The sequence below is a fragment of the Vreelandella aquamarina genome (assembly GCF_020075495.1).
Taxonomy (GTDB): domain Bacteria; phylum Pseudomonadota; class Gammaproteobacteria; order Pseudomonadales; family Halomonadaceae; genus Vreelandella; species Vreelandella aquamarina_A.
The window spans coordinates 1-56,418 of the sequence record NZ_JABYQT010000006.1 but is presented as its reverse complement, the minus strand read 5'-3'; the positions used below and the strand labels follow the sequence as shown (position 1 = coordinate 56,418).

General features: G+C 57.5%; 55 protein-coding genes and 3 tRNA genes (1 of these 58 only partly in view). 46 read left to right on the top strand and 12 right to left on the bottom strand.

Translation table 11 applies throughout. The features are described from left to right. Positions 1–703, top strand: partial view of an NADPH-dependent 2,4-dienoyl-CoA reductase gene (locus HW452_RS10990; protein ID WP_224106148.1) — the final stretch only. Its footprint begins 1,319 nt before the window's first position; only the last 703 of its 2,022 coding nucleotides appear in the window; its start codon lies off the left edge, out of view; its stop codon occupies positions 701–703. Positions 704–909: 206 nt separating this feature from the next. Continuing rightward, positions 910–1,953 carry a threonine aldolase family protein gene (locus HW452_RS10985; protein ID WP_224106147.1) on the top strand — a complete coding sequence of 348 codons (1,044 nt, stop codon included), beginning with the start codon at positions 910–912 and terminating at the stop codon, positions 1,951–1,953. A 42-nt stretch (positions 1,954–1,995) separates the two neighbouring features. Here the strand turns inward: HW452_RS10985 and HW452_RS10980 are convergent, their stop codons facing one another. Beyond that, positions 1,996–2,502, bottom strand: a complete 507-nt coding sequence (locus tag HW452_RS10980) for an invasion associated locus B family protein (protein WP_224106146.1) — start codon at positions 2,500–2,502, stop codon at positions 1,996–1,998. A gap of 324 nt (positions 2,503–2,826) precedes the next feature. Here HW452_RS10980 and HW452_RS10975 point away from each other — a divergent pair, with 324 nt between their 5' ends. The 3 genes from HW452_RS10975 to HW452_RS10965 are packed head-to-tail and all read left to right on the top strand — an operon-like array spanning position 2,827 to position 7,658. Continuing rightward, positions 2,827–4,749 (top strand): PrkA family serine protein kinase, encoded by a 1,923-nt coding sequence (locus tag HW452_RS10975; RefSeq protein ID WP_224106145.1) that lies wholly within the window; start codon positions 2,827–2,829, stop codon positions 4,747–4,749. 32 nt (positions 4,750–4,781) lie between these two features. Continuing rightward, positions 4,782–6,071, top strand: coding sequence for a YeaH/YhbH family protein (locus HW452_RS10970; RefSeq protein WP_224106144.1), 1,290 nt, complete (start codon positions 4,782–4,784; stop codon positions 6,069–6,071). 24 nt (positions 6,072–6,095) lie between these two features. Then, positions 6,096–7,658 (top strand): SpoVR family protein, encoded by a 1,563-nt coding sequence (locus HW452_RS10965; RefSeq protein ID WP_224106143.1) that lies wholly within the window; start codon positions 6,096–6,098, stop codon positions 7,656–7,658. A 14-nt stretch (positions 7,659–7,672) separates the two neighbouring features. On the opposite strand, the gene HW452_RS10960 is transcribed toward HW452_RS10965, so the two are convergent. After that, positions 7,673–7,987 (bottom strand): high-potential iron-sulfur protein, encoded by a 315-nt coding sequence (locus tag HW452_RS10960; protein ID WP_224106142.1) that lies wholly within the window; start codon positions 7,985–7,987, stop codon positions 7,673–7,675. A gap of 296 nt (positions 7,988–8,283) precedes the next feature. On the opposite strand from HW452_RS10960, the gene HW452_RS10955 reads away from it, so the two are divergent. Beyond that, positions 8,284–8,559: an Lrp/AsnC family transcriptional regulator gene (locus HW452_RS10955; RefSeq protein WP_008958975.1), complete on the top strand. Its 276-nt coding sequence runs from the start codon at positions 8,284–8,286 to the stop codon at positions 8,557–8,559. Positions 8,560–8,694: 135 nt separating this feature from the next. Continuing rightward, positions 8,695–9,504 (top strand): DNA/RNA non-specific endonuclease, encoded by an 810-nt coding sequence (locus tag HW452_RS10950; RefSeq protein WP_263433634.1) that lies wholly within the window; start codon positions 8,695–8,697, stop codon positions 9,502–9,504. A 95-nt stretch (positions 9,505–9,599) separates the two neighbouring features. Here the strand turns inward: HW452_RS10950 and HW452_RS10945 are convergent, their stop codons facing one another. Then, complete coding sequence (locus tag HW452_RS10945; protein WP_224106140.1) at positions 9,600–12,062, bottom strand: TonB-dependent receptor plug domain-containing protein; 2,463 nt, start codon at positions 12,060–12,062, stop codon at positions 9,600–9,602. Between the two features lie 328 nt (positions 12,063–12,390). Here HW452_RS10945 and HW452_RS10940 point away from each other — a divergent pair, with 328 nt between their 5' ends. From HW452_RS10940 to HW452_RS10920, 5 genes are read left to right on the top strand one after another with little or no spacing between them, the layout of a single operon-like run. After that, the gene (locus HW452_RS10940; RefSeq protein WP_224106139.1) at positions 12,391–15,138 is read left to right on the top strand and encodes a M16 family metallopeptidase; all 2,748 of its coding nucleotides are present in this window, start codon (positions 12,391–12,393) and stop codon (positions 15,136–15,138) included. A 10-nt stretch (positions 15,139–15,148) separates the two neighbouring features. Then, on the top strand, positions 15,149–16,156 hold the full coding sequence (locus HW452_RS10935; RefSeq protein ID WP_224106138.1) for a putative transporter: 1,008 nt from the start codon (positions 15,149–15,151) through the stop codon (positions 16,154–16,156). After that, positions 16,146–16,760 (top strand): MotA/TolQ/ExbB proton channel family protein, encoded by a 615-nt coding sequence (locus tag HW452_RS10930; protein WP_224106137.1) that lies wholly within the window; start codon positions 16,146–16,148, stop codon positions 16,758–16,760. The genes HW452_RS10935 and HW452_RS10930 overlap by 11 nt, the downstream gene beginning before the upstream one ends. Next, on the top strand, positions 16,757–17,188 hold the full coding sequence (locus tag HW452_RS10925; RefSeq protein WP_224106136.1) for an ExbD/TolR family protein: 432 nt from the start codon (positions 16,757–16,759) through the stop codon (positions 17,186–17,188). Before HW452_RS10930 ends, HW452_RS10925 begins: the two co-directional genes overlap by 4 nt. Next, complete coding sequence (locus HW452_RS10920) at positions 17,188–18,081, top strand: energy transducer TonB (protein ID WP_224106135.1); 894 nt, start codon at positions 17,188–17,190, stop codon at positions 18,079–18,081. The genes HW452_RS10925 and HW452_RS10920 overlap by 1 nt, the downstream gene beginning before the upstream one ends. A gap of 261 nt (positions 18,082–18,342) precedes the next feature. Here the strand turns inward: HW452_RS10920 and HW452_RS10915 are convergent. From HW452_RS10915 to HW452_RS10905, 3 genes are all read right to left on the bottom strand, one after another. Continuing rightward, positions 18,343–18,429 (bottom strand) — tRNA-Leu (locus HW452_RS10915). 28 nt (positions 18,430–18,457) lie between these two features. After that, positions 18,458–18,544 (bottom strand) — tRNA-Leu (locus HW452_RS10910). Between the two features lie 64 nt (positions 18,545–18,608). Next, positions 18,609–18,695: transfer RNA gene (locus HW452_RS10905), tRNA-Leu, on the bottom strand. Positions 18,696–18,941: 246 nt separating this feature from the next. Between HW452_RS10905 and rnr the strand changes: the two genes are divergently transcribed. The 9 genes from rnr (at position 18,942) to HW452_RS10860 (ending at position 26,753) form a co-directional block, all read left to right on the top strand. Beyond that, the gene (gene rnr, locus HW452_RS10900; protein ID WP_224106134.1) at positions 18,942–21,341 is read left to right on the top strand and encodes a ribonuclease R; all 2,400 of its coding nucleotides are present in this window, start codon (positions 18,942–18,944) and stop codon (positions 21,339–21,341) included. A gap of 2 nt (positions 21,342–21,343) precedes the next feature. After that, entirely contained in the window at positions 21,344–22,135 is a 792-nt protein-coding gene (gene rlmB / locus HW452_RS10895) for a 23S rRNA (guanosine(2251)-2'-O)-methyltransferase RlmB (protein WP_224106133.1), read from the top strand. Between the two features lie 205 nt (positions 22,136–22,340). After that, positions 22,341–22,739 (top strand): 30S ribosomal protein S6, encoded by a 399-nt coding sequence (gene rpsF / locus HW452_RS10890; protein ID WP_224106132.1) that lies wholly within the window; start codon positions 22,341–22,343, stop codon positions 22,737–22,739. Between the two features lie 33 nt (positions 22,740–22,772). Beyond that, positions 22,773–23,000, top strand: a complete 228-nt coding sequence (gene rpsR, locus HW452_RS10885; protein ID WP_009097135.1) for a 30S ribosomal protein S18 — start codon at positions 22,773–22,775, stop codon at positions 22,998–23,000. Between the two features lie 12 nt (positions 23,001–23,012). Then, the gene (locus tag HW452_RS10880) at positions 23,013–23,864 is read left to right on the top strand and encodes a hypothetical protein (protein WP_224106305.1); all 852 of its coding nucleotides are present in this window, start codon (positions 23,013–23,015) and stop codon (positions 23,862–23,864) included. Positions 23,865–23,879: 15 nt separating this feature from the next. Next, positions 23,880–24,326 (top strand): 50S ribosomal protein L9, encoded by a 447-nt coding sequence (gene rplI, locus HW452_RS10875; protein WP_106375610.1) that lies wholly within the window; start codon positions 23,880–23,882, stop codon positions 24,324–24,326. 231 nt (positions 24,327–24,557) lie between these two features. Continuing rightward, positions 24,558–25,943, top strand: coding sequence for a replicative DNA helicase (gene dnaB, locus HW452_RS10870; protein ID WP_224106131.1), 1,386 nt, complete (start codon positions 24,558–24,560; stop codon positions 25,941–25,943). A 68-nt stretch (positions 25,944–26,011) separates the two neighbouring features. Further along, a complete protein-coding gene (locus tag HW452_RS10865; RefSeq protein WP_224106130.1) occupies positions 26,012–26,305 on the top strand; it encodes a hypothetical protein in 294 nt (97 codons plus the stop codon). Between the two features lie 145 nt (positions 26,306–26,450). After that, positions 26,451–26,753 (top strand): DUF6482 family protein, encoded by a 303-nt coding sequence (locus HW452_RS10860; protein WP_224106129.1) that lies wholly within the window; start codon positions 26,451–26,453, stop codon positions 26,751–26,753. Between the two features lie 59 nt (positions 26,754–26,812). Here the strand turns inward: HW452_RS10860 and HW452_RS10855 are convergent, their stop codons facing one another. After that, entirely contained in the window at positions 26,813–27,217 is a 405-nt protein-coding gene (locus HW452_RS10855; protein WP_224106128.1) for a thiol-disulfide oxidoreductase DCC family protein, read from the bottom strand. Positions 27,218–27,327: 110 nt separating this feature from the next. On the opposite strand from HW452_RS10855, the gene hemH reads away from it, so the two are divergent. The 11 genes from hemH (at position 27,328) to HW452_RS10800 (ending at position 38,306) form a co-directional block, all read left to right on the top strand. Next, positions 27,328–28,407, top strand: coding sequence for a ferrochelatase (gene hemH, locus HW452_RS10850; RefSeq protein WP_224106127.1), 1,080 nt, complete (start codon positions 27,328–27,330; stop codon positions 28,405–28,407). A gap of 311 nt (positions 28,408–28,718) precedes the next feature. Beyond that, complete coding sequence (locus tag HW452_RS10845) at positions 28,719–31,067, top strand: putative monovalent cation/H+ antiporter subunit A (RefSeq protein ID WP_224106126.1); 2,349 nt, start codon at positions 28,719–28,721, stop codon at positions 31,065–31,067. Beyond that, positions 31,060–31,491, top strand: a complete 432-nt coding sequence (locus HW452_RS10840) for a Na+/H+ antiporter subunit B (RefSeq protein WP_224106125.1) — start codon at positions 31,060–31,062, stop codon at positions 31,489–31,491. Before HW452_RS10845 ends, HW452_RS10840 begins: the two co-directional genes overlap by 8 nt. A gap of 18 nt (positions 31,492–31,509) precedes the next feature. Then, a complete protein-coding gene (locus tag HW452_RS10835) occupies positions 31,510–31,857 on the top strand; it encodes a Na+/H+ antiporter subunit C (protein ID WP_106375619.1) in 348 nt (115 codons plus the stop codon). Beyond that, positions 31,854–33,455, top strand: a complete 1,602-nt coding sequence (locus HW452_RS10830) for a Na+/H+ antiporter subunit D (protein ID WP_224106124.1) — start codon at positions 31,854–31,856, stop codon at positions 33,453–33,455. Before HW452_RS10835 ends, HW452_RS10830 begins: the two co-directional genes overlap by 4 nt. Continuing rightward, on the top strand, positions 33,452–33,925 hold the full coding sequence (locus HW452_RS10825) for a Na+/H+ antiporter subunit E (RefSeq protein ID WP_224106123.1): 474 nt from the start codon (positions 33,452–33,454) through the stop codon (positions 33,923–33,925). The genes HW452_RS10830 and HW452_RS10825 overlap by 4 nt, the downstream gene beginning before the upstream one ends. Next, on the top strand, positions 33,925–34,194 hold the full coding sequence (locus tag HW452_RS10820) for a monovalent cation/H+ antiporter complex subunit F (RefSeq protein ID WP_106375622.1): 270 nt from the start codon (positions 33,925–33,927) through the stop codon (positions 34,192–34,194). The genes HW452_RS10825 and HW452_RS10820 overlap by 1 nt, the downstream gene beginning before the upstream one ends. After that, entirely contained in the window at positions 34,187–34,591 is a 405-nt protein-coding gene (mnhG, locus tag HW452_RS10815) for a monovalent cation/H(+) antiporter subunit G (protein WP_224106122.1), read from the top strand. Before HW452_RS10820 ends, mnhG begins: the two co-directional genes overlap by 8 nt. 349 nt (positions 34,592–34,940) lie before the next feature. Continuing rightward, the gene (locus tag HW452_RS10810; RefSeq protein ID WP_224106121.1) at positions 34,941–36,359 is read left to right on the top strand and encodes a DASH family cryptochrome; all 1,419 of its coding nucleotides are present in this window, start codon (positions 34,941–34,943) and stop codon (positions 36,357–36,359) included. A gap of 97 nt (positions 36,360–36,456) precedes the next feature. Continuing rightward, the gene (locus HW452_RS10805) at positions 36,457–37,722 is read left to right on the top strand and encodes a lytic murein transglycosylase (protein ID WP_425348106.1); all 1,266 of its coding nucleotides are present in this window, start codon (positions 36,457–36,459) and stop codon (positions 37,720–37,722) included. A gap of 38 nt (positions 37,723–37,760) precedes the next feature. Next, positions 37,761–38,306 (top strand): ATP-dependent zinc protease family protein, encoded by a 546-nt coding sequence (locus HW452_RS10800; RefSeq protein ID WP_224106120.1) that lies wholly within the window; start codon positions 37,761–37,763, stop codon positions 38,304–38,306. Positions 38,307–38,325: 19 nt separating this feature from the next. Here the strand turns inward: HW452_RS10800 and HW452_RS10795 are convergent, their stop codons facing one another. Next, positions 38,326–39,039 (bottom strand): 16S rRNA (uracil(1498)-N(3))-methyltransferase, encoded by a 714-nt coding sequence (locus tag HW452_RS10795; RefSeq protein WP_224106119.1) that lies wholly within the window; start codon positions 39,037–39,039, stop codon positions 38,326–38,328. A gap of 123 nt (positions 39,040–39,162) precedes the next feature. Here HW452_RS10795 and phaR point away from each other — a divergent pair, with 123 nt between their 5' ends. The 7 genes from phaR to HW452_RS10760 all read left to right on the top strand — a co-directional run bounded on the left by phaR (position 39,163) and on the right by HW452_RS10760 (position 43,900). After that, positions 39,163–39,627: a polyhydroxyalkanoate synthesis repressor PhaR gene (gene phaR, locus HW452_RS10790; protein WP_224106118.1), complete on the top strand. Its 465-nt coding sequence runs from the start codon at positions 39,163–39,165 to the stop codon at positions 39,625–39,627. Between the two features lie 67 nt (positions 39,628–39,694). Continuing rightward, positions 39,695–40,984 carry a phosphoribosylamine--glycine ligase gene (purD, locus tag HW452_RS10785; RefSeq protein ID WP_224106117.1) on the top strand — a complete coding sequence of 430 codons (1,290 nt, stop codon included), beginning with the start codon at positions 39,695–39,697 and terminating at the stop codon, positions 40,982–40,984. Between the two features lie 78 nt (positions 40,985–41,062). Further along, the gene (locus tag HW452_RS10780) at positions 41,063–41,503 is read left to right on the top strand and encodes an acyl-CoA thioesterase (RefSeq protein WP_224106116.1); all 441 of its coding nucleotides are present in this window, start codon (positions 41,063–41,065) and stop codon (positions 41,501–41,503) included. Continuing rightward, positions 41,503–42,375 (top strand): phosphoribulokinase, encoded by an 873-nt coding sequence (locus HW452_RS10775; RefSeq protein ID WP_224106115.1) that lies wholly within the window; start codon positions 41,503–41,505, stop codon positions 42,373–42,375. Before HW452_RS10780 ends, HW452_RS10775 begins: the two co-directional genes overlap by 1 nt. Positions 42,376–42,428: 53 nt before the next feature. Continuing rightward, positions 42,429–42,770, top strand: a complete 342-nt coding sequence (locus HW452_RS10770; RefSeq protein WP_224106114.1) for a histidine triad nucleotide-binding protein — start codon at positions 42,429–42,431, stop codon at positions 42,768–42,770. 66 nt (positions 42,771–42,836) lie between these two features. Then, complete coding sequence (gene coq7 / locus HW452_RS10765; RefSeq protein ID WP_224106113.1) at positions 42,837–43,478, top strand: 2-polyprenyl-3-methyl-6-methoxy-1,4-benzoquinone monooxygenase; 642 nt, start codon at positions 42,837–42,839, stop codon at positions 43,476–43,478. 263 nt (positions 43,479–43,741) lie between these two features. Next, entirely contained in the window at positions 43,742–43,900 is a 159-nt protein-coding gene (locus tag HW452_RS10760; RefSeq protein WP_224106112.1) for a DUF1328 domain-containing protein, read from the top strand. Between the two features lie 88 nt (positions 43,901–43,988). Here HW452_RS10760 and ettA read toward each other — a convergent pair whose 3' ends face one another. The 4 genes from ettA to HW452_RS10740 all read right to left on the bottom strand — a co-directional run bounded on the left by ettA (position 43,989) and on the right by HW452_RS10740 (position 48,160). Next, a complete protein-coding gene (gene ettA / locus HW452_RS10755; protein WP_224106111.1) occupies positions 43,989–45,650 on the bottom strand; it encodes an energy-dependent translational throttle protein EttA in 1,662 nt (553 codons plus the stop codon). Positions 45,651–45,880: 230 nt separating this feature from the next. Further along, the gene (locus HW452_RS10750; RefSeq protein WP_224106110.1) at positions 45,881–46,087 is read right to left on the bottom strand and encodes a PA3496 family putative envelope integrity protein; all 207 of its coding nucleotides are present in this window, start codon (positions 46,085–46,087) and stop codon (positions 45,881–45,883) included. A gap of 134 nt (positions 46,088–46,221) precedes the next feature. Next, entirely contained in the window at positions 46,222–46,674 is a 453-nt protein-coding gene (locus HW452_RS10745) for a PAS domain-containing protein (protein ID WP_224106109.1), read from the bottom strand. Positions 46,675–46,846: 172 nt separating this feature from the next. Then, complete coding sequence (locus tag HW452_RS10740) at positions 46,847–48,160, bottom strand: MFS transporter (RefSeq protein WP_224106108.1); 1,314 nt, start codon at positions 48,158–48,160, stop codon at positions 46,847–46,849. Between the two features lie 81 nt (positions 48,161–48,241). Here HW452_RS10740 and HW452_RS10735 point away from each other — a divergent pair, with 81 nt between their 5' ends. From HW452_RS10735 to HW452_RS10705, 7 genes are all read left to right on the top strand, one after another. Then, positions 48,242–48,511, top strand: coding sequence for a SelT/SelW/SelH family protein (locus tag HW452_RS10735; RefSeq protein WP_224106107.1), 270 nt, complete (start codon positions 48,242–48,244; stop codon positions 48,509–48,511). After that, positions 48,508–49,392, top strand: coding sequence for a DMT family transporter (locus HW452_RS10730; protein ID WP_224106106.1), 885 nt, complete (start codon positions 48,508–48,510; stop codon positions 49,390–49,392). Before HW452_RS10735 ends, HW452_RS10730 begins: the two co-directional genes overlap by 4 nt. A 286-nt stretch (positions 49,393–49,678) precedes the next feature. After that, positions 49,679–51,106 (top strand): TolC family outer membrane protein, encoded by a 1,428-nt coding sequence (locus HW452_RS10725; protein WP_224106105.1) that lies wholly within the window; start codon positions 49,679–49,681, stop codon positions 51,104–51,106. Positions 51,107–51,255: 149 nt separating this feature from the next. Then, a complete protein-coding gene (locus HW452_RS10720) occupies positions 51,256–53,433 on the top strand; it encodes a type I secretion system permease/ATPase (RefSeq protein WP_224106104.1) in 2,178 nt (725 codons plus the stop codon). Then, positions 53,433–54,863: an HlyD family type I secretion periplasmic adaptor subunit gene (locus HW452_RS10715; RefSeq protein ID WP_224106103.1), complete on the top strand. Its 1,431-nt coding sequence runs from the start codon at positions 53,433–53,435 to the stop codon at positions 54,861–54,863. The genes HW452_RS10720 and HW452_RS10715 overlap by 1 nt, the downstream gene beginning before the upstream one ends. Then, positions 54,863–55,492 (top strand): response regulator transcription factor, encoded by a 630-nt coding sequence (locus HW452_RS10710; protein ID WP_224106102.1) that lies wholly within the window; start codon positions 54,863–54,865, stop codon positions 55,490–55,492. Before HW452_RS10715 ends, HW452_RS10710 begins: the two co-directional genes overlap by 1 nt. A gap of 190 nt (positions 55,493–55,682) precedes the next feature. Continuing rightward, a partial coding sequence (locus HW452_RS10705; protein ID WP_224106101.1) for a retention module-containing protein occupies positions 55,683–56,418 on the top strand: 736 nt, incomplete at its 3' end.

The window sequence follows — 56,418 nt, the reverse complement described above, 5'->3', positions numbered from 1 at the left end:
GGAAAAGTACGCCGTCGAGGTGCGCCTGAACACCCGCGCCACTGTAGAGGCGTTGGCGGAGTTCGATGACATCGTGATGGCAAGCGGCGTGCGCCCACGCACCTTGACGCTGCCCGGTGCCGAGCACGAGCGCGTGATCAGCTACGCCGAAGCCATCGAGAACCCGAGCCGCGTGGGCCGGCGGGTGGCCGTGATTGGCGCCGGCGGCATCGGTTTTGACGTCTCCGAGCTGCTGGCTCACGAGGAGCATCCGGCGCTGGATGTCGATACCTGGTGCAAGGAGTGGGGGGTGGATCTGTCGGTCAGCGAGCCCGGCGGCTTGAAGGCGCCCCTGGCCCCGGCGGTATCGCGGGAGATCGTCATGCTTCAACGCAAGAGCTCCAAGGCGGGCAAGTATCTGGGCAAGACCACGGGCTGGGTGCACCGCGCCTCGCTGAAGGCGCGCGGCGTCAAGACGCTGACCGGCTGTGAGTATCTGAAGGTGGACGATGCGGGGCTGCATATTCGGCGCGATGGTCAAGTGCAGGTGCTCGAGGTGGATAGCATCGTGGTCTGTGCGGGCCAGGAATCCGTGCGCGATCTGATCGCGCCGCTTGACGCTGCCGACAAGCGGGTGCACGTCATTGGCGGCGCCGACGAGGCGGCGGAGCTGGATGCCAAGCGAGCCATCGATCAGGGCATGCGCCTGGCTGCCACGCTTTAAGTCGTTGATAACCGCAGGTGACGCTTGTTCGTAAATGACGATAGACTGACAGACCCATCACCCTGTCAAGCATGGGGTGGTGTTCAAGGCGCTAGTGGCACCCAGCTGGCGCCGTAACTATGTCACTTAAAGACGATGTCAGTAAAAAGACAATGTCAGTAAAAGACGTGTCAGAAAGACAGCGTCCGTCAAAAAGGACCAGCGCCATGACTTCGGAGTGTACCCCGCGATTTCTAGCCAGTGACAACACCTCGGGTATCTGCCCGGAAGCCATGCAGTACTTGATGGAAGCGAATCAGGCAGACGACCTGGCCTATGGCAACGACCGCTGGACCGAGCGGGCCGCGAACCGTTTTCGGGAAATGTTCGACTATGACTGCGACGTTTTTTTCGTGTTCAACGGCACCGCTGCCAACTCACTGGCGCTTTCGGCAATGGGGCGCAGCTACCACAGCGTGATCTGTCATGAGCTTGCGCATATCGAAACCGACGAGTGCGGCGGGCCGGAGTTCTTTTCCAACGGTGCCAAGCTTTTGACGTCGCCCGGGGCGAACGGCAAGCTGACCCCTGAAGGTATCGAAGCGCTGGTCACCAAGCGCCGCGACATTCACTACCCAAAGCCCAAGGTCGTCTCGCTTACCCAGGCCACCGAAGTGGGCACGGTATATACCCGCGAAGAGCTGCTGGCGATTCGCGCCATCGCCGACAAGCACGACCTGCGCCTGCACATGGACGGCGCCCGATTTGCCAACGCCTGCGCCGGGCTTGATGCCACGCCAGCGGAGCTGACCTGGCAAGTGGGCGTGGACGCGCTGTGCTTCTCGGGCACCAAGAACGGGCTGGCGATGGGTGAAGCCATCCTGTTCTTCAATCGCGAACTTGCCGAAGACTTCTCCTACCGCTGTAAGCAGGCAGGCCAGCTGGCTTCCAAGATGCGCTATATTTCCGCGCCTTGGCTCGGCCTGCTGGAAAGCGGCGCCTGGCTGACCAATGCACAGCACGCCAACGCCATGGCCGATTATCTTTCCAAAGGGCTGCAGGCGCTGCCTGGTGTCTCCTTGATGTTCCCGACCCAGGCCAACAGCGTGTTTGTCGAACTCCCGTCCCATGCCATCAACGCGCTCAAGGCCAAGGGCTGGACCTTCTACACCTTTATCGGCGCGGGCGGGGCGCGTTTCGTGTGCGCCTGGAACACTACCGTGGAGCTACTCGACCAGCTGATGGCCGATATTCGCGAGGCCATGGCCTAGCGCCGATGGCCCATACCGCCGCCCTGGGGCGGCGGTATGAGTTCAGGGCGTGATCTCTTGGCTGGCGCTGGTAAAGCCCATCAGCGACAGATTGAGATCGAGGCGCTGGCCGTCCGGGGCGATGGCGCTGACGGTAGCGCTATTGCCGCTGCGCAGCTGTTGCAGCATGCTCGGCTCCAGCGGCAGGTCGGCGCGGCAGCCCTGCTCGTGGCAGAACTGGTAGGGGAAGCCAACCGGCTCGTTGTTATCCACCTGAAGCTGCATACCCGGCGCCAGATTTACTCCCAGCGGCAGCATGAAGGCGATTACCGCATTACCCTGAGCCTGGGGCGGGTAGCCGACCATGGCGCGCATCAGGGGTTCGTTGCTGTCGGGGTTGTTGACCATCTGGCTCATGATGCAGCCCTGCTGGCCGGCGCCGGTGGGGCACTCTACCTCCCAATCCTGAAAGCGTTGAGTCTCGACATTGGACGCTCCCTGCTGGGCCTGAGCAGCAGTGGCGGCAAGCAGCGGCAGTAGTGCGGTGATCAGGGCACGACGAATCGGCATGAGTTTATCTCTCCTGGTTTGCAGGCGGGTCTGGTGTGAAAAGGGCGGGCCGCAGCTCGCCGTTGAGTCATTCAGCGTATCTGCATCCGTATCAGCTGCATTCGAACATGAGGCGTCCCTCGTGTTCCAGCATCATGTTCACAAGATGCTCCAATTTTCGAGTTCTGCATATACGTTGGCAGCGGTACCGCGCATTTAGCGTTGAAGGTTTTACTCTCGCTTTCTGCATTGATGACTACGCTGATAAAACGACCCTGCATTAGGCACATCGCACGGTGGATGATTGAAAGGGCGGTGGCCTGGGCTGTGCCAAAGGAGAGTTCCATGAGCATCTTTGATCACGTTCAAGACCGTTTTGCCCGCGTTCAGCAAGAAGACATGAGCCTTGAGGAGTATCTGGCGCTCTGCAAGCGTGACCCCGGAGTGTATGCCAGCGCCGCCGAGCGCATGCTTGAGGCCATCGGCGAGCCCAACGTCATCGATACGGCAAAGGACCCGCGCCTTTCACGTATCTTCTCCAACAAGGTGATCCGTCGCTACCCGGCATTTGCCGAGTTCCACGGCATGGAGGAGGCTATCGAGCAGATCGTGGCCTATTTTCGCCATGCCGCTCAGGGTCTTGAGGAGCGCAAGCAGATTCTCTATCTGCTCGGGCCGGTGGGCGGCGGCAAGTCATCGCTTGCTGAGCGTCTGAAACTGCTCATGGAGCGTATTCCTTTCTATGCAATCAAGGGATCGCCGGTATATGAATCCCCCCTTGGGCTGTTCTCGCCGGAAGAGGATGGCGAGCTTCTCGAACATGAGTACGGCATCGCCCCGCGCTATATCAAGAGCGTGATGTCGCCTTGGGCAGCCAAGCGGTTGAAGGAGTACGGTGGGGATGTCTCGCAGTTTCGCGTGGTGCGTCTTTACCCCTCGCGGCTCAACCAGATCGCGATTTCCAAGACCGAACCTGGCGACGAGAACAACCAGGATATCTCCTCGCTGGTGGGCAAGGTAGATATCCGAAAGCTCGAACTCTACTCCCAGGACGACCCGGACGCCTACAGCTTCTCCGGCGGGCTGTGCCGTGCCAACCAGGGGTTGATGGAGTTCGTGGAGATGTTCAAGGCGCCCATCAAGGTGCTGCATCCGCTGCTCACGGCCACCCAGGAGGGCAACTACAACCCGACCGAGGGCATGGGGGCGATTCCGTTTGATGGCGTGATCCTGGCCCACTCCAATGAGTCCGAGTGGCAGGCATTTCGCAATAACCGCAACAACGAGGCCTTTCTTGACCGGGTATATATCGTCAAGGTGCCGTACTGCCTGCGGGTGTCCGAAGAGGTCAAGATCTACCAGAAGCTGCTGGAGGACTCCTCGCTCAACGCCGCCCCCTGCGCGCCGGATACGCTGCGCATGCTGGCGCAGTTCTCGGTGCTCTCGCGCTTGAAGGTGCCCGAAAACTCCAGCATCTACTCCAAGATGCGCGTGTATGACGGCGAGAACCTGAAGGACACCGACCCGCGCGCCAAGTCGATTCAGGAGTATCGTGACGCCGCCGGGGTGGATGAAGGCATGCAGGGCCTCTCGACGCGCTTTGCGTTCAAGATCCTCTCCAAGGTATTCAACTTCGACAGCCTGGAAGTGGCCGCCAACCCGGTGCATCTGCTCTACGTGCTGGAGCAGGCGCTGGAGCGCGAACAGCTGCCGTCTGACGTGTTCGAGCGCTATCTGGGCTTCATCAAGGAGTTCCTGGCACCGCGCTATGTAGCCTTCATCGGCAAGGAGATCCAGACCGCCTACCTCGAGTCCTACAGCGAGTATGGTCAGAACATCTTTGACCGCTACGTCACCTATGCGGATTTCTGGATCCAGGATCAGGAGTACCGTGACCCGGAAACCGGAGAGCTTCTGAACCGCCAGTCGCTCAATGAAGAGCTTGAGAAGATCGAGAAGCCCGCGGGTATTTCCAATCCGAAGGACTTTCGTCACGAGGTGGTGAATTTTGTGCTTCGCGCCCGCGCCCAGAACAACGGCATGAACCCCAGCTGGCAGTCCTATGAAAAGCTCAAGGGCGTGATCGAGCACAAGATGTTTGCCAACACCGAAGAACTCTTGCCGGTCATTTCGTTCAATGCCAAGGCCTCGAAGTCGGACCAGAAAAAGCACGAGGACTTCGTGGCTCGCATGGTGGAACGCGGCTATACCGAAAAGCAGGTGCGGCTACTTTCCGAGTGGTATCTGCGCGTACGCAAGTCCCAATAGCTGCATCTACCTTCCGGGCTTGAGGAGGTCGCATGACCTACTTTATCGATCGAAGACCCAACGCCAAGCACAAGAGCGCGGTCAACCGGCAGCGCTTTCTGGAGCGTTACCGCAAGCATATCAAGCGTTCGGTGGAAGAAGCGGTCAACCGCCGCTCGATTACCGATATGGAGCGCGGCGAGAAAATCTCCATTCCGACCAAGGATATTTCCGAGCCGGTGTTTCAGCATGGCCCTGGCGGGGCGCGCAGTATCGTCTCGCCGGGCAACAAGGAGTTTGTGCAGGGCGACAGGATTCGCCGGCCCGGCGGCCAGGGCGGCGGGAATGGCGCCGGCGAGGGTGGGGCTTCCAACCAGGGGGAAGGTAACGACGAATTTGCCTTCACTCTGACTCGTGAAGAGTTTCTGGAATTCGTGTTCGACGGCCTGGAGCTTCCCCACCTGCAGCGCAAGCCGCTCAAGTCGCTGGAGGAGGTCAGGATGGTACGCGCGGGGCTTTCGCGTGATGGCGTGCCGGCGCGCATCAGCATTACCCGCTCCATGCGTGAGGCCTACGCTCGGCGTATTGCCATGCGTGCGCCGATCAAGCGCGCGCTGCTGGAGGCTCAAAAGGCGCTGGAAGACGAGGAGCGCAAGGACCCGGTGCTGCGCAACCCCGCGCGTATCGTCGAGCTGAAAGCGGAGATCGAGCGCCTTGAAAAACGCATCGAAGCGGTGCCCTTCATCGATACCTACGATCTGCGTTACCACCAGCTAAGCGCCCAGCCGCAGCCTTCGAGCCAGGCGGTCATGTTCTGCGTGATGGATGTGTCCGGTTCCATGACGCAGAACCACAAGGATATCGCCAAGCGCTTTTTCCTGCTGCTCTACATGTTTCTGGAGAAGCATTACGAGAAGGTGGAGCTGGTGTTCGTGCGCCACCACACGGCCGCCCGGGAAGTCAGCGAGGAGGAGTTCTTCTACTCTCGTGAAACCGGCGGCACGATCGTGTCCAGTGCCTTGAAACTGGTCAACACGATTATCCAGGCGCGCTACCCGCCGGAGAAGTGGAATCTCTACGTGGCCCAGGCCTCGGACGGGGATAACTGGGACGATGACTCCCACACCTGCCGCGACATGCTCATCAAGCAGCTGATGCCGCAGCTTCAATACTACGCCTACGTGGAGATCACGCCCCACGATCATCAGTCGTTGTGGCACGAGTACGAAAGCGTAGCAGGCCATTTTCCCGAGCGCTTTGCCATGCGCCAGATTGTCGAAGCCAGCGATATCTATTGCGTTTTTCGCGAGCTGTTCAAGCGTCGCTTGAGTCAAGCCGACTAGCGGCTATTGCGAGAGGAGTGTGCCATGACCGAGTCTCGACAACCCATAGCCACGGGGTCTGACTGGAATTTCACCATTCTTGAGCATTTCAACGACAAGCTGGCAGCGCTTGCCGACGAGTACCGGCTGGACACCTACCCCAACCAGATCGAGGTGATCACCACCGAGCAGATGATGGATGCCTACGCCAGCGTCGGCATGCCGGTGGGCTATCATCACTGGTCGTTCGGCAAGCAGTTCCTGGCTGTCGAGCAGGCCTACAGGCGCGGCCAGATGGGCCTGGCCTACGAGCTCGTGATCAACTCCAACCCCTGTATCGCCTATCTGATGGAAGAGAACACCCTGATGATGCAGGTACTGGTCATGGCGCATGCCTGCTATGGCCACAACTCGTTTTTCAAGGGTAACTACCTGTTTCGTGCCTGGACCGATGCCGATTCGATCGTCGACTACCTGGTGTTTGCGCGGCAGTACATTGCCCAGTGCGAGGAGCGTCATGGGGTACACGCCGTCGAACAACTGCTGGATGCTTGTCATGCCCTTCAGAACTACGGGGTCGATCGCTATAAACGGCCTTCGCCCATCTCGGCTGAAGAGGAGGCCAAGCGCCAGCAGGAGCGCGAAGCGTACCTGCAAACTCAGGTAAACACGCTGTGGCGAACGATTCCCGAGCCACCCTCCAACGCTTCGCCGCTGCCTGGCAGTTTGCACCGCGACGAGGACCCGCTGGGGCTGCATGAAGGTGGCATCTATCCGCCGGAGCCTCAGGAAAACCTGCTCTATTTCATTGAAAAGAATGCACCGCTGCTGGCGCCCTGGCAGCGCGAAATCGTGCGTATCGTGCGCAAGCTGGCGCAGTACTTCTATCCGCAGCGCCAGACCCAGGTAATGAACGAGGGCTGGGCCTGTTTCTGGCACTACACGCTGATGAACCGGCTGTATGACGAGGGCAATGTGGACGAAGGCTTGATGCTGGAGTTTCTGCAGTCTCACGCGGCGGTCATCAACCAGCCCGATTTCGATAGCCCCTACTACAATGGCATCAATCCTTACGCGCTGGGGTTTGCCATCTTTCGGGATATCCGGCGCATCTGTGAGGCACCTACTGAAGAGGACTGCCAATGGTTTCCGGATATTGCCGGTACGCCCTGGCGCGCGACGCTCGAATTCGCCATGCGCAACTTCAAGGATGAGTCGTTCATCCAGCAGTTTCTATCACCCAAGGTAATGCGCGACCTCAAGCTATTTCTGATCGTGGATGATGATCACTCCGAAACCCTTGAAGTGGCGGCTATTCATGATGAACAGGGGTACCGGCGGTTGCGCGATGCGCTCTCCATCCAGTATGCGCTCTCGGTAAAGGAGCCCAACGTGCAGGTAGTGGAGGCGGCAATTCGCGGGGACCGCTCGCTGACGCTGCATCACGTTCAGGATAGCCGCCGCCCGCTGGCGAGAAGCGTCTATCCCGTGATTCGCCATCTTCACGAGCTGTGGGGGTTCCCCGTTCACTTGATTTCGCTGGATGAAGGGCGCGTTACCCACCGCTACCGCTGGCCGGTCGAGGAGGAAGGCAAGGAGCATCCCTGAAATGTCAGGGGGGCTTAGCCCATTGCCACCCAGGATTGGCACCAACCGCCGGGCTCGACGCTATATTCGGGAAACAGCTGGCAGCCCTGGGTACGCTCGGTATAGAACATGCAGTTATCGCAGCGCTCGCCCGCTTCATAAGCCGGGTGGTCGCTGGCATCACTGGCATTCTCTACATAATTGAGCGCCTGGGCGCTGGGGGCGTCTGGATCAAGGCGCGGCAGCGTCTGGGCAAAGGCCGTTCTGGAAAGAATACCCATACCCAATGGCAGGGCGGCCAGGGCCAGCGTGCTGCTGCGTAAGAACTGTCGACGGCTCTGATTGGCCATGGTTTCTCCTGAGGCTTGCGTTTATCCATCTTGATAGCGCGTAAGGTCACGGTGGACGGATGGTAAGCCATCTCTGATTTGTGTCTCTTCATTCTGACTGGCTGATCATTGAGAAGCCAATGATGCTACTCAAGCGATAGCCACTGCTGTCTGACAGCATTCAGCTTAATACGATCCCTTGGCTGACCGCTACCGCACCACGCCGCGCGCTAGCGGGCGTGCGTGAGCTGCGGATTCAATCAGTCCTGTTATACTCCCTGCGTATTTTTGGATCACTTACCTTTAGTGAGGTCGCCATGCAGAACGCAGTTATCTTGATCAATACCGACAAAGGCCAGGTCAAAGCGGTGGCCGAGCGTCTAGCGGACGTGGAAGGCATCAGCGAAGTGTACTCCACCTGCGGACGCTACGATCTGGTAGCCATCGCCCGCACTCGAGATTTTGAAAGCCTGGCGGAACTCGTGACCGAGCGTCTCAATGCGGTCGAAGGCATCAGCGATACCGAAACCCTGAACGCCATGCAGGTACACTCACGCCACGACCTTGAAACCATGTTTTCGCTGGGTTGGTAGTTCTGAAGTAAACGCCGTCTAGAGCATGGCGGCGTGTCATGAGCAATAGACAAGAAATTAAAAAAAGTAGGGAGTGGGAACGTGGGAAGATCGCTTCTGCGCTTGCGTCGGCAAGGGCGGCGCTTGGGTATTGCCATGCTGTTTGTGGTGGCCGGGGCCGGGCTTTGGGAATTTCAGGAGCGTCAGTATCAGGATGCCTATACCTGGATGGGGGTGCCTACCTGGGACGGCTTTCATCCCACCACCTTTCACCGCGTACTGCGCAACGATGGCTACCTGGTGGGCTGGTCGGATGTACGCGTCAATCCGCTCTGGGTCAGCTATCAACTTGAAGCTGTACCTGACGATACCCGTATCGGTCCGCGGCCCAATTTTCAAGCCGACTGGCGCACACTCTGGCCGATCTCAACCGATAGCTATTCGGGCAGCGGCTATGACCGGGGGCACATGGCGCCCAATTACGCCATTGCCGCCGTACACGGGCGCCGTGCCCAGCTCGATACGTTCTTGATGAGCAACATGTCCCCTCAGCGCCCCAACCTGAATCGCCAGCTCTGGCAGCGCCTGGAACAGTCGGTCATGGATCATTTTGCGCCGCGATTTGATCGCCTGCAGGTGATTACCGGACCGATATTTCCCGAACACTTCATGGACAACGTGTTCAACCGGGTAGGGTTCGTGGAAGTGCCCGAGGCGTTTTACAAGATCATCGTTGCCCCGCATGAGGACGCCCCGCTGGCGCTGGCGTTCATCATGCCCCAGGATGTGCGCGGCAACGAGCCGCTGGCAGACTACCTGGTCACGATCGATGAGATCGAGGCGCGCACCGGTCTCAACTTTTTCCCGGACCTTTCGCCGGAGCTCGAGGCCGTGCTGGAAGGAGAGCTGCGCACCCAAGGCTGGGCGCTCGAGGACGTCTCGAAACGTCCGGGGCGGTTTCAGTAGCCCCGCTGCAAAAGATCAATAGCGAGCATGCGCCTGGAGAGAATATCGCAATCACTCGAGGATATGCTCGCCTTGCTGAATGATCATGCGCTTCGTTAGTTGAATGCGTAATTCAAGCCGAGCCAAAAAGAGCGCCCGATCTGATAGTTGCTGGTACTGCCTGTTACTCTGTCGAAAATATTCTTGATTCTAACGTCTATCGAAGCATTGTGCGTGTTTCGATTCAAGAAATAGTATTTGATGTTGGTATCGACAGTAGTTAACGAGGCAATATTGGTTTGCTCATAGATATCATACGTGTTACCTACGTCATCCGTATGATTTTTCCGTGAGTCGGTTAGATACTCGTATTTGCCTCGGTAGTTCAAGCTGGCATCGGTGATTAGATCGCCGGAAAGCCAATCCGTCGACCAGTTCAGAGAGGCCTTGAGCGGGGCGGCGAAATTCTGGCGTGCATCGTGTTCGCGTAACTCGGCCATGGTCATGATCCTGTTGTTATAGTAGACCAGTTCGTTTTTATCGTCGGCTTCGTACGTATAGTCCACGGCACCATTTGTCTGCGTCTCTGACCAGGCGACGTTAGCGTTGAAGAAGTGGCTCTTGTAGTTGCCCGACCACTCGAGAGCATAGCCCAGATAGTCGGTTTCACCGTCGTTGGCCATCGTGTAGTAATCCGTGCCGTTAGCGTCGGTCAGCTTTTCACTACGGGAGAACTGGTCGCGGTTTTCACGGTAAACGACCTTGGGGCGTAGGTGGCCGTTAAGCGGCGTCTGAAACGTCAGGGAGGCGGTGAGTTCATCGCTATAAGGCGTATCAAGATCAGAGGTCGAATAGTTGGTGATGCTGGGCTGAAATGCACAGGTATCCCACTGCCCCGGCATTCCGCCATAACCGTTATCAGCGGCATTTTGTAGTGGGCGTTCATAACAGGTATGAACAGGCACCTGCTCATTGATTGCGTACCCGATCATGTTTCTGCCGTAATAACGGTTGGCGCCGAGTGTCAAGAAGGTCTCGGGCATGAACTGCCAGGTGCCGGTCAAACGAGGCGCCAGGTTGTGATTGCCAAGGAAATCGTCGTAGGAGTAACGCGCCCCTGCACGTATGTCGACGTTCCCGAAGGTGGTCAGATATTCACCCCAGAGCGAATGATTATAGACGCTGACATTGGCATCAAAAGGTTGGTAGACCAAATCTCTCGAGGCGGCACTCAGGCCGTTACATGCTGGGTCGCCCGGCGCGCAGTCGAATCCGTCACTACCGGCGGTGCGAGATAAGTAGTAGTACCGGGCTTCTTCATCACGGCTTTTTTCAGCATCGGTGTAGTTGAATTCGCTGCCGTAGTTGAGCGTTCCATTTTGAAGGTAGGTAGAAAAATCCGTCTTCCATGTGTAGTCCGTCTGGGTCTGGTCAAGGTTACCGACGCCGCCTTCGAGGCAGTTGCGGCTCGTGTAGCACCAGTCAACCGTCTCCCCACGCCAGGCAATGCGCCTGTTATTGGCTCTGCGGCTTGAATCGTTGTGCATCAAGGAGAGCTTGCTTTTCCAGCTGGTCGCCTTGAAAAAACCCGAGGCGGCAAAGTACCCCTGCGTTCCGCTTGACTCGCTGGTCGTCAGACCATCGTGCGTGTTGGGCAGGTCACGTTCACTCTCATAGGGACTATGAGCTATCTGTGCTTCGAACGTCAGGTCATCGCTATAGTCATAGCGGCCCTTGAGCAGGAAGTTCTGTGAGACGTCCCCGCTATCGTGCGTCAAAGAACCAAGGTCAGCGTCTTTTTCGTACTGAACCCTGGATTCCGCCCGCGAGTAGGCGGCCAGCAGGAAAAGCCTGTCGGTGACCGGAAGGTCGACGGTGACCGAGGTCTGGTATTTCGTGAAGTCGGCAGGCGGAGCCGGTTGCTCGTCTTCATCGGGTGCCGGCGCATGGTATTTGACCAGGCTGTCGTTCTGAAAACCGGTCGTGATATTGAAGGCAAAGCTGTCTTTGGGGTCGCGAATTTCATAATTGACCACCCCGCCAATGAAGTCGCCATACCGGGCTGAAACGTTGGAATCGAACACTTCAACGTTGCCGATAAGCGTAGGGTCCAGGTAAAACGTTTGGGAGGTTTGCGTGTAGACGTTGTTCCAGTCGTTTTCGCCTGAGGCTGCCGTCACATCGTGTATGGAGGTTGCCGAAATACCGTCGATACTGATGTTGTTATCGTAGTAGTTGCCCCCTGAAATAGAAAAATCCCTGGGCCTGAGTGACTGTATGCTTTCTTTCGTCGCATCGTCCAGGTTTGCATCCATCTGAACAAAGGGAAGAGGGCGCAACAGTTCAGTGGTATCGATCCCTCCCGAGCGCCTGTTTTCGACTGCCTGACCGCTCATGACGGAAATACCGGTATCGATAGGATCAAAGCTTTCGTAGGCCGGACTGACACGTTCGATATTCGAATATATCGAAGCCTGTTCGGTAATTTCGATTTCCCCCAGGTCTACCTTCTGATTACCCATCGCAGCGCTTGAGCTGATTGCCGATAGAAAAGTGCACCCCAAAGCAGCTTTTCTCATTCGCGTCCGACTCCCTTGATATATATACAGTTTATTTAATATTTAGAAGCGCAGCATAGCATGCTGGCATGCGAAGCTTAATAAAAATCATGATCATTTACATTAGGTAATGAAAACGATTATTCTTTTTGGGCGCGTCGCTTTCTCGCTCGAGTGGGTAAAGCGAGCACGTGACTCAGCGCAATGCATGCACTGAGGCAGGAATAAAACGGTAAAACAATTAACGACTTTCGAAAGTTGGTTCTTTCTACATAAGGCGGATGCAATGTTTTGCAGAGGGCGCGATCAGGGCGTAAGTAGGCTGTACTCATCTGCACTGATTTTCGGCATGGGTTTTTTTCATGGTGTGGTTTGCGCGCAGGAGCTTGCGTGGGATGAGTCCATCAAGCATGGGAGGCTGGATAACGGTTTTAACTATGTCATGTATAACAGCGGGGATCCGGAGGATCCCTTCAACTTACGCTTGATCGTTAATGCAGGCTCTGTGGACGATGAGCAGCGTGGCATGGCGCATATTGTCGAGCATATGGTGTTTCGCTCGAATAGGGCCCATGAGAGGGACGTTCTGGCGCTTCTGGATGGCATTGGGTGGGAAACGGGTAAGCAGATCAACGCCGTTACTCGCCAGACACAAACGCAGTTCATGATCCGAACACGCCCGGACGATGCACTGGATATACGTGAATCCATTGCCCTGCTCAACGACCTGGCGTTTGGCGCGCGGATGACAGACGACGATTGGAGTGTCGAACGTGAAGTGATTTTTGAAGAAATGCGCCGTGGCCAAAGCGTGGCTTCGCGTGTCAACGATGCTAAAAAAGCGATTGTGCGCAACGGTTCACGCTACGTGGATCGCCCCACCATGGGCGCGCTGGACGATATACAAGCCATCACGGCCGAACAGGTCGAGGCTTTCTATAAGCGGTTTTATGTACCGAGCAACATGACGCTGGTCGTATCGGGATATATCGATACAGACGAGGTCATTGAAGGCATACAGACATCTTTCGGTCAGGAAGCTTTCATCGAGCCTCCTGCGCGTGAATATGTCGAGCTGCCGCTCGCGTCAGGCCTGGTGATTGGTAAGGTGCAGGACGAACAGGGTACCAGCTCAGAGGTAACGTATGGTTTCAGATCGCCGGTAGCTCCCTATGACACGTTGGAGGGACAGTACGCGCGTTTACAAAATTACTTCATCAGAAAGCTGCTGTTCAGTGAAACAAGAAATACGCCTTTGGCGGTATCGAGTGATTTCAATATGGTGTCGACATTGAGGTCGTCGAATAACGAGCGTCTGATCACGGCCATTTCAGCCAAGACAACAGATTATGAGAACGGACTCGAAGCGGTATTGAGCGAAATCGAAAGGCTTGGCCGTGACGGGTTTCAGGAAGATGCGTTTGAAACCTTGAAAGACGCTGCACGTCAGGTCGTTCAGAGAAACCTGGAACTGGTTGCTCAGCGTAATTTCGCTCAGTGGGAAGACAAGCTCACCGAAGCGGTACTCAAGGAGTCGGTCGAAGAAAATTATAGTGATAAATCAGCGCGTCTTATGGAGTGGATCGACGCGATGACGCTGGAAGAGCTGAACGCGCGCTTACATGACCTGCTGTCTTCGCCCGATCAGTTCCTGTTCTACCAAGTGCCGGGTGAACTGCAGGCTGAGCTGCCCGATGTGCAAGAGGTGAGGGCACTGGCAGAAGCACTATCCCAGTCTACTCTTCCTGTAGTGGAAAGGGCAGGGCGCGAGTCCCTACCTCCTTCTTCTGATGACTCAGAATCCGTGGATGCTTCAGGAATTGCCTCCGACGTGGACTGGTCCATGATGGAGATCAATACCGCTGACCCGGTTAGCCACACTTTCTCCCATGACCAGGAGAGCGTTACTGAATGGCAGCTGGAAAATGGTGACAGAGTCGTTTGGCTCGACAGGCCTACTCCCAACGACGATATCTATATAAAAGCACTTTCATCGGCGGGATATGTTAATGATCAATTATCGCCCTGGCTTTCTCGGTTGGCGGTGCAGATCTGGGAACAGGCGGATCTGGATATTTCTACCTATACCCGGTTTGAAACCTGGGAGCAGAAAAATGCCGTTGACTGGTCATGGTCTCACAAGCAAAACGAGCTGGATATTGCCACTATCGCAGCGCGTGATGGGCTCAATAACGCATTCAGAAGTTATGTGTCCCGCCAGAATTACTGGCGGTTTGATGGCGATGACATCGCAGATGTAAGACGACAGCTTCTCGACCAGATCAATGAAACAAGCCATGTCAGCATGCTGGAGGAAGAGTTCTTCAGCGTATCCGACGGCTTGTACCCTACTGCCAGTGACGTCGAGGCGTTAACGGCGGATGACATCGTATCGGCCATCAGCGAGCTGCAGCAGCAGCCGGTCACCGTGTTTCTCGTCGGCGAGCTGAGCGAGGAAGAGGTGCTGGCGAACATCCTGCCTTATGTCTCTTCTGTTCATCGGGAGCGTACCTTGTCATCTTTCTATAACAGCATTTCCGATGATGATGCGTATTTAACGTCTGAAATGTTCGATGAGCAAAGAGCCCTCGTCAAGATCAAATCCGAGCACAGCTATCAATGGACGCCGGAGCGTGCCTTTTTGGTATCCACGTTAAACCCGATAATCAAAAGAGCCTTGAAGCGAAAGCTGCGCCATGAGTTAGGCGGTGTTTATACATTGAGATTTGAAGTAACCCTGGATAGAGATAATAAAGTCAGGGCTGAAACCCGGTTCGAAACAGGGCCTGATAAGGTGTCATCCATGCTGGCTGCCCATGAAGACGTAATGGAGAGCCTGGCTGACTGGATAGAAAACGAAAACTTCGATCAACTCATCGACGACGTTCATTACGCAGAGCGTGTTCGTCTTGACGATCCCAATACCTGGCTTCGCCGCCTGGCACTCAGCTATGAGGCTTATGCTTCTCCCCGTTACCTGAACTCCTTCGATGAGCTTGGTGCATCCATTTCCAAGGATGCTCTATCCAGTGTCATCGATACCTTGCTGCCGATGGCGCATCAGTCGATCTTCGTGGGTCTTCCTGTTACCAACTAGGTTTTTAGATATGTTTCGGTGTTTCTTTTTGAATAGGCAGTGGTCGATCTGGTCCTGGTTGGGAGCGGCTGCCATCTTGTCGGCGACTTATTACCAGGTGCATCTGGACGTTAAGATCAATGAATGGTTCGGCAATTTCTACGATACGATCCAGCAGGCCCTGACGGAACCTGACGCTGTAGAAACAACTGATCTGCTGCTGCATATGCTTACCTTCGGCAAAGTGGCCGCCGTTTTCGTGGCGGTGGCCATTCTGCTCGACTTCTTTGTTCGCCATTATGTATTTCGCTGGCGTTGCGCAATGCACGATTACTACATGAGCAGTTGGGAAAAGGTGCGTCATATCGAAGGGGCGTCGCAGCGTATACAGGAAGATACGATGCGTTTCGCCCAACTCGTGCAGGGCTTGGGCACCTTCTTGTTGAGGTCGGTGCTGACGCTGATTGCTTTTCAACCTCTGCTTTGGGAGTTGAGCAAACAGGTAAAGGTAGTTCCTGTATTAGGTGAGGTTGATCATGTGCTCATCTATGTCGCTATCATTTCCGCCATCATCGGAACGCTGCTGATGGCCCTGGTGGGTATAAAGCTTCCTGGTCTGGAGTTCAATAATCAGAAAACGGAAGCTGCCTTGAGAAAGGAGCTCGTCTTTGGTGAGGATAATATACAAAGAGCTCAGCCTGAATCCATCAGGCAGCTTTTTCGCTCCGTGCGCTCCAACTACTTAACCATGTATCGCCACTATCTTTATTTTGATCTGATGAAGCACTCCTATCTGCAGTTATCCACACTGGTCCCCTATATCGTCCTGGCACCCACTATCGTGTCGGGCGCTATCACGCTAGGTGTTCTACAGCAGATTCTCAGAGCCTTCAACAAGGTGGAAGGCGCTCTGCATTACCTTGTCTTCAGCTGGGCAAGCATTGTCGAGCTCATATCAGTTTATAAGCGTCTCAAAGGTTTTGAAAATCAAATGATCGAACTGGATCGTCAAGAGGGTTTAACGGGTTATGCAAGCTGATATATGGGTCGTTTTGACGTTTATCCCCCTGGCGCTCTGTTCCATGGCGGCTTTGGCATTGATCATGGAGCGCTGTTTTTACATTTTTAGAAAACGCGGGCTGGACAGGCAGCGCTATAAGGATGTGTCGGTAGCATTGAAACGTCGTCGCCCTGCCACGGCGATCAGTATCCTCGAGAAAAATGAGCTGGGCTATCAGGGGGCGATCGAAGAGTTGAGGCAGCATCAATCAAGTAGCAAACAGCTGCGCGATGAGGCCGTCAAGATAACACTCATGAGGTATGCCAACCTTCTGAGAAGGCGGATGTCCGGTTTGGTAACCATTGCGGCCCTGGCACCCATGCTGGGTTTGTTGGGCACGATCGTAGGTCTCATGCGCTCTTTTTACGACATCGGCTTGAGTGATGGGCCTGTCGAGCCTTCCATCGTGGCGGATGGCTTGTGGCAGGCGCTGTCCACGACGGCTGCCGGCATGGTCATTGCGGTAGTATGTGTGCTTTTTCATGCGCTTATCGGATCGTATGTTCGGCGACATCTTGCTGAAGCAACCGAGGTCATGAATTACATCTCGCATAGCCTGCAGCTGGAGCCAGAAGCGCAATGATTGAGCTGGACGATGAAGGGCAGAGCGTAGCGCTGCAGGATATCATGACCCCCATGATCGACGTTATTTTCGTCCTCATTGCTTTCATGATGTTAATGATCAATGTGCCTTTGCAGGTCATGGAGATCGATTTGCCTTCAGCGAATGAGTCGACGAGCCTGGCCGCAGGAAATAAGCACCTGGCTATTCTGGCGGTCAGGTCAGAAGGGCCTGCATGGCGTTTGAACGATCAGGAAATTGACGGTAACGACAGATTGTATGAGCAGTTGGAGGTGCTCAAAAACGCGCATGGTGAGCAGTTGGAGATCGTCGTGCAAAGCGACCGGGAAGCGCCAATGGAGAGAGTGGTCGCCCTTTTTTCCATCTTGCAAAAGCTGGATCTGGAAGTGGCCAATCTGGCCTTGCAGCGCTCTGGAGACGGTTGGTGATGCCACGGTTGATATCGCATCGTATTGGATTCTACGCAGGGCTATCCTGTCTTTTTCATGTGGTGGGTGGCATCGTCTGGTGGCAGCTCGATACCGATTCCGTGGCGGCAACCAAGGCTTCGCAGAGCACTGCCATTAGCGTGGGGCTGCAGGCCGCCATGGCGGGGGCGCAGCAAAGTAGTGCCGCTATCCAGCCTGAAGTCGTTCAAAAGGAAGTACCTTCACCCCCGGCGCCGGTCGCGGTGCCTGAAGAAGCTTTCCAGGAAATCGCCGAGGAGCCTTCGCCCGAACCCGAGCCACCCGTAGAAACTGACGTGGCGTCGCCAGTCGAGCAGCAACGGCAGGTGGTAGAGAAGAGTGAGCCCGCGCCCCGGGAGGCGCCTGATCCGGTAGTGACCGATGTGCCCGACCCAATCGAAAAAGAAGTGCCACCTCCGAAAATTGAGCCTGTCGAGCAGCCTCATCCCCGCCGCGAAGCCGTCGACAATACGCCGGTAGAGGAGGAGAGGATCGAGACGGTGGTGGGGCACGGGGGTGAAGAGGGGGCTTCGACGCAAGGCGCTGCTCTGGAAGAAACCGGCATTGCCCAGGCTGATAGTGCGGATGTGGATAATCGCTACGATTTACGGGTTCGCCAGCACCTGCTCGAGAACAAGCAAACACCTAGAGTGATGGGAGCCAGGCGCATGGAGGGGGTGGTTACCGTCGAGTTCACCCTGGACCGCAATGGCAATGTGCTGAATCACGAAGTGGTTGGGTTGTCTCGTGTGCGGGAATTCGATCAGGCGGGTGCTCGTCTGGTGGAGCGCGCCATGCCGTTTCCCAGCGCGCCTGCCGATATTAGCTGGCAGAGCCGGGTCTATACCATCGATGTGCGCTATCAGGTCAAGTAATCCTGACGGTGGCAAGCGCACTGGTTATTCATGCCTTTGGATACCTTTCTGCAACAGGTTGCGGTGTAATACGGATCGACATGCACGTCATTCAGGATGATATCGGCGCTCGCTTTTTGGCTGATAACATCAGATGAACATTGAAATGATAAAGCGAACAGGAAGCAAAAGAGAGGATGCAGATAGTTACGAGGGGAAATGAAACAAGTAGGCAAGTAGTGCGAGAAAAGAGTATATCGATGATGCGGACGGTCACCTTGATGGTGCCCAGGAGAGGACTTGAACCTCCACGTCCATACGGACACTAGCACCTGAAGCTAGCGCGTCTACCAATTCCGCCACCTGGGCGCATCATTTACATCTGTTTGTATTCGTATGGTGCCCAGGAGAGGACTTGAACCTCCACGTCCATACGGACACTAGCACCTGAAGCTAGCGCGTCTACCAATTCCGCCACCTGGGCGAATACAAACATCTACTTGCTTTGACACCACTTCGTGTCGCCAATGAGATGACACGATACGAGATGGTGCCCAGAAGAGGACTTGAACCTCCACGTCCATACGGACACTAGCACCTGAAGCTAGCGCGTCTACCAATTCCGCCATCTGGGCAAGTGGCGCGTATGATACGCGTGTCCCGATTAAATGCAAGCCCTGAAAACTAATTTTCTCACCTAAAACAGCACAATTGCCGTTCAAGGTGGTTGGGTCATGGAACATGCGGCGCTATACTGCATCCATGACCAAACAAAACGTTGAATTTTTCAGCCATATGAAAGCTGAAGCCCCTCGCTCGCAACGCTCGGCGTTTGCGCTTTTTCACTGCCTCCCGAAAGCGCCATCAAGGAAGTTGATTGCATGAAGTACTGGACGTTAAGTGATGATCCGCACGCTGAACGCGAAGCACACAAATACGACAACCCGGCGCCCAGCCGCGAATATCTGTTGGCGGCGCTTGAAAGCTACGGCAAACCCATCACCCATGAAAACATGAGCCGCATGCTGGGTCTCGAAGACGAGGACCACCATGAGGCGATCAGGCGTCGCCTTGCCGCCATGGAGCGTGATGGCCAGGTGCTGCGCGACCGTCGTGGTGCCTATGCACTGATCGACAAGCTTGATCTGATCAAGGGCAAGGTGCTTGGCCATCGTGACGGCTTCGGCTTTCTGCAGCGTGATGACGGCAAGAAGCCCGATCTCGTGCTGCCGCCGCGCCAGATGCGGCGTGTCTTTCATGGCGATCATGTGCTGGTGCGGGTCAGTGGGACCGACCGCCGCGGGCGCGATGAGGCTACCATTGCCGAGGTGATTGCCCACAATACGCAGACAATGGTTGGCGTATATCGCAGCAACACGCCCGAGTTCGGTATTCTGATTCCGGAAAATCCACGTATCACCCAGGAAATCATCATCCCGCACAGCGCCTGCGCTGGCGCGAAGGATGGCCAGGTGATTTCGGCCAGAATCGTGCAGCAACCCGCCACGCGGGTTCAGCCGGTGGGTGAGGTGATCGAGGTGCTGGGTGAGCGCATGGATCCCGGCATGGAGATCGATATCGCGATCCGCAGTTACGATATTCCTGCCGAGTTCCCGCCGGAGGTGCTCGATCAGATATCCGGTATTTCTGCCGAAGTGCTCGAGAAAGACAAGCAGCACCGTGTCGATCTGCGCGACACCCCGCTGGTAACCATCGATGACGAGTCTGCCAAGGACTTCGATGACGCTGTCTGCGCGTGGAAAACGAAATCGGGTAGCTGGAAACTGCTGGTCGCGATCGCTGATGTGTCCCACTACGTGCGTCCGGGCACGGCGCTGGATGACGAGGCGCGTACACGGGGCAACTCGGTGTACTTCCCGGGCCAGGTCGTTCCCATGCTGCCGGAGCTTCTATCCAACGGCCTGTGCTCGCTGAACCCGCACGTGGACCGGCTGGTCATGGTGTGCGAGATGAACATCTCCAAGACCGGTGCCATCAGCCGTTACTCGTTCTATGAAGCCGTGATGAACTCCCACGCCCGCCTGACCTACAACAAGGTGGCGGCGATGCTCGACGAGGAGAGCGAAGAGGGGGCTTCACTGCGTGAAGAGCACCGCGAGCTGGTCAAGCCGCTGCAGAACCTGCACGAACTGTATAAACTGCTGCGCGAAGCGCGCGACGAGCGCGGTGCAATCGATTTCGATACGACCGAAACGGCGATCATCTTCAACGACGAGCGCAAGATCGAGAAGATCGTGCCGCGCACGCGCAACGACGCGCACAAGATGATCGAGGAGTGCATGCTGGCCGCCAACGTGGCCACAGCGCGTTTTCTGGACAAGCACGACCTGCCGGCGCTTTACCGTATTCACGAGCGGCCCACTCCGGAGCGCCTGGACAAGCTGCGCCTGTTCCTGAACGAGCTGGGGCTTTCCGTGGGCGGTGGCGATCTGCCTACGCCCCAGGACTACCAGGCACTGCGCGAGGCGATTGCCGGTCGTCCGGATGCCGACATCATCCAGACCGTCATGCTGCGTTCCATGAATCAGGCCGTGTACTCGCCGCAAAATGAAGGCCACTTCGGCCTGGCCTACCAGGCCTATGCGCACTTCACGTCGCCGATCCGCCGCTACCCGGACCTGTTGGTTCACCGGGCTATTCGCTCGGTCATTCGTGGGCCGCGCCAGACCAGTACCGTCGTGCGGGTCGAAGGCGCGCCGGTCGAGCCGCCGAGCAAGTGGTGTCCGTATACCTTCGAGCAGATGCTCGAGCTGGGCGAGCACTGCTCCATGACCGAGCGGCGTGCCGACGAGGCCACCCGTGATGTCGAGAGTTGGCTCAAGTGCGAGTTCATGTCGGACAAGCTGGGCGAAACCTTCGATGGCACCATCGCCTCGGTGACACAGTTCGGCCTGTTCGTGCGCCTGGATGCCTTCTTCGTGGAAGGTCTGGTGCACGTAACGTCGCTGCCGTCGGATTACTATCACTACGAGGCGGAAAAGCATCGCCTGAAAGGTGAGCGGACCGGCACTACCTATCGCCTGGGTGACGGCCTCACGGTTCAGGTCGCTCGCGTGGACATGGATGATCGCAAGATCGATTTCAGTCTGACCGACGACAAGCCGCGCCCGCGCCGTCAGCCGCGCAAACGCCGCAGTAACGAAGGGAGCGATACGCCCAAGCCTGATGCCGCCAAGAGCGGTTCCGCGCCCAAGCAGGACAAGCCGCCGACGCGTCGCGGTCCGCGGCGCACCCGGCAGTCATCGCCGAGGAGAAGCTGAGCATGAAGTCAGCATCTCGACGGGGGGCGCAGACGTTACGCACCCCCGGTGGATTGGACCAGGTGTATGGCATGCATGCCCTGCAGAGTCTGCTTGAGCGCGGCGAAACTCCGCGCGAGCTTTGGGTGCAGCAGGGGGCGGGCAACCGTCTGGCAGAGGTGGTTGCCCAGGCGCAGGCACGCGGCGCGCGTATCAAGGAGCAGCCACGTGATGTTCTGGATCAGCTGACCCAGGGGGCTGCCCACCAGGGCGTGGTGGCGTTTTGCCCGCCGCTGACCCCGGAAGGGGAGGAGTCGCTGTGGCTTAAGCTGCGCGCCTGGCAGGCGTCGACGCCGCCGCTGTTTCTGGTACTGGATGGAGTGACCGACGTGCATAACTTCGGGGCCTGCCTGCGCAGCGCCGATGCGGCGGGGGCGCATGGGGTGATCGTTGCCAAGGACAAGGCGGCGCCGCTCAACGCCACGGTGCGCAAGGTAGCCTGCGGTGCCGCAGAAGTGGTGCCGGTCTATCAGGTCACCAACCTCGCGCGCACGCTTGCCAAGCTCAAGGACGCCGGCGTATGGATTACCGGCACGGCGGGCGAGGCCGAGGCAAGCGTCTACGAGATCGACATGACCGGCCCTACCGCGCTTGTCATGGGGGCCGAAGGCAAGGGAATGCGGCGGCTGACTCGCGAGGCGTGCGATAACCTGGCCAAGCTGCCGATGGCCGGGCAGGTATCAAGCTTGAACGTATCGGTGGCAACCGGCATCTGCCTGTTCGAAGCGGTACGCCAGCGCCAGCTTGCAAGTTGACCGCTTGCCCACTAGAATACCTGCGCCCGTTTGTATGCAGACGGGTGCAGGTCTCATACCCTGCCTGAATACCAGTTCTGCTTGATGCCCCGGTTGCCTTGGTGCGGCCTTGGGTGCATTTCAGCTAACTCCTTGCTTCCCTGTCGTCGCCTCTGCCTGTTGGCCAGGGCACACATCGGAAGCTGCCAAACCGCAAGGAGATCCCATGCGTCATTACGAAATCGTGTTTATGGTCCACCCGGATCAGAGCGAGCAAGTGCCGGCTATGGTCGAGCGCTACACCAGCATTGTTACCGAAAACGGTGGCACTGTGCATCGCTTGGAAGATTGGGGCCGTCGTCACCTGGCTTACCCGATCAACAAGATCCACAAAGCTCACTACGTGCTGATGAACGTTGAATGTACTGGCGAGACGCTCGAAGAAATCGAGAACATCTTCCGCTTCAACGATGCCATCATCCGCAGCCTGGTTGTTCGCTGCAAGGAAGCGGTTACCGAAGCTTCCCCGATGATGAAACCGGCAGAAGAGAAGCGTCCGCGCCGCGAAGACAAGTCGCGTGCCGATGCTGAATCTGACTCAGATTCAGAAGTCGAAACTGCCTGATTCTATCCACTGCACGTTTTAAGGAGCTAATCCATGGCACGTTTTTTCCGTCGCCGTAAGTTTTGCCGCTTCACTGCCGAAGGCGTCAAGCAGATCGACTATAAAGATCTGGACACTCTGAAAGCTTACATTACCGAAACCGGCAAGATTGTTCCAAGCCGTATCACCGGTACCAAAGCACGCTACCAGCGTCAGCTGGCGACTGCTATCAAGCGCTCGCGCTACCTGGCGCTGCTGCCCTACTCCGATAGCCACCAGTAAGCGCCTCACGTGATGCTGGCACTGGCAAGATGGCTGATGCGAGGGCTGCCTTACGCCGCAGGCGGGGCAGCACTGGCAACGCTGGTGCCATGGCTGTTCTGGCTGGGAGCGGCCATCGCTGCCTTGGTGACGCTGCGCAAGGGCTTCGCGCCTGCGCTTCCGGTCATTATTGCAGCCGCACTACCGGCAGGTTTCTGGTGGTCGCAGGGAGACGTGATTCCGCTTACCAGCGTACTGCTGGTAACGCTGATGGCGGTCATCCTGCGTGAAAGGATGCGCTGGAGCGAATCCATGATTGTGGGCACCCTGGTGGCCGCAGCCATGATCCAGCTAGGCATTTTTAGCCCGCCTGGCGGTACGGAGCTGATGCTCGAGCAACTGCGTCAAGGTTCATCGGACGTTGACCGCATGCTCACGGAGCTGGCAAGCCAGGGTTACGATACCCAGATGCTGGCTACCATCGTGGTAGGCGGCGTCACGGGGCTTGTGGTGCTGGTCGCGGCTATTGCATGCTTGGCGCTGGCACGAAGCTGGCAGGCCGGATTGTATAATCCGGGCGGCTTTCGTGAAGAGTTCCATGCGTTGCGCCTGGCCCCGAAAGAGCTTGCCATACTGGCAGCACTTTGCGTGGCAGGCATGATGCTTGGGGCCCATTCGCTGGCAGTGCTTGGCTGGATTCCGCTACTGGTGGCTGGCGTTGCGTTGGTGCACGGGTTTATTGGATTAAAGGGGATGAACGGGCTGTGGCTGGTGGCATTTTATGTGCTGCTGATCATGACCTGGCCCACGATTCTCATTGTGCTGCTGTTGGGGCTGATTGATACATTCGCGAACATTCGCGCACGCCTTGCCCGCGGCAACTGACAAGAGGTTTACGAGATGGAAGTCATTCTGCTCGACAACATTGGTAAGCTGGGCGGCCTGGGTGACAAGGTCACTGTCAAGCCCGGTTATGGACGTAACTACCTGGTACCTTACGGCTTGGCCGTACCGGCTACCAAGGAAAACGTTGAAGCGTTTGAAACACAGCGTGCCGAGCTCGAAGCTCAAGCCGCTGAGCGCAAGGCGGAAGCCCAGGCGCGCGCTGAACAGCTGAACGACATCGAGCTGTCTCTGGTGTCCAAGGCTGGCGACGAAGGCAAGCTGTTTGGCTCTATCGGTCCGCGCGACCTGGCCGACGCTATTTCCTCTGCCGGCATCGACGTTGCCAAGAGCGAAGTGCGCATGCCGCAAGGCCCGATTCGTCAAACTGGCGAATACGACATCGACCTCCACCTGCATGCAGAAGTGGACGCCGTTGTACGCGTGGTAGTTGTCGCAGAGTAACCTCTGCTTCGGCTATTGACGCCTAAAAGGGCGCGGGGTTATCCCGCGCCCTTTGTTATTTCTGTTGTGTATCCTTTGTATTGTCGAGTCATGTCCAAGCGCCTCGTCTGGCCGGAGGCAGGGTGTTTAGACATGTCGTACATCGGGATGGTCAGCCGCTAGTTAGGCGCGCGCTGGCCGATTAAGATAGTGGCCTTATCGGCTATGCTGCACTATTGAAAGGAGCTCGCGATGGACCAGCCTTCTGCTGATCAGGAAACGGCAGCGATCAAGCTGCCGCCGCATTCGCTGGAGGCGGAGCAGTCGGTGCTTGGCGGGCTGATGCTGGATAACCAGGCGTGGGACAGCGTCTCCGAGCGTCTGGTGGCAGACGATTTCTATCGTTATGAGCACCGGCTGGTGTTCAACGTCATGATTCACCTGGCAGAGTCGGGTCAGCCGCTGGACGTCATCACGCTGTCCGAGGCACTCGAGGCCCGGGATCATCTGGATACCGTGGGTGGCTTGTCCTTTCTTGCCGAGCTTGCCCGCAATACGCCGTCGGCGAGCAACATTCGCGCCTATGCCGATATCGTGCGCGAGCGGGCAACGCTTCGAAAGCTCATTCGGGCTGCCAATCAGATTGCTGAAGGTGCCTTTGCCCCCCAGGGCCGACCTGCCGATGAGCTGCTCAACGAAGCCGAGCGGCTAGTGTTCCAGATTGCCGAAGAGCGCCCCAAGACAGGTGGGCCTATCGGCATGAGCGATCTACTGACCAAGGCCGTCGACCGCATCGACGAGCTGTTCAATCTGAAAGGCGAGATGACCGGCCTTTCGACGGGGTTTCGGGACCTCGATGAGATGACCTCGGGTTTGCAACCCTCGGATCTGGTGATCATTGCCGGACGCCCCTCCATGGGCAAGACCACCTTCGCCATGAACCTGGTGGAGCACGCCGTCATTTCAAGCGACAAGCCTGTCATGGTGTTCTCCATGGAGATGCCGGCCGAATCGCTGATGCTCAGGGTGCTGTCATCGCTTGGACGTATCGACCAGACCCGCGTGCGCTCGGGACAGCTCGAAGACGAGGATTGGCCGCGTCTCACCTCGGCGGTCAATCTGTTGAAAGACAAGCAGCTGTTCATCGATGACACCGCCGCACTTTCGCCCAACGAAATGCGTTCGCGGCTGCGCCGCGTGGTGCGCGAGCACGGCAACATGGCGCTGATCATGATCGACTACCTGCAGTTGATGCAGATCCCGGGCTTTGCGGAAAACCGTACCGGCGAGATTTCGGAAATTTCGCGCTCGCTGAAAGGTTTGGCAAAAGAGTTCAATTGTCCGGTAGTCGCGCTTTCGCAGCTCAACCGCTCGCTTGAGCAGCGTCCCAACAAGCGTCCCGTCATGTCGGACTTGCGTGAATCCGGCGCCATCGAGCAGGATGCGGACGTCATCGCCTTCGTCTACCGGGACGAGGTCTATAACCGGGATAACCCCGACAACCAGGGCTTGGCCGAACTGATCATCGGCAAGCAGCGTAACGGGCCTATCGGCACGGTGCATATGGCGTTCATCGGCAAATATACCCGCTTTGAAGACCTTGCCCCCGATAGTTACGGTGAGGCCTTCGGCGATTGATGCAAGGGCCGAGGGCTGTTGGCAGCACCTTGGCGAAATAGAGAATATCGAAACAACGGGAGTACTACATGGCAGGTGGTTTTCGGCGTGGTAATCGTCAGCGTCTTCCCAAGCTTGAAGGGCGCGGTGAACTTCAGGAACTGGAGCGGGAAGGGCCCTTCAAGGAGTGGCTGGGCATGCCCGACCTGTATCGCTACTTTCTGGTTGTGGAAGGCGAGAAGTATAGCTACCAGACAGAAGATGCCGAGCTTCCGGTGGCGGTAGGCGACAGGGTGGTATTTCGCTACAAGGAAACCAAGGGCGGCAACTGGATTGACCGCAACTCATTGGGCAAGGCGATAGACCCTTCCGAATATCAATAATCCGACCCTTTTGTTGCGTTAGTGGTCAGGAACCCTCCTGAAAAGTTGCCGTCTTGAGTAAGTAGTGCCAAGGTAAGGTAACAGGAATGTAATAGGGCATGGTCATGCTGTGCCCTGTTGATTGATTCAATAACAGGAGGGAACCATGGAACTGAAAGCGCTGAAGCAGTTCGTCGATAGCCACGACAATTTCGAAATTCGCGTTATTACGCATTCGGGTAGCGGTTTTTATCAGCTTGAACTGGAAGATGTGGAAGGCAAGCGGCATATGCTTACTCAGCGTAGCAAGCCCATCATGTTTCGCTCGCTCGATGATATCTATCTGGAGCTCAAGCGCGCGGGCATTCACCGGGCTTACCTGGTGCAGCACGTGCCCCATGACGAAATGGTCGGCCGCGATGCTCACTACAGCGAACCGCTGACCTCGCGCATGCCGCTGGTATTCTGATTACCAGGGCATGGTTCAAGAAAGAAGCGTAAGCATCCCCAAGCGGTATGCTTGTCCACTCACCAGCCGTCGCTGCTGCGACGTTTAACCCACCACCGCCCAAGTCGAATTCGGCGACGGGCAAAGAAACGGTAGCCTGCATTCATCACGCCTTGCAGGCCCGGTAAGCAGGAAAGTCTTACCAGCCGCCGGTAGCCTAGAACTGCATACAGGGCCCGGCTGGCATCCATCTCTATGTACCAGTTTCCATTGCTGTCCTTTAGATGCAGCTGACCCATCAGCTCCTCGAACGTGCGGTTGGTAGCTGCCGCGTTAAATCCTTCTTCCTGAATATCCACAAGCCTGATGCGCTCACGATGGCGGTGCTTTTGTAACCACGCCACCTCCCACTGGCAGAAGGGGCAGTGGCCGTCATGATAAAGGGTCACAGGGGCGCTAGCGTGAAGGGGAGATAGCTTGGACATGTGTTTGGCCGATGTTATACAAATGGTGTTGATAGTATAACTTTATGCCGCGACTTTGCGGAAAAGTGGTAGGATTTCCCTTATAAAGCCGTCTTGTTGGAGTAAGCGTAATGACCGATAGCGTTAAACTGGTTCAACCGGGCGAAGGCCGTCTGGCCCATGCCCCTGGTGACCATCCAGGCGTGCCGCGCGCCAAGGTAGGTGTGGTGGTGGCCAATCTAGGCACGCCCGATGCTACCGACTATTGGTCCATGCGCCGTTATCTGAGCGAGTTTCTGTCCGACAAGCGGGTGGTCGATTACGCAAGCTGGAAGTGGCAGCCGCTTTTGCAGCTGATCATCTTGACCAAGCGGCCTTTCTCGTCGGGCAGGGCGTACAAGGGAATCTGGAACACCGAAAAAGACGAAAGTCCGCTGTTGACCATTACCCGCGCCCAGACCGAAAAGCTCACCGAGCGGTTGAAAGCACTGTACGGCGATAGTGTCGACGTCGATTTCTGCATGCGCTATGGCAACCCTTCGACCAAAAGCGTGCTCAAGCGCATGAAGGAGAAAGGCTGCGAGCGCATTGTCTTCTTTCCGCTCTATCCTCAGTATGGCTCGCCCACGACGGCGACGGCGAATGATGAGGCGTTTCGTGCCCTGATGACGATGAAGTGGCAACCCTCGATTCGCACGGTGCCTGCCTATTTTGATCAGCCCTCGTATATAAAGGCGCTCGCCAATTCGGTCACCGACGTATACCGCCAGCTTGAGACGCGGCCCACCAAGCTGGTAGCAAGCTATCATGGTGTACCGGAGCGCTACCTGCTGGAAGGCGATCCCTACCACTGCCAGTGCCAGAAAACTACGCGCCTGCTGCGCGAGGCGCTAGGTTTTGACATGGAAGAGATCGATACGGCATTTCAGTCTCAGTTTGGACCTGAAAAGTGGGTCGGTCCACAAACCGTTGAACACGTAGCGACGCTTGCCAGGCAGGGGCATAAGCACATCGCCATCATGTCGCCTGCGTTTTCCGCCGATTGTGTTGAAACGCTCGAGGAGATCAAGGAGGAAATTCATGACAGCTTCATGGCTGCTGGTGGAGAAACGTTCAGCTATATTCCGTGCTTGAATGATCGTGACGATCATATAGATGCCTTGATGGACGTGATCAATAACGAGCTTGCCGGGTGGTTGCCGCGCTCTTGAAGTGGCCGAATCCCGTGCTGATGATATATAAAATAAGCACGCTATCTATTTGATTTTGTTTAAAGGTTGTCTGGCAACGGGCGTATGTCTGTTATAGAGTCTACGACTTTAGATCACCTTTACTTAACGTTTAGTCCGCTGATGAAAAGCGCTTCTGCTCGCCAGGAACAGAAGTGCTTTGAGATGCTTGAATGTAAAAGGTTGATCAACCAGCCGCTGACAGGGATGAGGTTAGCCGCTTACCCGCATAGGCCCCTGTACGCCACAAGGACCCGCCCAGCGTGGGACTGTTACTCAGGAGATATCGCTAGATGCAATTCACCGTCTTGATGGGGTTTGTACTGGCTGCGCTGGCCCCCATGCTACATCGCAGGTTTGCAGGTCGCACGAGTCTGGTGCTGGCTCTCTTTCCCGCTCTGATCGCTGCCTGGCTGTTTTCCCAGGCGCCCATGGTCATCGATAACGGGCCTGTGCTTCTGGAGTGGCAGTGGGTGCCCTCGCTGGGTATCAGTCTTACCTTTTTGCTGGATGGTCTATCGCTGCTATTTGGTCTGCTGATCACGGTCATCGGCACCTGTGTGCTGGTGTATGCCGGCGGTTATTTGAAGGACCACCACGATATCGGGCGCTTTTATATGGCGCTGATGGCGTTCATGGCCTCCATGCTGGGGCTGGTGATGGCGGATGGTCTGGTCACGCTGTTCATTTTCTGGGAACTGACCAGCATCACCTCCTATCTGCTGATCGGTTTCAATCACGCGGACCTGCAGGCACGCAAGTCTGCCCGCCAGGGACTGTTTGTCACCTTCGCCGGCGGCCTTGCCCTGATGGCAGGGCTGGTGATGCTGGGTGTGGCCAGCGACGCCTGGTCGCTTGCCGATATTCGGGCCATGGAAACTGACCTGCGCGAGCATGCCTTGTATACCCCGATGCTGGTCTGCCTGCTGCTTGGCGCCTTTACCAAGTCGGCCCAGTTTCCGTTTCACTTCTGGCTTCCCAATGCCATGGCCGCGCCGACGCCGGTGTCGGCTTATCTACACTCTGCCACCATGGTAAAAGCGGGTATCTATCTGCTCGCCCGGCTTCAGCCGGAACTCGGCGGCACGCCGCTATGGATAGGTGTGCTGTCGGTGGTGGGAGCGACCACGCTGCTGATAGGCGCTTTCCTCGCCATTCACCATACCAATGTCAAGAAGCTGCTGGCGTACTCGACCATCATGGCGTTGGGTACGCTCACCATGCTGCTGGGGATTGGTACCGAATATGCCATGACTGCGTTTGTCACCTTTCTGCTTGCCCACTCCATGTATAAAGGGGCGCTGTTCATGGTGGCCGGCAATCTGGATCACGAAACGGGCACCAAGGATGTCACCGCCATGGGTGGGCTTAGACCGCTGATGCCGGTAACCGCCATGATTGCTCTGGCAGCGGCGCTCTCGCTGGCGGGTGTGCCGCCCCTGTTTGGTTTTATCGGCAAGGAGCTGAAGTTCGAAGCGGCGCTGGGGGCGGCGGACTACCGGAGCCTGCTGGTCATCTTTGCCTTTCTTGGTGCGGTAATGACCATTGCAGTGGCGGCCATTATTGCCCTGCGACCCTTCTACGGTACGCGCCACCAGACCCCCAAGGCCCCCCATGAGGCGCCGCTGAGCATGCTGATTGGTCCGGCGCTCCTGAGCCTTGGTTCCATCGCGTTTGGCATTGCACCAGGAGTGCTTGGAGTGAATGCGCTGCTGACCTCGGCGGCAGGTGCCGTGTCCGGCGAGCCCATGGAAATCACCCTGTCGCTCTGGTATGGCGTCAATCTGGCGCTGATCATGTCGGTGGCAAGCCTGGCGCTGGGCTTTTTGCTCTTCAAGTACTGGGACGATGCACGCGCACGGCTTTCGCTGCTGGCGCCGGTCATGCGTCGTGGCCCAGAGGCAGGCTATGAGGGGCTGTTGAATGGCATCGTGGCGTTCTCCGAATGGCAGACCCGAATTCTTCAAAACGGCTATATGCGCAACTATATCCTGATCATGCTGGTCGTGCTGATTGCGCTGATCGGCAACTCGATTCTGCTGCGCCATTCACCGCTGCTGGCCTTCGATCTCGATGTGCGCTTTCACGAGGTGATCGTGGTGGGCACCATGACCATGAGTGCGCTATTTGCCACCTTGACCCGTTCGCGCCTGGGGGCGGTGGTGTCGGTGGGCATCATGGGCTTCTCCATCGCGCTGGTATTCGTTCTGTTCAGCGCACCGGATTTGGGGATTACCCAACTACTGGTAGAAACCCTGACGGTCATCCTGCTGGTACTGGTGCTGTTCAGGCTGCCGCGCTTTTCGCATCTCTCGACCAGCCTCGAGCGCATCCGCGATGGTTCGGTGGCCGCAATGATGGGTATCTTGATCTTTTTGCTGATCATGACGGCCTGGAGTATCGATCAGTTCGAGTCCATTTCTACCTACATGGTCGAAAACAGTGCGCCGCTGGCCTACGGGCGCAATATCGTCAATGTGATCCTGGTGGACTACCGGGCGCTGGATACCTTGGGCGAAATGTTCGTGCTGGCACTGGCCGCGATTGGCGTCATCGCCATGCTCAAGCTGCGTCATGCAACGGAAAGTCCAAAGACGGCCGAGGGCAGCAAGTCAGACACGCAGGAGCCGTACGATGGTTAAGTCAGGGACGATCATTCTCAATACCGCGGCACGCTTTTTGATGCCGCTGCAATTGATGTTTTCCGTGTTTCTGCTGCTCAGAGGACACGATGAGCCAGGTGGCGGATTTATCGCCGGGCTGGTTGCAGCGGGGGGCTTCACGCTTTACCTGTTGGCCTTTGGCGTGCGCGCCACCAAGCAAGTGCTGCGCATGGTCGACCCGCGTGACTTGATTGGCGTGGGGCTGCTGCTGGGCATGGTGTCGGTGGTGCCTGCCTGGTTCATGGACCAGCCGTTTCTGACCGCCCAGTGGTGGACGATTCCGGTGATTGACTTCAAGGCCTCGACGCCCTTGATCTTCGATATCGGTGTCTACCTTGCGGTGCTGGGATCGGTGATCGGCATGGTCATGGCGCTGATGGAGGTCGACAAGGATGAGCCTTGAGTTAACGGGAGAAAACCTATGGAACCGCTAATGGCGCTGGCCATCGGGCTTTTGTATGCAACTGCCATCTTCATGATGTTGCGGCGCTCCATCGTCAAGCTGGTCATCGGGCTGCTGCTGCTTTCCAATGCCGCCAATCTGCTGATATTCACGACGGCGGGGATGACGCGCGGCGCACCTCCACTGATTCCGGAAGGCATGTTGCAACCCGTCGGCGAGGTGGCCGATCCGCTGCCCCAGGCAGTCGTGCTGACCGCCATCGTGATCGCCTTCGGGGTGCTGGCGTTTGCCGTGGTGCTGATCCGCCGTGCCTACGAAGTGGTCAAGGCCGATGATCTGGACAAGATGAAGGATACCGATACGTGAGGCCTGAAGTTGCTCTTCCCATCCTCTTGCCCCTGCTTTCCGGGGCCGTTTCCCTGCTGTTCTGGCGCTCGCGCCCGATGCAGCGGTTCGTCGCCGTCGCCGGCAATATTGCGCTTCTGATCGCGAGCCTGTGGCTGTTTGTGGCCACGCTTTCCGACGGCTACATCACCATGCAGATGGGCAGTTGGCCTGCTCCGTTCGGCATCACGTTGATTGCCGATATGCTGAGCGCGGTGATGATTCTGATGACCGGCATCATCGGTCTGGCCATGGGCATCTATTCGCTGGCCACCACCGGGCGCGGGCATGAAAAGTTTGGCTACTATCCGCTGATGCACCTGCTGCTTGCCGGCGTGGCAGGCGCTTTTTTGACCGGCGATATCTTCAACCTCTACGTATGGTTCGAGGTCATGCTGGTGGCCTCCTTTGCGCTGCTGATTCTAGGCGGTGAGCGGGCGCAGATGGAAGGCGCGATCAAGTACGTGACGCTGAACCTGCTGGCGTCGGTGATCTTCCTCTCCGCGGTAGGTCTGCTTTACGGCACGGTTGGCACGCTGAACATGGCCGATATCGCGCTGCGTATCGACATGGTCGAACACGCGGGCATGGTCGAAGTACTGGCGGTGATGTTCATGGTGGCCTTTGGCATCAAGGCGGCAGCGTTTCCGCTGTTCTTCTGGCTGCCGGCTTCCTATCACACGCCGCCGGTTGCGGTGTCTGCCCTGTTTGCGGGTCTTCTGACCAAGGTCGGGGTCTATGCCCTGTTTCGGGTCTTTACGCTGATTTTCGATCAGACCATGGGCTACCTGCAGGACATCATGCTGTGGGGCGCGGTGCTGACCATGGTGACCGGTGTGCTGGGGGCGGCGGCGCAGTACGAGTTTCGGCGGATTCTCTCGTTTCACATCGTCAGCCAGATCGGCTACATGATTCTGGGCCTGGCGCTATACACGCCGCTGGCGATTGCCGGCGGTGTGTTTGCCATCATGCACAACATCGTGGTCAAGACGAACCTGTTTCTGATCAGCGGGATTACCCATCGCCTGCAGGGCACCTATCAGCTGAAGAAGATGGGCGGGCTCTACAAGGAGCGCCCCTGGCTTGCGGTGGCTTTCTTTATCTCGGCCTTTTCGCTGGCCGGTGTGCCGCCGCTGTCGGGCTTTTTTGCCAAGTTCGTGATCGTGCGTGCCGGCATCGAGGCCGAAGCGTATGTGGTGACCGGTATTGCGCTGGCGGTAGGCCTGATGACGCTCTACTCCATGGTCAAGATCTGGAACGAAGTGTTCTGGAAAGCCCTGCCCGAGCAGAACCACGTACCGGTAGCCACCACGCCCAGCGGCGACGATGGACGGCTGATCAAACCCAGCCTGTGGATGATGTACCTGCCGGTGGTGGTGCTGGCACTGTTCTCCGTATTGATCGGTATCTTTGCCGAGCCGATCATGCTGGTGATGAATACCATCGGTGATCAGCTGTTTGAGCCTGAGGGGTACATTGAAGCAGTGCTGGGCGTGGCCGCCAACGCGCAGGAATCCCTGCTGGAGGCGAACGAATTCCAGCCTGAGACCGGCACGGCTGCCGGGGAGGAGACACCATGACAGGGGCTATCTGGAACCTGCTGCTGGGGTTGGCGTGGGTGCTGCTGAGCGGCGACTTCAGCGGCCTGAACCTGCTCGTGGGCATGGTGTTTGGCTATATCGCCCTGGTGCTCATCGAGCCCCAGGTAAGTGCGCTTGAAGGCTATCCGGCACGCATACCGCGGATCATTCGTTTTCTGGGGTTTTTCCTGAAAGAGCTTGTGCAGGCCAACCTGCGCGTGGCGTTCGATATCGTGACGCCACCATGGCACATGCAGCCCGGCGTGATTGCCATGCCGCTTTCTGCCCGCACGGAGATGGAAATTACCCTGGTGGCCAACCTGATTTCGCTGACACCCGGCACACTGAGCCTGGACGTTTCCGACGACCGCAAGGTGCTGTATATCCACGCCATGTTCCTGGATGACGAGGAGGAGTTGCGCCGCAACCTCAAAGAGATGGAGCACCGAGCCCTGGAGTTGTTTCGCTAATGGATACGGTCTTATTGATCAGCCAGGTCATCATGGGTCTGGCGCTCATACTTGCCTTCGTGCGTGTCGTGCGCGGGCCCAGCCTGCCTGACCGGGTGGTGGCGCTCGAACTGTTCTCCACTACCGTGGTCGGGCTGGTCGGGGTGTACGCCATTCAGTCGGGGGTGGCGAGTTTTCTGGATGCGGCCATCGTGATTGCCCTGATGGGCTTTCTGGCCGCTATTGGCTTTGCACGCTTTCTGGAACGGGGAGGGCCGAGGGATGATTGAAGCCATCAAAGGAGCGCTTCTGCTGACCGGCTCCTTGTTCATGCTGCTGGCAGCGGTGGGGCTGCTGCGCCTGCCTGATTTGTTGACCCGCATGCACGCGACCACCAAGGCGGCTGCCCTGGGCGTTATCCTGATCATGCTGGCGGCCGCGATGCATTTTTCCGAGGTTGGTGTGGTGGCCCGCTCGTTTGCCATCATCTTGTTCATTCTGATGACCGCGCCGGTAGCTGCCCATGTCATTGGTCGGGCAGGTTACTTCGTGGGGTCGCGACTCTGGAGTGGTACGGTCAAGGATGAGCTGCGGCCCAATTACGACCCCCTGACTCATGAGCTCAAGAGCGGCCTGGAAACCCAGGAAAATGCCAAGCGCCAGCCGCGTGCGACGGACCCGGATTAATTGAGCGAACGCTTTAAAACAGCGGCAGATAGTGAGCCGTAAAGAAAAAATACACAAAGCCACCTTCAAGGTGGCTTTTTTTTTGCGCCTAAAAAAAGGCCAAGCGTTAAAACTTGTCGTTATGTTTATGTACAATAATTGTACTGTATAAGTTATGATGTCTACGTTTTATGAGCGCCACGCACTCTCGACGCAGGCGCTACCCGTTTTACCCAATACATTCAGTATGCGGTTACTACCAGCGCTTATCTTCGTCAGACGATAAGCGTGCTGCTGGAGTCCGAGCGCTACTGCAGTAGGCGCGGCCACGAAGGACCCAGCCAGCAACGCATGCCGAGGAGGCAAGACCATGAACAGCACGATCGATATTGTCTGGCTGCAAGACGATTTGCGTGTCGCCGATAACCCCTTACTTCGCTTCTCATCAAGACCCGATCAACTTCTGTGTCTTTATGTATTGAACCGTCAGTGGCTCGAGCCCGCCATCGAAGACGAACCCACCCCCCGGATAGGTCCCGCCCGGCTGCGCTTTCTGTGGCAGAGCCTGATGGAGCTGCGTTGCGAACTGCTGCAGCTTGGCAGCGACCTGCTGGTGCGTATTGGCGACCCTGCTGTCGTGGTCGTTCAGGTGGCGGCCTCGTTGAAGGCCCGCGAAGTGCGCGTGGCAAGCCCCGCAGGAATTGAAGAAAAGCGGCACATGGAAGCCGTATCGCGCGACTTGCCTCCTACGACGACGTTGAAGACTCTGGAGAGTGGCTGCCTGCTGGATAGCGATGAGCTGCCTTTTGCGCTTGAAGCGCTGCCGGAAAGCTTCTCGGCCTTCCGCCGGTGCGTTGAAAAGAACAGCATCATTCCCCAAGCCACCGCGGCGCCCTTCACCTTGCCTGCCTGGCCGGAAGCCCCGCGTGGGTTTCCTCCTCTGAAAGCCGTCTGCGCCCAGACGGCCCAGTGGCAGCCCGATGAGCGTCAGGGCATGATATATGTGGGGGGCGAGAACGCTGCCCACGAGCGTATACAGCACTATATCTGCCGCCAGAATGGTCCTGCCAAGTACAAGAAGACCCGCAACGGGCTACTCGGTGCGGACTTCTCGACCCGGCTCTCCGCCTGGCTTGCCCGCGGCTGTCTGTCAGCGCGCCAGGTACGCGATAAGGTGATTGCCTGGGAGCAGGCGCACGGTAGCGACGAATCCAGCCAGCTGATCATTTTCGAGCTTCTCTGGCGTGAATACTTTCACCTGGTAGCCCGGGTTGAAGGGGCGAAGCTGTTCGGCAGCCAAGCGCTTCCCGAACCGTGCCAGGCGTTCAATCTGTGGCGCGAGGGTAGAACCGGCGTGCCGTTTGTGGATGCCGCGATGATCGAGCTGCGCCAGACCGGCTGGATTTCCAATCGGGCGCGGCAGAACGTGGCAAGCTTTCTGGTCAAGGATCTGAAGGTGGACTGGCGTCTGGGCGCCTGGTGGTTCGAACACTGCTTGATCGATTACGATGTGGCCTGCAATTGGGGTAACTGGCGCTATATTGCGGGTATTGGACGCGACCCGCGCCAAGGGCGCTATTTCAACGTGCTCAAGCAGGCGAGCTACTACGATCCCAAGGGGCTCTACGTAGCCTATTGGCTGCCCGCCTTGGAGTCGCTTCCCCATGGCGTGGAGCGACATCAGCCCTGGAGAAGTGCGCCGGCACAGTTTGCCAAGCCCCACGTCATGCCGGAAGAGTGGCAGCGTTGGATAATCCCGCAGGGCGAGCTTGAAGAAACTGACGAATAGGCGGCACGAAACGGGGGCGATTTTCGGCAAGCTCTGGTATCTGGTTATTTTCTGAGCCATTATCAGCCTTGCCAAGGATTGCCCAAGGAAAGATGCTATGCCTCCAATGACCGATTTATTGCTGTCCCGACGGCTGCGCCATGCAGCGCTTGCTGCCGGCCTGGCGTCGCTGCTGCTGGGTGGTAGCGCTTATGCAAGCCCTCAATTGATGAGTGAAGTGGATGCCCGCGGTGCCCAACAGCTGCGCTATGCCAATTTTGCCCAGTGGGTCAGCGACTTTCGACGTTTCGCCGCCGCGCAAGGAATCAGCGAGGCAACGCTTGCCTCGGCGCTGGATGGCGTACGTTACCGCGACCGTGTCATCGAACTTGACCGCTATCAGCCTGAATTCGTGCGGCCTATCTGGGAATACCTGGACTCGGCCGCTTCCGATACGCGCATCAATACCGGGCGTGAGCGGCTAGCCGAGCATCGGCAAACGGCGCTTGAGATGCAGCAGCGCTTTGGCGTGCCGGCTGAAATCATCGTGGCCATCTGGGGAATCGAGAGTAACTACGGCAGCAATTTCGGCGATTTTTCAACCATCGAAGCGCTCGCGACGCTAGCCTACGATGGCCGGCGCCACGAATTTGCCCGCGGTGAGCTGCTGGCGGCGCTGCGTATCATCGACCAGGGGGATATCTCCGCCGAGCGCATGAAAGGTTCCTGGGCGGGTGCCATGGGACACACCCAGTTCATTCCCAGCAGTTTCGAAGCCTATGCGGTCGATGGCGATGGTGATGGGCACCGTGATATCTGGGGCAGTATTCCTGATGTCATGGCTTCGACGGCCAACTACCTGGCAAAGGCCGGGTGGCAGGCCGGGCAGCCTTGGGGAGTCGAGGTGGTGCTGCCGGCCTCCTTTGATTACACCCAGACTGAGCGGCGCAGCAGTGCCGAGTGGGCAAGCCAGGGTGTACGTGCCCAGAAGGGCGGAGAGCTTCCTGGTTTTGAAAGCGCCGCCATCGTGGTTCCCGCTGGCGCCAATGGGCCGGCTTTTCTGACAGGTCCCAATTTCCGCGCGATTCTGCGCTACAACAACGCCACCAGCTATGCACTGGCCGTGGCTACCCTGGCCGATAAAATCGCCGGGCGCGAGGGCATTCAGCAGGCGTGGCCACGGGATGAAGCCATGCTGACCCGGGATGACGTCAAGGAGCTTCAGCAGCGCTTGAACGAGGCGGGGTACTCGGTAGGTGGTGCAGATGGTGTCATGGGACCTAACACGCGAGAGGGGCTTCGTGCTTACCAACGCGACCAGGGATTGACGCCGGATGCCTTCGCCACCCAGTCACTACTCGAGCGGTTACGTCAGGCTCGCTGAGCCAACAATTGATCTCTTATTTCACCAAGGATGATGCTATGGGATTTACAGGTAAAACGCTGTCAGGCGCCATATTGGCAAGTACGCTGGTTACCGGTGCAATGGCCAGCGATGACGATGTATTCGGCTGGATTGAAAATGCCACTATCGAGCCTGGCATCATGGTCAAGGCCAAGCTCGACAGCGGGGCGCTGACCTCATCACTGGATGCGCGGGATATCGAGATCTTCGAGAAAGAGGGCGAAGAGTGGGTACGTTTTCGCCTGAAGCTCGAAGACCAGATCAGCGGCGAGGAGTTCAGCGATAGCCTGGAGCGCCCACTGTACCGTGAACAGGCCGTGCGCGGCGCAGGTGGGCGCGACGAGCGCCCTGTCGTGCTGATGGAGGTCTGCATGGGCGATACCATCTATGAAGAGCAGTTCAGCCTGCGCGACCGCGAAAAAATGCTCTACCCGATGCTTCTGGGGCGTCGCACCATCAGCCATCTGGGGCTCCTGGATGTACGCAATACTTTCTTGCAGGAACCCAACTGCGGCGACGACGCCACTATCGTTCGTCAGGACCCTGAAGACAGCCAGTCCTGATCCAGTATACGCAAGGTTACTAGAACAGCCGTGACAGCAGTGCCGTCACGGCGGTTTCAACCCGCAGGATACGTGGGCCCATATGCATGCCCTCGCACCCCGCTTCCAGCAGCTTTTCAACTTCCCAGGGAATGAACCCGCCTTCCGGGCCGACCAGCAAAAGCGTCTTTTCGCTGATGTTGCGCGGGCACGCCATCGGCATGCCTGGATGTGCCACCAGTCCGCGTCGTCCGCCAAGCAAATCCGGCAATTGCTCGTCGATAAATGGCCTGAACCCCTTGCAGAGTGTAACGTTTGGTAGCTGCGTATCGCGCGCTTGTTCCAGGCCCAGTATCAGATGCTGATGGATTTTTTCCGGTAGTAGCTCCGGCGACTGCCAGTAGCTCTTTTCGACACGCTTGGTGTGCAGTAGCGTGATCTCCTTCACCCCGAGTGCGGTAACATGCTCAAGCGTTCGCGCCAGCATGCGCGGGCGGGGGAGCGCGAGTACCAGGTGAACGGGAAGCGCTGGCGGCGGCGCCTGAGTAAGGGGATCAAGCGTGAAGACGGCGAGTTCGTGGGTAAGCTCGGTAAGCTGCGCCTTGCCCATCTGGCCACCCTGAACGCCCACGGTCAGCCGGTCTCCAGGTGTGGCGCGATGAACCTCGCGAAGGTGGGCAAGCCGTCGCGGGTCGCTGATACGTGCCTGGCCCTGCTGATCGAGTTCGCCGGGATGAAGCAAAATCAAGTTCATAATCGGTATCTATTGGTCAAGGAATTGGCGCACTAATCTGGTTACATGGCTTGCATGGGCGCGTGGTGCAGGCACAATGATAGCATTGGGGGAGTGGCCCTATCGCGTCCAAGGAGATACGCAGTGCGCGTAATTCGCAAATATGCCAACCGCAGGTTGTACGATACCCAGCAGAGCCGTTATGTAACGCTTGAAGATCTGCGGCATTTGATTATTGAAGAAGAAGCCTTCCGCGTGGAAGACGCAAAGAGTGGCGAGGACCTGACGCGCACGATTCTGCTTTCCATCATTATCGAGCAGGAGCAATCCGACAATGAAGCAGAAGTCTTTTCCAACGACCTGCTGGCCCAGCTGATCCGGGTATATGACATGTCGTCTCCCCTGCCTTTGGCGCGTTATCTGGAGCAGGGGACTCAACTGATGCTCGAGCAGCAGAAGCGCCTGCAGACTCAGTGGCAGCAGGCCATGCGTCATACCCCCATGGAGTTCATGCGCGAGCTGGCAGAAGAGAACCTGCGCTTCTGGCAGAAGACGTTGAATCATGCGCCCCAGGAGCGCGAGGGTGAGGACGAGGATAAAACCTCCTGACACCATGCAAGACCGCCTTGTGGCATAATACGGCACATAATCGCTCTCCCGTTCGAGAAGGAAGAACATGAAGGTTTTGATGATAGGTGGCGGCGGCCGCGAGCATGCCCTGGCGTGGAAACTGGCGCAATCAAGCAGTGTCGAGCAGGTGTTCGTCGCACCGGGCAACGCCGGTACGGCCACGGAAGACAAGCTGACCAACATTGATATTGCGGCAACCGACCTGGCCGGGCTTGAAGCTTTTGCCCGCGAGGAAAATATCGGCCTGACCGTGGTCGGCCCCGAGGCCCCGCTGGTGGAGGGCGTGGTGGATCGCTTTCAGGCCGCCGGACTTGCCATCTTCGGCCCTACCCAGGCCGCCGCCCAGCTGGAAGGCTCCAAGTCGTTCACCAAGGATTTTCTGGCGCGCCACAAGATCCCCACGGCGGCCTATCAGACGTTTACCGCGGTCGAGCCTGCGCTTGACTACCTAAAGCAGGTTGGCGCCCCCATCGTCATCAAGGCCGACGGCCTGGCGGCTGGCAAGGGCGTGATTGTCGCCATGAGCGAAGCCGAGGCCGAGGCGGCCATTCGCGATATGCTCGAAGCCAATGCCTTTGGCGATGCGGGCGCTCGCGTGGTGATCGAAGAGTTTCTCGATGGCGAAGAGGCCAGCTTTATCGTCATGGTGGACGGAGAAAGCATTGTGCCGATGGCCACCAGCCAGGATCACAAGCGCGCTTATGACGGCGATACCGGCCCCAATACCGGCGGCATGGGCGCCTATTCGCCGGCCCCGGTCGTGACCCCTGAAATCGATGCCCGCATCATGCAGGAGGTCATCGTGCCGACCGTGAAGGGCATGGCTGTTGAAGGTAATCCCTACACCGGATTTTTGTATGCCGGGCTGATGATCGACAGCACCGGCCAGCCCAAGGTGATCGAGTATAACTGTCGCTTTGGTGACCCTGAGACTCAGCCGATCATGATGCGCCTGACGTCTGACCTGGCCGAGCTGTGCCTGGCAGGAGCGAAAGGACAGCTGGCAGGCAAGGCGTGCCAGTGGGACCCGCGCGCTGCCGTGGGCGTGGTGATGGCGGCAGGCGGCTATCCCGGCAGCTACGCCAAGGGTGATGTCATTCATGGCCTGAGCGATGCCGAGCAGTACAGCAAGGTATTTCACGCTGGTACTGCACGCACCGAGGCAGGCGATATCACGACCGCCGGCGGGCGCGTGCTGTGCGTCACGGCGCTGGGTGAAAGCGTGCGCGAGGCGCAGCAGCAGGCATACAAGGGCGTCAGCGCCATCGACTGGAAAGGCGCGGAGTACCGCCGCGATATCGCTTATCGGGCGATTGCCCGCGAGCAGCAGGTATAGATAACGTCACCTAAGCAGATAACGTCACATAACAGGGCGTTGTCGGTGCGCTGCCCGCATAACCGAAAGGAAACAGGCATGGAACGTGTAAAGCTGGATTTCCCCGCTGAAGCGATTATTCATCGTCACCCCCTGACGGTGCGGGTAACCGACATGAACTACGGCCGACACCTGGGCCATGACGCGCTGGTATCGCTTCTGCACGAGGCGCGGGTGCAGGCCTTTGCGGCCCTGGGACTTGCCGAGTGGGATATGGCAGGCTATCCGAGCATCGTGGCGGATCTGGCCGTGCAGTATCAGAGCGAAGCCCGCTTTCCGGATGCGCTGATCATCGAGACGGCCGTGCCGGCACCCATGGGCAAGGCGCTGACCGTGTATCAGCGCCTTGTGCAGCGTGATGGCGAGCGTGTGGTGGCCACCGCCCGAGTGAATCAGTTGCTCATCGATCTGACAACGGGCAAGCCTGTCACTGTGCCTGAGCCAGTGCGCCAGGCGCTTTCCAACGCGAGGGGCGCTTGATGTCGCGAGAGTATCCGATCATTGCCGTGACGGGTTCTTCCGGCGCGGGTACCACCACCGTGCGGCGCAGCTTCGAGCGAATGTTTCTGCGTGAAGACGTGCATGCCGCGGTAGTGGATGGCGACGCCTTTCACCGCTATACCCGCGATGATCTTCACCGGATCTTTCGCGAGGAGCCCGAGCGCAAGGACGAGCTTTCCCATTTTGCTGTCGAGGCCAACCTGCTGGACCGGCTCGAAGGACTGTTCAACGAGTACGGGGAGCACGGCACCGGCACGTTCCGGCACTACATTCACGCCGAAGACAAGCAGAAGATCGAAGCGGGCTACCGCATTGGTACCTTCACAGAGTGGCAGTCGCTGCCGTGCGGTACTGATCTGCTGTTCTATGAGGGGCTTCATGGTGGCCTTGTCACCGAAGAGTATGACATTGCCCGGCATGTCGATCTGCTGGTGGGGGTGGCGCCCACCATGAATCTTGAGTGGATCCAGAAGATTGACCGCGATACCAAGCTGCGCGGTTATTCGCAGGAGGCGGTGATCGACACGATCCTTGGCCGCATGAATGACTACGTGCGCTATATCCAGCCGCAGTTCTCGCGCACGCATATCAATTTTCAGCGTGTGCCCACGGTGGATACTTCGAACCCTTTCGAGGTGCAGGATATTCCTACCGATGCCGAGTCGTTCGTGGTCATTCGTTTTCGCGACCCTTCGACCGTGGATTTTCCCTGGCTCTTGGCCATGATCAAGGACGCCTTCATGACACGGCCGCATACCCTTGTGGTTCCCGGGGCGCGCATGTCGCTTGCCATGGAGCTTATACTGGCGCCACTGGTGCGCCACCTGCTGGCGCAGCGCCGCTTTCGCTGAGGCGCTACGCGCTCTTCAAGCGCCGTTCAACGTATCGATAACTAGGAGTAGGTATGGAGTGTCTATTCTGCAAGATCATCAATCGTGAAATCCCGGCGGATATCGTCTATGAAGATGACCATGTACTGGCCTTCAACGACATCAGCCCGACGGCACCTACGCACCAGTTGATCATTCCCAAAAAGCATATTGCCACCCTCAACGATATCGAAGAGGGGGAGCTTGCCTTGATCGGCCGTCTGCAGTTCACCGCCGCACAGCTTGCCAGGCAACAAGGCTTTGCCGACGATGGTTATCGGGTCGTGATGAATTGCAACGAAAAAGGCGGGCAGACGGTCTACCATATTCACATGCACCTGCTCGGCGGTCGGGCCTTTACCTGGCCTGCTGGATAGGTTGCTGTTGACTATCCGATTCACGATGTTCGCTATCCTCTTGTTAGTCGTCATGTGGAGTACGCCATGAAGCGCCAACTTAGCCGGTCTGATTGCATGATTCAGCAGTTCGATGCCGCGTTGCGCTCGCTGGTCCCTCATGCGGCCAAGCCCCAGCGTAACGACCCGGCCAGCAAGCTCGAGGAGATGGCGTTTGATGGTCATCAAAGACGCCACACGGCGGGACTGATGCGGGTCAATCATCTCATCGGCGTTGCCAATCAAGGGCTCTACCAGGGGCAGAGCGCCACCGCGGCGTTGCCCCACGCGCGCGGGCAGATGGAGCAGTCCGCCTCGGAAGCGTTTGATCATATGGCCTGGTGCGATGCTCGGCTCAGGCAATTGAACAGCCGTACCAGCTACTTCACGCCGCTGTTCTATGCCTCGGCGTTCGGGGTAGGAGCCGCTTCGGGCCTTGCCAGCGATCGTCTCAGCCTGGGCATGATAGGCGCTACGCGAGAGCTTGCCGGCAAGCATTACCAAGACCAGCAAAAGCAGCTGATCGCAGGTGATCAACGCTCCCACGCCTTGCTGCGGCAAATGGCGTCTGACGAGGCGCATCAGGCGCATTTGGCCATTGAGTCAGGCGGGATGCGTTTTATTGCCCCGGTCAAGTGGATCATGCGCTTCATCGCGCAAGGGTTGACCAAGGGCGCCTACTATCTCTAGCGCTATCTCTAGTACTGACTCTAGTACTATCTCTAGCACTACGTCTGTCACTTTGCTGACTGGCCCTTGGTTGCTGCAAGCCGCTTTAGCGTCACGCTGGGTAATGGATAACGCGACACGTTGCAAGCGGCGCGCAAAGTTGGCTTCATTTTCTTGACGAATAGCGGCTTATCGCCAAAGCTGAAGTGTGTCGAAGCAGATCTTGCGTAAGGTAACGTACGCTTTTGAATGAAAAAGCGTCACCAAGGAGAAGGAGAAAGACGATGCTAGGCAATGCGATGCTATTTTTGATTATTGCAATCGTTGCAGGCGTGCTGGGGTTTTCAGGAATTGCCGGCGTCGCGTCCACGATTGCCCAGATCCTGTTTGTGCTTTTCTTGATCCTGTTTGTGGTCTCGCTGTTCACCGGCAGGCGCCGCTAGCGAGACGTTGTGTCACGTAAGGAGCGCCACGTCAGGTAAACAAACAAAAAGCCCCGAAAGGGGCTTTTTGCATGCTGGGAGGCTAACCTCAAGCGTCGATACGCTTGTACTTCATCCGCTTGGGAGTATCGTTGCCGACCCGCTTTTTATGATCCTCTTCGTATTCGGTGTAGTTGCCATCGAAGAAGACTACTTCCGAGTCGCCTTCGAATGCCAGGATATGCGTGGCGATCCGATCAAGGAACCAGCGGTCGTGAGAAATCACCATGGCACAGCCGGGGAACGCCAGCAGGGCTTCTTCCAGTGCACGCAAGGTCTCGATATCCAGGTCATTCGAGGGCTCATCCAGCAGCAGCACGTTGGCACCCTGTTTTAGGGTCTGGGCCAGCTGCAGACGGCCGCGCTCACCACCAGAGAGTTCGTCCAGGCGCTTCTGTTGATCGTTGCCCTTGAAGTTGAAGCGGCCTACATAGGCACGCGAGGAGACTTCGTAGCCGTTGATGTTGAGGATGTCCTGCTCGCCAGAAACCGCCTGCCACACGGTCTGCTTGTCATCCAGCGCATCACGCAGCTGCTCGACATAGGCGATATCCACGGTATCACCGATGACCACGTTACCCTCATCAGGCTGCTCTTTACCCGTGACCAGCTTGAACAGCGTTGATTTACCCGCCCCGTTGCCGCCCACGATGCCGACGATCGCACCGGGCGGAATGGTGAAGGAGAGGTCCTGATATAGCAGCTTGTCATCAAAACGTTTGGTGACGTTGTGGAATTCGATCACCTTGTCGCCCAGGCGCGGGCCAGGCGGAATGTAGATCTCATTGGTTTCGTTGCGCTTCTGGAAATCGCCGGACTGCATCTCTTCAAAGCGATTGAGACGCGCCTTGCTCTTGGCCTGACGACCCTTGGCATTGCTGCGTACCCACTCAAGCTCCTGCTTGATGGCCTTCTGACGCGAGGCTTCCTGCTTGGCCTCCTGGGTCAGGCGCTGCTCTTTCTGCTCCAGCCACTGGGAGTAGTTGCCTTCAAACGGGATACCCTGGCCACGGTCGAGCTCCAGAATCCAGCCGGCGACGTTATCCAGGAAGTAACGGTCGTGGGTAATGGCTACCACGGTACCGCTGTAGTCGTGCAAGAAGCGCTCAAGCCAGGCAACCGATTCGGCGTCCAGGTGGTTGGTAGGCTCGTCGAGCAGCAGCATATCGGGGCTTGAAAGCAGTAGCCGGCAAAGCGCTACACGCCGGCGCTCACCGCCGGAAAGGTTGCCGACTTTCGCCTCCCAGGGCGGCAAGCGCAGCGCTTCTGCTGCCACTTCGAGTTTGCGCTCGATATTATGCGCATCGGCCGCTTCGATGATGTTCTCGAGCCGGGCCTGCTCGCTTGCCAAGGCGTCGAAGTCGGCATCGGGCTCGGCATAGGCTGCGTAAACCGCATCGAGCTTCTGCTGGGCTTCCTTGATGGCGCCCAGCGCCTCTTCGACGGTATCGCGAACGTTCTTTTCGTCGTCGAGCTGCGGCTCCTGGGGAAGGTAACCCACGTTGATACCCGGCATCGGACGAGCTTCACCTTCAAACTCTTTATCGACACCGGCCATGATACGCAGCAGTGTGGATTTACCCGCTCCGTTCAAGCCCAGTACGCCGATCTTGGCACCCGGGAAGAACGAGAGCGAGATATCCTTGAGAATTTGTTTCTTGGGCGGCACAACTTTGCCAACCCGATTCATGGTGAATACGTATTGCGCCATGGAAATCCGTTAGGTTGATGAATAACGACAGCAGTGTGCTGGAGTAGGGCTCAAATGATAGTGCGCTACGCCTGGAAAGGCCAGAAGGGGAGACCAGGCGCCACGGCCTCGAGGTACAGTGTGTAGTGTCGTGGAGCGAAAGACTTGAACTATAGGGATGCCAGATGCTGGGGACAGGCAAGGTCGCTGCCCCCGTCAGACAAAACCACGATCAGGCGCAGGAGGACGAATCAGACGTCCCAGTCATCTTCGATGGCTCGCTGAAGACGCCGCTCTTCAAGCCAGGCTTCTACCTGACGCCGAGCGCGCAACGTATCGGCCTTGCTGGGTTTATGCTTGCCAAACTGGTCGTCATTGACAGCGTCGAGGTTGTCGAACTCGTCGGCTTCCAGGCTATCAGACGAGTAGTTTTCACGATTCAAGGGGTCACGGCTCATGGTATGCCCTCCAACCCAAGCCGGCGAGCCGGCATCACAACGGCTTCTCGATGAGAGGAAGCGCCAAACGCTGTACTAGCGCCTAGCCGCTATATACCGCTGGTCGGGTTGAAGGTCAAGGCCTTTTGGTAATCTTATTGAATGTGGGCCTTGCGTTTCGCCTCATCGCTGTTCTGGAGTTCGGCAAGCGCCAGCTGCGCTTCTACACGATCGGTGACATCCTTCTGTACCCCGATAAAATACATCAGGTTGTCGGATTCATCGAAAACCGGCGTCATGGAGAGCTCGTTCCAGAACATGGAGCCATCCTTGCGATAGTTGCGCAACACTTCGCGGCACGGCCGTACGTCCTTGAGGGCCTGACGAATGGCATCCAATGCTTCTTGGTCGCGGTCATCATTTTGCAGAAACCGGCAGTCACGGTAGAGAATTTCGTCTGCGCTATAGCCGGTAAGACGCTCAAACCCTTTGTTGACATAGATGAGGATGTTTTCATCACCCTCCTGTTCGGCAACCACAATGCCGTCTTCAGAAGCGTCAACGATGCGTTCGAGTAGTTCAGGACTGATCAGGGGAGATCGTTTCATCTAAGGATTCCTATTTGCCTTGGTTCTTCCGTAGCCATGGCGCTGTCCATCAGCGCTGGAGCTAAGCGGCATTTCAAATCACTTATCACACCTAAAATAGCAGCACCTCGGCACATGGCTGCCATCTAACGCCCATGATGGCGAGCGTTGCGACGCTTTGCAATCAAGATCGTCATTCCACTTCAGGAAGCTTGTGGGCGCTAAACCAGGCACCAGCAGCCGTTACAGCCAAAAGCAGCAGGAGTGCAGCGCTTCCAAGCAGCTGGGCCAGCCCGCCCATCACGCCTCCTACAAACAGCATCAAGATACCCGTGATGGTATTGGAGAGCGCTACATAAAGTGCCCGGTTATCCTGTGTAGCCATATCGACCACGTAGGTTTTACGCCCCAGGCGAACGCCGTGATGCACGATGACCAGTAGCCCATACACCAGCGCATAGGGCCAGACGCTTTGTGTCCACTCGCCGGGCAGCCAGGCAAAACTGGCGCCCAGCACGCAGCACAATATGGTGCCGGTGGCGGCATTGCGCATCACCTGGCGGCTAGACTGATCGGCCAATTTTCCCCATATAGGGCTCGCTATCATGGCGGCGACTCCGGAAACCACCACCAGAAGGCCGAGACCGCCCAGGTCGGAGCCGCTTTGCTGCTGACCGAGCAGCGCAATATAGGGTAGTGCCAAGGCGCTTGAAAGTAGCAGCGCACGGGCGATGTTGAAGTGCAGGAAATTGCGGTCCTCCTTGAGGAGCGAAAGCCCGAGCTTGATGCTGCCCCAGGCATTTTCACCGCCTTCCACCGCGCCAGGAACCTCCCTGATACGAGCAGCGCTGAGTGCGTTGAGCAGCCAGCTAAAGCCGGCAATGCCAAGCAGTACCGCCAACGCCAGGTTCCCCGGCTGATCGCCCAGCAGCATCAGTACGCCGCCCGCCACCAGGGTGGCGCCGCCCGCCACGCTGCCGCTCCAGCCCATGAGGGTACCGCGCTTGCGCTTGGCAATGGTCTTGCCCATCACATCCTTGCTGGCGATGGAGGAGAGCCCCCGTGCCAGGGACAGCAGTACCAATATCACCAGCACTGCCGCACCGCCTAGACTGCCGCTGCCCGCCAATGCAAGTCCGGCCAAGGCGAAGGCGGCAAACGCCTGCAGCAGCGCCCCTGTTACCCACACCCCCTTGCGCTTTGGCTTGAGGCGAATGAACCCTGCTACAAATACCTGGGGCAGCAGGGCACCTGCTTCGCGAATGGGAACCAGAAAGCCAACCATCCATACCGGCGCCCCCATGATTCCCATCAGCCAGGGCAGGACCAGGCGAGCACTGGAAAGCTCGTCAGCCAGCTTGTTGCCCAACGAGGCCCATAGGTGAAGAAAAAAGTTGCGCGGCTGTTCCGCGCAGGCATCTTCAGGAATATCAGCGCATAAGCGACTATCTTCATCTCCGGTCAGCCATTCAAAAAGGCGAGACTGGGAAACGTCTTGTTTGGCCATCGGGGCTCCTTGGCGGTAACGGTCCTTGGGTGACAAAATGCGTCAATAGAATGCCACATTATAGAAATAAGGAATCCAAACGTGTCACGAATTCAGATTCGCTACTGCACACAGTGCCAATGGCTTCTGCGCAGTGCCTGGTATGCCCAGGAGCTGCTTTCAACCTTCAAGGAGAGTCTGGATGAAGTCGCGCTGGCGCCATCGCACGGCGGCACCTTTGAAATCTGGTGTGACGAAACGCTGATTTGGGAGCGCAAGCGGGATGGTGGTTTTCCAGATAGCAAGGTGCTGAAACAGCGCGTTCGAGACCTGATCGCTCCCGAGCGTGACCTGGGGCACGTTGACCGATGAGTCAGGACCGTCAGGCCATCTTGTACGGGATAGGAGCGGTAGGCTTGTGGTCAACTGTCGCTACCGCCTTCAAGGTGGGGTTGAGCTACATGAGCCCGCTTGAACTGATGTGGCTGGCCGCCCTGGTTTCCTGGATGTTGATGGGCGGATTGGTAATCCGCCAGGGCAACATGAGACAAGCGTTGAGCCAAGGATGGAAGACGGCACTCTGGGCCGGAGTGATGAATCCGGTGGCCTACTATCTGGTGCTGTTTGCCGCGTATGACCGCTTGCCGGGCCAAGAGGCAATGGCGCTGAACTACACCTGGGCGTTGGCCATGGCGTTTCTCGCCGTTCCCCTGCTCGGCCAACGCTTGACCCGTATGGACATCATTGCCGGCTTGGTGGCCTACGCCGGGGTTTGGATAATCGCTACACGCGGTGCGGTGCTGAACGTTACGTTTGCCGACCCCGTGGGTGTGGCACTGGCGCTCTCCTCCACGCTTCTGTGGGCGCTTTATTGGCTTTTGAACGCGCGTGATACGCGTCAGCCGCTGGTGGGGCAGTGGCAGAATTTTACGGTCGGTCTACCGGTCCTGACAGTTTTATTGCTGATTGGCCCGGGGCTTGAATGGCATAGCTGGAAAGCTTTCGCAGCCGGCGTCTATGTCGGTCTGTTCGAAATGGGCATTGCCTTCATCTTATGGCAGCTCGCGGTGCATAAGGTATCGCGAACGGCCAAGGTCTCGAACCTGATTTTTCTATCGCCGCCTGTTTCGCTGATGCTGCTTCATTTTGTCGTTGGAGAGCCGATATTGTTCTCAACCTTTCTAGGCCTCGTCTTGATCTTGACAGGGCTAGGCGTTCAACAGCTTCAGCCCAAGCCTCAGCGGGTGGAGTAAGCGCTATGTTTATTTTTGTTTGTATCTTGTAAATCCTGCGTAACTTTTGTTTGATACGCTTTCTTGCGAGGTCGTTTTCATCGGCTAGAATAGTTAAATCGCTTATAAAATTTTAAGTATTCCAGCTATGTGGTTTATTCGCTTAATGAAAGCGCCAAGCATATGAGCCTCATGCAAGTGCAACGGGGTGGTGTAAGTAGCGGCTCCTTTGCTAGCTAATTATTTTATGCAACTGGGATCTCTCTTGATGAACCGTAAAGTGAAAGTAAAATTAAAAAAGACTTTCTTGAACACTGCCATTAAGCCGCTGACATTCGCCACCCTTGCCTGTCTGCCGTTTTCCGCCTCGGCTCAGTCTCTGCCCGCCAGCCTCTATGCACCGGGTACTACTGATCTTCCCAGTGTTATTCAGCAAACCATCGTCAGTAACCCTGACGTTAATGCCGCCTGGGCCAATTTCTCTGCATCGGGTAGCGATGTGAGGGCGGCCAAGGGCAACTACCTGCCTACTATCGATGTAAGAGGTGGGGTGGGGCTTCAGGATCAGCAGAACGACGGGCAGGGCAGTTACAGCAGCGATTTTGCCGAGCTGACCCTGACGCAAATGGTGTTCGACGGTTTTGCCACGCGCAGTGAAGTGCAGCGTCTGGATCATACGCGCCTGATTGCCTATTTTCAGCTGTTGGGCGCCAGTGAAGACACTGCCCTGGAAGCCTTCCGTACCTATCTGGATGTGCTGCGTTATCGTGAGCTGGTTCGCCTGGCACAAGACAACTATCGCCAGCATCAGCGGGTATTTTCGCAAATCGAGGAGCGAGCCCGCTCGGGGGCTGGGCGTGGAGTGGATCTTGAGCAGATCAGCGGGCGTCTCGCGCTTGCCGAGTCCAACCTGATGTCGGAGGCCTCCAACCTTCACGACGTTACCGCACGCTATCAACGTATCGTGGGTGTCCTGCCCGCGCAGAACATGGCGCCAGCGCCTTCATTGACCAGTCAACTGCCGCCTAGCGTGAATGCAGCCGTGGAAATGGCCTTTCAGGGTAATCCGGATTTTTATGCCGCGATGGAGAACATCGAAGTGCAGCGCGCCGAGCAAAATGGCGCTCGGGCGTCCTACATGCCCCGTCTGGATATTCAAGGCCGTACCGGTACCAACAATCAGGATAACTCCCTGGCGGGGCGCAGTGATGAGCACAGCATTCAACTGGTCGCCAGCATGAACCTGTACCGCGGGGGTAGCGACCGCGCGGCGTTTGAGGCTGCTGCCACGCGTATCGAGCAGGCCATCAATCAGCGCGAAGTTGCCTGTACCAACGTTCGCCAGACCACCCAGATCGCCTATAACGATACTCAGCGGATAACCGAACAGCTCAGCTACTTGAATGATCACCGCCAGTCGATCGATCGGGTGCGGGGGGCCTATCAACAGCAGTTCGATATCGGTCAGCGCACGCTTTTGGACGTTCTGGATAGCGAGAACGAGTATTTTGAAGCCAGCCGTGCCTATGCCAATGCCGAGTTTGATCGTACCCTGGCCGAAGCGCGTACGCTGGCGGCCATGGGGCAGTTGATGCAAACCCTGCAAGTGGCGCGAGATGACGTTCCAAGCCTTGCTGAACTTGGTTATGAAGCCCCGTCGATGGCGCCCGGGCAGGTCTGTGCCAACGATGGGCCCCAGGGGTTCACGCTGGAAGATTTTACGGCTGGCTATTAATTAAACGACTAGCCTGTCGATACTATGACCGAGCCGCTCTGTTATTGGTATTCGCGGCGCGGTCAACTGACGCTGCTCGTACAGGCTTTAGGTGAGAGCGTTCCGCGGCGGTATTTCACGTACACGGTTGCTAATGTAATGAGGTCTTCGTGACGCAAAGCAAGCTGGAAATTTCCAGTTCCTTGCCCGGTGGCAAGCAGAAAGTTAGTGATGAGCTTTTGGAGTGTCTCAAAGCCATTGCCACGTTTCATCAGCATGAAGTGTCCAGTGAAGCATTGATCGCCGGCCTGCCCCTGGAAGAGGGCAGGCTGATACCTTCTGTATTCGGCCGGGCGGCAACACGCGCGGGATTGACTGCGCGTATCGTGAAGAGTCGTTTGTCGGCACTCAACCCTGCGCTCCTTCCCGCCGTTTTGCTCCTGGAGCCGGGCCGGGCCTGCGTGCTGCTGGCGCTGGATATGAAAAACCAGAAGGCTCAGGTGATTTTCCCCGAGCTTTCCGATGCAGCGGTTGAAATCTCTCTCGATGAGCTGCACGCCGGCTACAGCGGTGAAGCAATTTACGTGCGGCCCAAGTTCAGGGCGGATCATGCATCAGAGCCTGGCGTAAAGAAACAGCGCGATCAGCACTGGTTCTGGGGAGTGATCCGGGAAAACCGTAAGCTTTACCGCGATATCGTGCTGGGCTCGGTCGCGGTGAATCTATTTGCCTTGGCGATGCCGCTGTTCGTACTCAACGTTTATGACCGGGTGGTGCCCAACCAGGCAACGGAAACGCTTTGGGTATTGGCAATTGGCGTTTTCATCGTCATCTGTTTTGATCTGGCGCTGCGTCTCATGCGCTCGGGATTCGTCGACCTGGCGGCCAGTCGGGCCGACGTGAAACTGTCATCTGCCATCATGGCCAAATCGCTGGGCATGCGCCTCGAGGAGCGGCCGGCTTCTACTGGCTCATTTACCTCTACGCTGCAGTCGTTTGAATCGGTGCGCGCCTTTATCGGTTCGGCTACCATTCTCGGCATCGTCGATTTGCCCTTTGTACTTCTGTTTGCCGCCATCATTGCGCTGATCAATCCGTGGCTGATACTGCCCGTACTGGCCGGTATCGTATTTGTGCTGCTATACGCGCTGGCCGCCCAGGGCAAGTTGCATGAGCTCTCGCAAACCACCTGGGAGGTGGGCGCCAAGCGTAATGCGCTGCTGGTGGAGTCGATTTCGCAGCTGGAAACCGTAAAGGCGCTGCGCGCCGAGAGTCGGATTCAGCGTCATTGGGAGAAAGCGTCTGCCTTTCTGTCGCGCACCGGTGCCCAGCTAAAACACGTCAGTACGTCCGTGTCCAGCGTGGCGCAGTGGGCGCAAAGCAGCGTTGCCGTGTGTGTCATCATCGTGGGTGTCTACCAGATCATCGAAGGCAACCTGACCCAGGGCGGGCTGATCGCCGCCTATATGCTCTCTTCGCGAGCCATGGCGCCCATCAGCCAGGCGGCAGCGCTGCTTGCCCAGTACCATCAGTCCTCCACGGCGCTCGAGTCGTTGAACAAGGTGATGGACAAGCGCGTCGAGCGTCATGAAGGCAAGGCTTACGTCGAAAAGCCCAGTGTGGCCGGCAACATTCGGCTGGAAAAAGTCACCCTGCGCTACCCTGACGAAGAGCGTGACGCGCTCAGGGATGTCTCCATTTCCATCAAGGCGGGCGAGAAGATCGCGCTGCTGGGACGGATCGGTTGTGGCAAGTCGTCGTTGAACAAGCTGATTCTCGGTTTTTACCAGCCTACATCGGGTTCCATCATGCTCGATGATGTCGATATTCGACAGCTGGATCCGCTTGAGCTGCGGCGTCATATTGGCTATGTACCGCAGGATGTCAGCCTGTTTGCCGGTTCGCTGCGCGATAACATCGTGGCCGGTGGAGGAAGTGATCATGTCGATGATGAAGAGCTACTGCGAGCGCTGCAAATTGCCGGGCTAAAGTCGCTGGTGAACGCGCATCCCAGCGGTATCGACCTGCAGGTCGGCGAGCGTGGTCAGGCGCTGTCCGGTGGTCAGAAACAGTCGGTCGCCATTGCACGCGCGCTGGTACAAGATCCCTCGATCCTGCTGCTTGATGAGCCTACCAGCTCGATGGATAACGCCAGCGAAGAGGCGTTCAAGGCCAACCTGACCAAGGTGGCCGAAGGCAAGACGGTGCTGGTCGTCACTCACCGCACGTCGCTGCTGTCTTTGGTCGATCGCATCATCGTCATGGATGCAGGCAAGGTCGTTGCCGACGGTCCGCGCGATACGGTCGTCGAGGCGCTGCGTAACGGTCAGATCGGGAGGGCATCATAATGGCCCGCAAGTCCTCATCGACGGCTGAACAGAAAGGCTTCGACGCCATTGGCCGGTTCTCCGAAAAAGGCCAGAAACCGTTTCGCCCGTTCATGGATCGGCTGTTTGCCCGGCGCGTTACCTCGGCGCACCTGAGCCGTGACTGGGCAAGCGATACCGATTGGGCGCGCATGCAGCAAGAGCCCATCCGGGCTCGCCTTTTTCTCTATACGGTCTTGCTTACGCTGATTGCCCTGCTGGTGTGGGCTTATTTTGCGTCCATTGATGAAGTTACCCGGGGGGCCGGCCGGGTTATACCGGCAAGCCAGCTGCAGCGCATTCAGTCCTTCGACGGCGGAGTGGTCGAGCGGATCATGGTGCGCGAAGGGCAGGTAGTGAGCGCAGGTGATGTGCTCATGCAGATCGACCCTACACGGTTCGTGTCTGATTTTCGTGAAAACCGTGCGCAGCGCTTTGCCCTCGAGGCGCGCGCCGAGCGGCTTCGCGCGCTGGCTACCGATACCGATTTCGAACCGTCTGACGAGCTGCGTCAGGAAGTGCCGGACATTATCCTGCAGGAGCGAGAAGCCTACGAAAGCCGGCGTGAGGAGCTGCGTGAGCAGACCAATGTGCTGAGGGATCGTATTCGTCAGCGTGAGGAAGAGCTGCGTGAGGCCGTGGCACGCCGCGATACCGCTCAGCGTGAAGTCAACATGGCAAGCCAGGAACTCAACCTGACCCGTCCTCTGCTCGCATCAGGGGCGGTTTCCGAAGTGGAAATACTACGCCTGCAGCGTCAGGTGTCCGCCGCGACCGGTGAGCGAAGCCAGGCAGACGCAGCGGTTTCGCGGTTGCAGGCAGCCGTCGAGGAAGCGCAGACGCAACTGCGCGAGCTAAGTGCCGAGCGCAGGAGCGAATGGCGCAACGACCTCGCTCAGGCGATAGGTGATCTGAATGCGCTCCAGCAGTCGGGAACGGGCCTTCAGGACCGTGTGCGATTAACTGAAATACGCTCGCCAGTCGATGGCGTGGTGCAGCGTATTCATATCAATACCATCGGCGGAGTTGCCCAGCCCGGTCAGGAGGTGGTCGAGATTGTACCCAGCGATGACCAGCTGCTGGTAGAAGCGCGCATTGCTCCACAGGATATTGCATTCCTGCACCCGGGCCAGGCCGCCACTATCAAGCTGACGGCCTACGACTATGCCATTTATGGCGGATTGCAGGCTGAGCTTGAGCACATAAGCGCCGATACCATTACGGATGATGATAACAATACCTTTTATCTGGTGCGGGTACGTAGCCTGGAAAACGAAAACGTCGCCGAGCGGCTTCAGGTCATCCCCGGGATGACCGCACAAGTCGATATCGTGACCGGAAAGAGAACGGTGATGCAGTTTATGCTCAAGCCTGTGTTGAGGGCATGGCGTGATTCAATGGGGGAGCGCTAATGACAAATTGGTTTGTGACCACAGACGGCGACCTGAAATCGCGTTGGAAAGCGGCTTTTCCAGATGCCGAGCCCTTACAGGTTCATGACGTCAATGAGCAGGTACAGGCAGATGATATTGTGTGGCTTACAACATCTGCCGAAGCTTGGCCAGCCCTCACCCAGCAACTGGTGGGCGTCCGGGCCACGGTGGTTGTGCTGAGTTATACGCCTAACGACCGCGAAGCGCTGAAAGCACTGGACCTTGGCGCCCGCGGTTATGTACATACGCTGGCCGCCGTGGACGTGCTCAAGCAGGTGGCGCTGGTGGTGGCCAATCAGGGAGTGTGGGTGGGGCAGGATCTTCTGGCCAAGGTGCTGGGCGGCTCCTTGAAGGCACTGCAAACGCGTACCCCTTATCATGACGTTGCCACCAACCAGAGTTTGAGCCTGTTGAGCGAGCGGGAGCGTAAGGTGGCTCTCGCGGTCATGTCAGGAGCCAGCAATAAGGAAATTTCACGCCAGCTTGAAATCACCGAGCGTACGGTCAAGGCTCACCTGAGCACCATTTTTAAAAAGCTCGAGGTACGTGACCGACTGCAACTGAGCTTGAAGCTCGCCACACGCGATCATTCCACCACTTCTGACTGAATATGTCGTGCTTGAGGCTTCATCGCTTCAGGCACGGTCTGTCTTTTTTGAATTCCCCCTCTTTTTTGTCCATCGGTACAATATTTTTTACTAGCGCCTATGCCTATGATGCGCTCATATGCCGTCACTCTTTCTAGCGCTTCAAGCAACGCTAGCCAAGACGGCTTCTCAGCTCATCTAGGAGTAACCTATGGCCGCGGCAACCATTATCTCGATTACTGGACAAGCTTGGGCGCGTGATGCAGACGGTAACCTGCGTGAACTGCGCATCGGTGACGTGCTCCAGGAAGGTGAAACGCTGATCACCTCAAGTGACGGCCGAGTCGAGCTGGACTTTGCCGATAGTACCGGTATCAATCTGGTAGAAGGCGGTCAAGAGGTTGTCGTTACTCCTGAGTTGGACAGCGACCAGATTGTGGCAACAGACGAAGCCAGCGTGCTAGATGAAGACCTGGAAGCTCTGCTTGCCGCCCTCGATGATGAAGACGGTGACCTGCTTGAGCTGCTTGATGCTACTGCCGCCGGTGGCGCAGGCGGCGGCGGCGGTGGCAGTCACGACTTCGTGCGCGTTGCGCGCATTGCCGAAGAAACCGACCCGCAGAGTTTCGAAACCTCCGGCAGTCTTGGCGAAGCCGAGTTTTTCGACCTGGATGGCGTCCCCCAGGCCGCTGATGCCGATGATACTGCTCCGGTAGACCCGACCGATCCCGTTGATCCGACTGATCCCGTTGATCCGATCGATCCGGTCGAGCCGACCGATCCCGTTGACCCGACTGATCCCGTTGACCCGACTGATCCTGTTGACCCGACTGATCCTGTTGACCCGACTGATCCTGTTGACCCGACTGATCCTGTTGACCCGACTGATCCTGTTGACCCGACTGATCCTGTTGACCCGACTGATCCTGTTGACCCGACTGATCCTG

What these genes read in the sequence shown, in the direction of transcription:
- dnaB (WP_224106131.1), top strand. Translation starts at nt 24,558, where the DNA reads ATGGACCAGCCTTCTGCTGATCAGGAAACGGCAGCGATCAAGCTGCCG.
- HW452_RS10965 (WP_224106143.1), top strand. Translation starts at nt 6,096, where the DNA reads ATGACCGAGTCTCGACAACCCATAGCCACGGGGTCTGACTGGAATTTC.
- HW452_RS10855 (WP_224106128.1), bottom strand. Translation starts at nt 27,217, where the DNA reads ATGTCCAAGCTATCTCCCCTTCACGCTAGCGCCCCTGTGACCCTTTAT.
- coq7 (WP_224106113.1), top strand. Translation starts at nt 42,837, where the DNA reads ATGAAGCGCCAACTTAGCCGGTCTGATTGCATGATTCAGCAGTTCGAT.
- HW452_RS10710 (WP_224106102.1), top strand. Translation starts at nt 54,863, where the DNA reads ATGACAAATTGGTTTGTGACCACAGACGGCGACCTGAAATCGCGTTGG.
- HW452_RS10715 (WP_224106103.1), top strand. Translation starts at nt 53,433, where the DNA reads ATGGCCCGCAAGTCCTCATCGACGGCTGAACAGAAAGGCTTCGACGCC.
- purD (WP_224106117.1), top strand. Translation starts at nt 39,695, where the DNA reads ATGAAGGTTTTGATGATAGGTGGCGGCGGCCGCGAGCATGCCCTGGCG.
- HW452_RS10800 (WP_224106120.1), top strand. Translation starts at nt 37,761, where the DNA reads ATGGGATTTACAGGTAAAACGCTGTCAGGCGCCATATTGGCAAGTACG.
- HW452_RS10770 (WP_224106114.1), top strand. Translation starts at nt 42,429, where the DNA reads ATGGAGTGTCTATTCTGCAAGATCATCAATCGTGAAATCCCGGCGGAT.
- HW452_RS10955 (WP_008958975.1), top strand. Translation starts at nt 8,284, where the DNA reads ATGCAGAACGCAGTTATCTTGATCAATACCGACAAAGGCCAGGTCAAA.
- HW452_RS10795 (WP_224106119.1), bottom strand. Translation starts at nt 39,039, where the DNA reads ATGAACTTGATTTTGCTTCATCCCGGCGAACTCGATCAGCAGGGCCAG.
- HW452_RS10805 (WP_425348106.1), top strand. Translation starts at nt 36,457, where the DNA reads ATGCCTCCAATGACCGATTTATTGCTGTCCCGACGGCTGCGCCATGCA.
- HW452_RS10925 (WP_224106136.1), top strand. Translation starts at nt 16,757, where the DNA reads ATGATTGAGCTGGACGATGAAGGGCAGAGCGTAGCGCTGCAGGATATC.
- HW452_RS10825 (WP_224106123.1), top strand. Translation starts at nt 33,452, where the DNA reads ATGACAGGGGCTATCTGGAACCTGCTGCTGGGGTTGGCGTGGGTGCTG.
- HW452_RS10940 (WP_224106139.1), top strand. Translation starts at nt 12,391, where the DNA reads ATGGGTTTTTTTCATGGTGTGGTTTGCGCGCAGGAGCTTGCGTGGGAT.
- HW452_RS10880 (WP_224106305.1), top strand. Translation starts at nt 23,013, where the DNA reads ATGCTGGCACTGGCAAGATGGCTGATGCGAGGGCTGCCTTACGCCGCA.
- rpsR (WP_009097135.1), top strand. Translation starts at nt 22,773, where the DNA reads ATGGCACGTTTTTTCCGTCGCCGTAAGTTTTGCCGCTTCACTGCCGAA.
- HW452_RS10930 (WP_224106137.1), top strand. Translation starts at nt 16,146, where the DNA reads ATGCAAGCTGATATATGGGTCGTTTTGACGTTTATCCCCCTGGCGCTC.
- HW452_RS10820 (WP_106375622.1), top strand. Translation starts at nt 33,925, where the DNA reads ATGGATACGGTCTTATTGATCAGCCAGGTCATCATGGGTCTGGCGCTC.
- HW452_RS10750 (WP_224106110.1), bottom strand. Translation starts at nt 46,087, where the DNA reads ATGAGCCGTGACCCCTTGAATCGTGAAAACTACTCGTCTGATAGCCTG.
- HW452_RS10835 (WP_106375619.1), top strand. Translation starts at nt 31,510, where the DNA reads ATGGAACCGCTAATGGCGCTGGCCATCGGGCTTTTGTATGCAACTGCC.
- HW452_RS10730 (WP_224106106.1), top strand. Translation starts at nt 48,508, where the DNA reads ATGAGTCAGGACCGTCAGGCCATCTTGTACGGGATAGGAGCGGTAGGC.
- HW452_RS10860 (WP_224106129.1), top strand. Translation starts at nt 26,451, where the DNA reads ATGGAACTGAAAGCGCTGAAGCAGTTCGTCGATAGCCACGACAATTTC.
- HW452_RS10865 (WP_224106130.1), top strand. Translation starts at nt 26,012, where the DNA reads ATGGCAGGTGGTTTTCGGCGTGGTAATCGTCAGCGTCTTCCCAAGCTT.
- HW452_RS10950 (WP_263433634.1), top strand. Translation starts at nt 8,695, where the DNA reads ATGCTGTTTGTGGTGGCCGGGGCCGGGCTTTGGGAATTTCAGGAGCGT.
- HW452_RS10960 (WP_224106142.1), bottom strand. Translation starts at nt 7,987, where the DNA reads ATGGCCAATCAGAGCCGTCGACAGTTCTTACGCAGCAGCACGCTGGCC.
- HW452_RS10775 (WP_224106115.1), top strand. Translation starts at nt 41,503, where the DNA reads ATGTCGCGAGAGTATCCGATCATTGCCGTGACGGGTTCTTCCGGCGCG.
- HW452_RS10935 (WP_224106138.1), top strand. Translation starts at nt 15,149, where the DNA reads ATGTTTCGGTGTTTCTTTTTGAATAGGCAGTGGTCGATCTGGTCCTGG.
- HW452_RS10745 (WP_224106109.1), bottom strand. Translation starts at nt 46,674, where the DNA reads ATGAAACGATCTCCCCTGATCAGTCCTGAACTACTCGAACGCATCGTT.
- HW452_RS10740 (WP_224106108.1), bottom strand. Translation starts at nt 48,160, where the DNA reads ATGGCCAAACAAGACGTTTCCCAGTCTCGCCTTTTTGAATGGCTGACC.
- HW452_RS10945 (WP_224106140.1), bottom strand. Translation starts at nt 12,062, where the DNA reads ATGAGAAAAGCTGCTTTGGGGTGCACTTTTCTATCGGCAATCAGCTCA.
- HW452_RS10840 (WP_224106125.1), top strand. Translation starts at nt 31,060, where the DNA reads ATGGTTAAGTCAGGGACGATCATTCTCAATACCGCGGCACGCTTTTTG.
- HW452_RS10760 (WP_224106112.1), top strand. Translation starts at nt 43,742, where the DNA reads ATGCTAGGCAATGCGATGCTATTTTTGATTATTGCAATCGTTGCAGGC.
- hemH (WP_224106127.1), top strand. Translation starts at nt 27,328, where the DNA reads ATGACCGATAGCGTTAAACTGGTTCAACCGGGCGAAGGCCGTCTGGCC.
- HW452_RS10845 (WP_224106126.1), top strand. Translation starts at nt 28,719, where the DNA reads ATGCAATTCACCGTCTTGATGGGGTTTGTACTGGCTGCGCTGGCCCCC.
- HW452_RS10975 (WP_224106145.1), top strand. Translation starts at nt 2,827, where the DNA reads ATGAGCATCTTTGATCACGTTCAAGACCGTTTTGCCCGCGTTCAGCAA.
- rplI (WP_106375610.1), top strand. Translation starts at nt 23,880, where the DNA reads ATGGAAGTCATTCTGCTCGACAACATTGGTAAGCTGGGCGGCCTGGGT.
- HW452_RS10985 (WP_224106147.1), top strand. Translation starts at nt 910, where the DNA reads ATGACTTCGGAGTGTACCCCGCGATTTCTAGCCAGTGACAACACCTCG.
- HW452_RS10920 (WP_224106135.1), top strand. Translation starts at nt 17,188, where the DNA reads ATGCCACGGTTGATATCGCATCGTATTGGATTCTACGCAGGGCTATCC.
- rlmB (WP_224106133.1), top strand. Translation starts at nt 21,344, where the DNA reads ATGAAGTCAGCATCTCGACGGGGGGCGCAGACGTTACGCACCCCCGGT.
- ettA (WP_224106111.1), bottom strand. Translation starts at nt 45,650, where the DNA reads ATGGCGCAATACGTATTCACCATGAATCGGGTTGGCAAAGTTGTGCCG.
- rnr (WP_224106134.1), top strand. Translation starts at nt 18,942, where the DNA reads ATGAAGTACTGGACGTTAAGTGATGATCCGCACGCTGAACGCGAAGCA.
- rpsF (WP_224106132.1), top strand. Translation starts at nt 22,341, where the DNA reads ATGCGTCATTACGAAATCGTGTTTATGGTCCACCCGGATCAGAGCGAG.
- HW452_RS10810 (WP_224106121.1), top strand. Translation starts at nt 34,941, where the DNA reads ATGAACAGCACGATCGATATTGTCTGGCTGCAAGACGATTTGCGTGTC.
- HW452_RS10970 (WP_224106144.1), top strand. Translation starts at nt 4,782, where the DNA reads ATGACCTACTTTATCGATCGAAGACCCAACGCCAAGCACAAGAGCGCG.
- HW452_RS10780 (WP_224106116.1), top strand. Translation starts at nt 41,063, where the DNA reads ATGGAACGTGTAAAGCTGGATTTCCCCGCTGAAGCGATTATTCATCGT.
- mnhG (WP_224106122.1), top strand. Translation starts at nt 34,187, where the DNA reads ATGATTGAAGCCATCAAAGGAGCGCTTCTGCTGACCGGCTCCTTGTTC.
- HW452_RS10980 (WP_224106146.1), bottom strand. Translation starts at nt 2,502, where the DNA reads ATGCCGATTCGTCGTGCCCTGATCACCGCACTACTGCCGCTGCTTGCC.